This is a genomic window from Shewanella sp. S1-49-MNA-CIBAN-0167 (genome assembly GCF_040310145.1).
Classification (GTDB): domain Bacteria; phylum Pseudomonadota; class Gammaproteobacteria; order Enterobacterales; family Shewanellaceae; genus Shewanella; species Shewanella psychromarinicola.
The window spans coordinates 1-57,671 of the sequence record NZ_JBEOPO010000004.1 but is presented as its reverse complement, the minus strand read 5'-3'; the positions used below and the strand labels follow the sequence as shown (position 1 = coordinate 57,671).

Annotated in this window: 50 protein-coding genes and 1 pseudogene; 33 read left to right on the top strand and 18 right to left on the bottom strand. The window is 42.5% G+C overall.

From position 1 onward, the window contains the following. Nucleotides 1–9 precede the first annotated feature (9 nt). Both AAEZ00_RS02885 and AAEZ00_RS02880 read right to left on the bottom strand, forming a co-directional pair. A complete protein-coding gene (locus AAEZ00_RS02885) occupies nt 10–1,161 on the bottom strand; it encodes a lipase family protein (RefSeq protein WP_351088319.1) in 1,152 nt (383 codons plus the stop codon). A gap of 17 nt (nt 1,162–1,178) precedes the next feature. Continuing rightward, nucleotides 1,179–1,616, bottom strand: coding sequence for a DUF6795 domain-containing protein (locus AAEZ00_RS02880; protein WP_182755126.1), 438 nt, complete (start codon nt 1,614–1,616; stop codon nt 1,179–1,181). Between the two features lie 1,198 nt (nt 1,617–2,814). On the opposite strand from AAEZ00_RS02880, the gene AAEZ00_RS02870 reads away from it, so the two are divergent. From AAEZ00_RS02870 to AAEZ00_RS02845, 6 genes are all read left to right on the top strand, one after another. Next, nucleotides 2,815–3,768: a DmsE family decaheme c-type cytochrome gene (locus AAEZ00_RS02870; RefSeq protein WP_351088318.1), complete on the top strand. Its 954-nt coding sequence runs from the start codon at nt 2,815–2,817 to the stop codon at nt 3,766–3,768. 15 nt (nt 3,769–3,783) lie between these two features. Beyond that, complete coding sequence (locus AAEZ00_RS02865) at nt 3,784–5,790, top strand: MtrB/PioB family decaheme-associated outer membrane protein (RefSeq protein WP_351088317.1); 2,007 nt, start codon at nt 3,784–3,786, stop codon at nt 5,788–5,790. A gap of 40 nt (nt 5,791–5,830) precedes the next feature. After that, nucleotides 5,831–8,260, top strand: coding sequence for a DMSO/selenate family reductase complex A subunit (locus tag AAEZ00_RS02860; RefSeq protein WP_351088316.1), 2,430 nt, complete (start codon nt 5,831–5,833; stop codon nt 8,258–8,260). Between the two features lie 12 nt (nt 8,261–8,272). Further along, a complete protein-coding gene (locus AAEZ00_RS02855; protein ID WP_101032756.1) occupies nt 8,273–8,908 on the top strand; it encodes a DMSO/selenate family reductase complex B subunit in 636 nt (211 codons plus the stop codon). A gap of 144 nt (nt 8,909–9,052) precedes the next feature. Beyond that, the gene (locus AAEZ00_RS02850) at nt 9,053–9,712 is read left to right on the top strand and encodes a TorD/DmsD family molecular chaperone (RefSeq protein WP_351088315.1); all 660 of its coding nucleotides are present in this window, start codon (nt 9,053–9,055) and stop codon (nt 9,710–9,712) included. Between the two features lie 46 nt (nt 9,713–9,758). Beyond that, the gene (locus AAEZ00_RS02845) at nt 9,759–10,205 is read left to right on the top strand and encodes a hypothetical protein (RefSeq protein ID WP_351076685.1); all 447 of its coding nucleotides are present in this window, start codon (nt 9,759–9,761) and stop codon (nt 10,203–10,205) included. Nucleotides 10,206–10,460: 255 nt separating this feature from the next. Here AAEZ00_RS02845 and AAEZ00_RS02840 read toward each other — a convergent pair whose 3' ends face one another. Beyond that, nucleotides 10,461–11,654, bottom strand: coding sequence for a serine hydrolase domain-containing protein (locus AAEZ00_RS02840; protein WP_351088314.1), 1,194 nt, complete (start codon nt 11,652–11,654; stop codon nt 10,461–10,463). Nucleotides 11,655–12,228: 574 nt separating this feature from the next. Between AAEZ00_RS02840 and AAEZ00_RS02835 the strand changes: the two genes are divergently transcribed. Then, nucleotides 12,229–12,978, top strand: coding sequence for a putative porin (locus AAEZ00_RS02835; protein WP_351088313.1), 750 nt, complete (start codon nt 12,229–12,231; stop codon nt 12,976–12,978). Nucleotides 12,979–13,142: 164 nt separating this feature from the next. Here the strand turns inward: AAEZ00_RS02835 and AAEZ00_RS02830 are convergent, their stop codons facing one another. The 3 genes from AAEZ00_RS02830 to AAEZ00_RS02820 are packed head-to-tail and all read right to left on the bottom strand — an operon-like array spanning nt 13,143 to nt 16,046. After that, nucleotides 13,143–13,679, bottom strand: a complete 537-nt coding sequence (locus AAEZ00_RS02830) for a GDYXXLXY domain-containing protein (RefSeq protein ID WP_351088312.1) — start codon at nt 13,677–13,679, stop codon at nt 13,143–13,145. Further along, entirely contained in the window at nt 13,679–14,935 is a 1,257-nt protein-coding gene (locus AAEZ00_RS02825; protein ID WP_351088311.1) for a DUF4401 domain-containing protein, read from the bottom strand. The genes AAEZ00_RS02830 and AAEZ00_RS02825 overlap by 1 nt, the downstream gene beginning before the upstream one ends. Next, nucleotides 14,928–16,046, bottom strand: coding sequence for a DUF2157 domain-containing protein (locus AAEZ00_RS02820; RefSeq protein WP_351088310.1), 1,119 nt, complete (start codon nt 16,044–16,046; stop codon nt 14,928–14,930). The genes AAEZ00_RS02825 and AAEZ00_RS02820 overlap by 8 nt, the downstream gene beginning before the upstream one ends. Nucleotides 16,047–16,350: 304 nt before the next feature. On the opposite strand from AAEZ00_RS02820, the gene AAEZ00_RS02815 reads away from it, so the two are divergent. Both AAEZ00_RS02815 and AAEZ00_RS02810 read left to right on the top strand, forming a co-directional pair. Beyond that, nucleotides 16,351–16,599, top strand: coding sequence for a DUF3297 family protein (locus AAEZ00_RS02815; protein WP_101032751.1), 249 nt, complete (start codon nt 16,351–16,353; stop codon nt 16,597–16,599). Between the two features lie 292 nt (nt 16,600–16,891). After that, entirely contained in the window at nt 16,892–17,536 is a 645-nt protein-coding gene (locus AAEZ00_RS02810) for a LysE family translocator (RefSeq protein ID WP_101032750.1), read from the top strand. 466 nt (nt 17,537–18,002) lie between these two features. Here the strand turns inward: AAEZ00_RS02810 and AAEZ00_RS02805 are convergent, their stop codons facing one another. The 3 genes from AAEZ00_RS02805 to trmH form a co-directional block, all read right to left on the bottom strand. Further along, complete coding sequence (locus AAEZ00_RS02805) at nt 18,003–19,052, bottom strand: potassium channel family protein (protein ID WP_157822211.1); 1,050 nt, start codon at nt 19,050–19,052, stop codon at nt 18,003–18,005. A gap of 772 nt (nt 19,053–19,824) precedes the next feature. After that, entirely contained in the window at nt 19,825–20,433 is a 609-nt protein-coding gene (locus tag AAEZ00_RS02800) for a DsbA family protein (RefSeq protein ID WP_124013809.1), read from the bottom strand. A 62-nt stretch (nt 20,434–20,495) separates the two neighbouring features. Further along, nucleotides 20,496–21,242 carry a tRNA (guanosine(18)-2'-O)-methyltransferase TrmH gene (gene trmH / locus AAEZ00_RS02795; protein ID WP_351078547.1) on the bottom strand — a complete coding sequence of 249 codons (747 nt, stop codon included), beginning with the start codon at nt 21,240–21,242 and terminating at the stop codon, nt 20,496–20,498. A gap of 301 nt (nt 21,243–21,543) precedes the next feature. Between trmH and AAEZ00_RS02790 the strand changes: the two genes are divergently transcribed. From AAEZ00_RS02790 to AAEZ00_RS02755, 8 genes are all read left to right on the top strand, one after another. Continuing rightward, on the top strand, nt 21,544–21,930 hold the full coding sequence (locus tag AAEZ00_RS02790) for a ribosome recycling factor family protein (protein WP_351088309.1): 387 nt from the start codon (nt 21,544–21,546) through the stop codon (nt 21,928–21,930). Between the two features lie 286 nt (nt 21,931–22,216). Beyond that, the gene (locus tag AAEZ00_RS02785; protein ID WP_351078544.1) at nt 22,217–23,311 is read left to right on the top strand and encodes a zinc-binding metallopeptidase family protein; all 1,095 of its coding nucleotides are present in this window, start codon (nt 22,217–22,219) and stop codon (nt 23,309–23,311) included. A 151-nt stretch (nt 23,312–23,462) separates the two neighbouring features. Continuing rightward, nucleotides 23,463–24,917 (top strand): circularly permuted type 2 ATP-grasp protein, encoded by a 1,455-nt coding sequence (locus AAEZ00_RS02780; RefSeq protein ID WP_351088308.1) that lies wholly within the window; start codon nt 23,463–23,465, stop codon nt 24,915–24,917. Further along, nucleotides 24,914–25,840: an alpha-E domain-containing protein gene (locus tag AAEZ00_RS02775; RefSeq protein WP_351088307.1), complete on the top strand. Its 927-nt coding sequence runs from the start codon at nt 24,914–24,916 to the stop codon at nt 25,838–25,840. The genes AAEZ00_RS02780 and AAEZ00_RS02775 overlap by 4 nt, the downstream gene beginning before the upstream one ends. 614 nt (nt 25,841–26,454) lie before the next feature. Beyond that, on the top strand, nt 26,455–26,667 hold the full coding sequence (gene cspE / locus AAEZ00_RS02770; RefSeq protein ID WP_101032744.1) for a transcription antiterminator/RNA stability regulator CspE: 213 nt from the start codon (nt 26,455–26,457) through the stop codon (nt 26,665–26,667). A gap of 525 nt (nt 26,668–27,192) precedes the next feature. After that, on the top strand, nt 27,193–27,423 hold the full coding sequence (locus tag AAEZ00_RS02765) for a hypothetical protein (RefSeq protein WP_101032743.1): 231 nt from the start codon (nt 27,193–27,195) through the stop codon (nt 27,421–27,423). Between the two features lie 332 nt (nt 27,424–27,755). Beyond that, a complete protein-coding gene (locus AAEZ00_RS02760; RefSeq protein WP_351088306.1) occupies nt 27,756–29,942 on the top strand; it encodes an OsmC domain/YcaO domain-containing protein in 2,187 nt (728 codons plus the stop codon). A gap of 288 nt (nt 29,943–30,230) precedes the next feature. Next, entirely contained in the window at nt 30,231–31,139 is a 909-nt protein-coding gene (locus AAEZ00_RS02755; RefSeq protein ID WP_351088305.1) for a LysR family transcriptional regulator, read from the top strand. Nucleotides 31,140–31,208: 69 nt separating this feature from the next. Here AAEZ00_RS02755 and AAEZ00_RS02750 read toward each other — a convergent pair whose 3' ends face one another. Then, nucleotides 31,209–32,330 (bottom strand): DcaP family trimeric outer membrane transporter, encoded by a 1,122-nt coding sequence (locus AAEZ00_RS02750; RefSeq protein ID WP_351088304.1) that lies wholly within the window; start codon nt 32,328–32,330, stop codon nt 31,209–31,211. 294 nt (nt 32,331–32,624) lie between these two features. Here AAEZ00_RS02750 and AAEZ00_RS22405 point away from each other — a divergent pair. Continuing rightward, nucleotides 32,625–32,957, top strand: a pseudogene (locus tag AAEZ00_RS22405) (OsmC domain/YcaO domain-containing protein); the annotation flags it as partial. 446 nt (nt 32,958–33,403) lie between these two features. Here the strand turns inward: AAEZ00_RS22405 and AAEZ00_RS02745 are convergent. Continuing rightward, nucleotides 33,404–34,231 carry a DODA-type extradiol aromatic ring-opening family dioxygenase gene (locus AAEZ00_RS02745; protein ID WP_124013816.1) on the bottom strand — a complete coding sequence of 276 codons (828 nt, stop codon included), beginning with the start codon at nt 34,229–34,231 and terminating at the stop codon, nt 33,404–33,406. Nucleotides 34,232–34,436: 205 nt separating this feature from the next. Between AAEZ00_RS02745 and AAEZ00_RS02740 the strand changes: the two genes are divergently transcribed. Next, on the top strand, nt 34,437–35,342 hold the full coding sequence (locus AAEZ00_RS02740; protein ID WP_124013817.1) for a LysR family transcriptional regulator: 906 nt from the start codon (nt 34,437–34,439) through the stop codon (nt 35,340–35,342). A 330-nt stretch (nt 35,343–35,672) separates the two neighbouring features. Continuing rightward, nucleotides 35,673–35,825 (top strand): helix-turn-helix domain-containing protein, encoded by a 153-nt coding sequence (locus AAEZ00_RS02735; protein WP_124013842.1) that lies wholly within the window; start codon nt 35,673–35,675, stop codon nt 35,823–35,825. Nucleotides 35,826–36,029: 204 nt separating this feature from the next. On the opposite strand, the gene AAEZ00_RS02730 is transcribed toward AAEZ00_RS02735, so the two are convergent. Beyond that, nucleotides 36,030–37,505, bottom strand: coding sequence for a CotH kinase family protein (locus AAEZ00_RS02730; RefSeq protein ID WP_351088303.1), 1,476 nt, complete (start codon nt 37,503–37,505; stop codon nt 36,030–36,032). Between the two features lie 270 nt (nt 37,506–37,775). Here AAEZ00_RS02730 and AAEZ00_RS02725 point away from each other — a divergent pair, with 270 nt between their 5' ends. Beyond that, entirely contained in the window at nt 37,776–38,024 is a 249-nt protein-coding gene (locus AAEZ00_RS02725) for a hypothetical protein (protein WP_124013819.1), read from the top strand. 80 nt (nt 38,025–38,104) lie between these two features. On the opposite strand, the gene AAEZ00_RS02720 is transcribed toward AAEZ00_RS02725, so the two are convergent. Further along, the gene (locus AAEZ00_RS02720; RefSeq protein ID WP_124013820.1) at nt 38,105–39,307 is read right to left on the bottom strand and encodes an ammonium transporter; all 1,203 of its coding nucleotides are present in this window, start codon (nt 39,305–39,307) and stop codon (nt 38,105–38,107) included. A gap of 927 nt (nt 39,308–40,234) precedes the next feature. Between AAEZ00_RS02720 and AAEZ00_RS02715 the strand changes: the two genes are divergently transcribed. From AAEZ00_RS02715 to AAEZ00_RS02680, 8 genes are all read left to right on the top strand, one after another. Then, nucleotides 40,235–40,777, top strand: coding sequence for a carboxymuconolactone decarboxylase family protein (locus AAEZ00_RS02715; RefSeq protein ID WP_124013821.1), 543 nt, complete (start codon nt 40,235–40,237; stop codon nt 40,775–40,777). A 146-nt stretch (nt 40,778–40,923) separates the two neighbouring features. Beyond that, nucleotides 40,924–41,571: a DsbA family oxidoreductase gene (locus AAEZ00_RS02710; protein ID WP_124013822.1), complete on the top strand. Its 648-nt coding sequence runs from the start codon at nt 40,924–40,926 to the stop codon at nt 41,569–41,571. A 105-nt stretch (nt 41,572–41,676) separates the two neighbouring features. Further along, nucleotides 41,677–41,865: a hypothetical protein gene (locus AAEZ00_RS02705; protein WP_206191872.1), complete on the top strand. Its 189-nt coding sequence runs from the start codon at nt 41,677–41,679 to the stop codon at nt 41,863–41,865. 301 nt (nt 41,866–42,166) lie between these two features. Further along, complete coding sequence (gene atcJ / locus AAEZ00_RS02700) at nt 42,167–42,451, top strand: cold adaptation protein ActJcold adaptation protein ActJ (protein ID WP_101032731.1); 285 nt, start codon at nt 42,167–42,169, stop codon at nt 42,449–42,451. 7 nt (nt 42,452–42,458) lie between these two features. After that, nucleotides 42,459–43,001, top strand: a complete 543-nt coding sequence (gene atcA / locus AAEZ00_RS02695; RefSeq protein WP_101032730.1) for a cold adaptation protein AtcA — start codon at nt 42,459–42,461, stop codon at nt 42,999–43,001. Next, a complete protein-coding gene (atcB, locus tag AAEZ00_RS02690) occupies nt 42,998–43,753 on the top strand; it encodes a cold adaptation protein AtcB (RefSeq protein WP_101032729.1) in 756 nt (251 codons plus the stop codon). Before atcA ends, atcB begins: the two co-directional genes overlap by 4 nt. Nucleotides 43,754–43,764: 11 nt before the next feature. Beyond that, complete coding sequence (atcC, locus tag AAEZ00_RS02685) at nt 43,765–44,658, top strand: cold adaptation protein AtcC (RefSeq protein ID WP_124013823.1); 894 nt, start codon at nt 43,765–43,767, stop codon at nt 44,656–44,658. Nucleotides 44,659–45,407: 749 nt separating this feature from the next. Beyond that, on the top strand, nt 45,408–46,637 hold the full coding sequence (locus AAEZ00_RS02680) for a dicarboxylate/amino acid:cation symporter (RefSeq protein WP_351088302.1): 1,230 nt from the start codon (nt 45,408–45,410) through the stop codon (nt 46,635–46,637). 65 nt (nt 46,638–46,702) lie between these two features. On the opposite strand, the gene AAEZ00_RS02675 is transcribed toward AAEZ00_RS02680, so the two are convergent. Continuing rightward, nucleotides 46,703–47,890: a GGDEF domain-containing protein gene (locus tag AAEZ00_RS02675; protein ID WP_124013825.1), complete on the bottom strand. Its 1,188-nt coding sequence runs from the start codon at nt 47,888–47,890 to the stop codon at nt 46,703–46,705. Nucleotides 47,891–48,439: 549 nt separating this feature from the next. On the opposite strand from AAEZ00_RS02675, the gene AAEZ00_RS02670 reads away from it, so the two are divergent. Continuing rightward, nucleotides 48,440–48,979: an NUDIX hydrolase gene (locus AAEZ00_RS02670; RefSeq protein ID WP_351088301.1), complete on the top strand. Its 540-nt coding sequence runs from the start codon at nt 48,440–48,442 to the stop codon at nt 48,977–48,979. Nucleotides 48,980–49,060: 81 nt separating this feature from the next. On the opposite strand, the gene proC is transcribed toward AAEZ00_RS02670, so the two are convergent. The 4 genes from proC to putP all read right to left on the bottom strand — a co-directional run bounded on the left by proC (nt 49,061) and on the right by putP (nt 53,843). Further along, nucleotides 49,061–49,900, bottom strand: coding sequence for a pyrroline-5-carboxylate reductase (gene proC, locus AAEZ00_RS02665; RefSeq protein ID WP_267898637.1), 840 nt, complete (start codon nt 49,898–49,900; stop codon nt 49,061–49,063). 75 nt (nt 49,901–49,975) lie between these two features. Next, on the bottom strand, nt 49,976–51,223 hold the full coding sequence (locus AAEZ00_RS02660; protein WP_335687361.1) for a glutamate-5-semialdehyde dehydrogenase: 1,248 nt from the start codon (nt 51,221–51,223) through the stop codon (nt 49,976–49,978). Then, entirely contained in the window at nt 51,220–52,326 is a 1,107-nt protein-coding gene (proB, locus tag AAEZ00_RS02655) for a glutamate 5-kinase (protein ID WP_124013843.1), read from the bottom strand. Before proB ends, AAEZ00_RS02660 begins: the two co-directional genes overlap by 4 nt. Nucleotides 52,327–52,346: 20 nt before the next feature. Next, a complete protein-coding gene (gene putP / locus AAEZ00_RS02650; protein ID WP_124013829.1) occupies nt 52,347–53,843 on the bottom strand; it encodes a sodium/proline symporter PutP in 1,497 nt (498 codons plus the stop codon). A gap of 1,009 nt (nt 53,844–54,852) precedes the next feature. Here putP and acuR point away from each other — a divergent pair. From acuR to AAEZ00_RS02635, 3 genes are all read left to right on the top strand, one after another. Continuing rightward, nucleotides 54,853–55,521, top strand: a complete 669-nt coding sequence (acuR, locus tag AAEZ00_RS02645; RefSeq protein WP_124013830.1) for an acrylate utilization transcriptional regulator AcuR — start codon at nt 54,853–54,855, stop codon at nt 55,519–55,521. Between the two features lie 92 nt (nt 55,522–55,613). Then, the gene (gene acuI / locus AAEZ00_RS02640; protein WP_124013844.1) at nt 55,614–56,597 is read left to right on the top strand and encodes an acrylyl-CoA reductase (NADPH); all 984 of its coding nucleotides are present in this window, start codon (nt 55,614–55,616) and stop codon (nt 56,595–56,597) included. A 429-nt stretch (nt 56,598–57,026) separates the two neighbouring features. Beyond that, on the top strand, nt 57,027–57,548 hold the full coding sequence (locus tag AAEZ00_RS02635) for a VF530 family protein (RefSeq protein ID WP_124013831.1): 522 nt from the start codon (nt 57,027–57,029) through the stop codon (nt 57,546–57,548). Nucleotides 57,549–57,671: the final 123 nt, after the last annotated feature.

Below are 57,671 nucleotides of genomic sequence, written 5' to 3'. Positions count from 1 at the left end.
TATTACAGATTAGTTCAGTGCTTCGCGCGCTAATCGATTAACAACTTGAATCGTTTTTTTAAACACCCAACGAATAAACTCATAGCTTAGAGTTTCGACTTTACGGGTAGCATGACCTGCAAAAACTAACATGTGAGCTAATAGACCATTTAATTGTCCAGTAAATGTCGCATTATGCAAAGTGACATCAGATAACACCATTGCGATTTGGTCATAAAAGTTTAAGCCATTGGCGATACCGCTTTGTATGCGCGAAGCAATACCATGACCTAGTTGGCGTAATAGCGTTAATAGTGCTTCGCTTAAACGGTTCATCCAAAATAAATCGCGACTGACTTGATGGCTTAAACGAACATCTAACGTTACTCTTTTATGGCTATTAAAGCTCATTTTTCGTTGATATGAATTCCAATCGTTGCTTTTCATATCTTGCATATAATACTTAACTTTGTGCTTTATTGGGTTTACAAAACCAGAGTTATCAACTCGATATTCATAACCATTATATGGAGCATGAACGAAGGGCCAGACTGGAACCATAGGGACAGGATCACAGCCCTTGGTGCAGCGGAATATATTTTCCTGCCCCAGAGAATTTGTGTGCTTAAGTGCAAAATCGGCAAACCCAACTTTAGGAGCACCGATACTATATAGTTTAACATTAAGAAGTTTTTGCTTTGCCCAGTCAGCAATCAAAGTCGCTATCGCTCCGCCTAAACTGTGTCCAACACAATGAAGTGTTGCATTTGCTGGAAGCAAATTAATATATGGCGATAGTTCTTTTTTCATTGACTCAAAAACGGAGTTAAAACCTGCATGTACTAAAGCACCGCGTTCAGTAGAACTTGTGGAAGCGCGAGCATCGGTTGATAAATCATTTAAACTGGCAAAATTAGTCCCGCGAACCGCGATGACAATATCATCCTTGTATTGTTCGCTTTTCCCTTGTCCTATTAGGGCGAATCCAGTTTGTTGATTTTTTGCTTTGGCTACAAAGCCACCAGAGGTGCCCATGACAGGCTTTGAAAACGAATTAAAATTGAAGTGATTTGCTAAATTTTTACTTACATCGAAATCGAATCTCTTTGTTTTTTGTGTTTTTTGCACTGCATATGCGACAGTAGAAAGTTCTACTACCATATTCGGTGATAAGGTTCCCATAATTTCATCCTTAAAATTTAAAGTGAACAAATAGATCTAACAATTAGGGGGTATTCAGGTGCCTCCACATTGACTAATTCAAACACCTCTTCGTCATTGCATATATCAGGATTTAGATTACTTAAGTGTGACTTGCAAACATCAGGACAGGTAATGTTATGTTGATTTGTGGCCCAGATATAAGTTTCGCTATCATTGCCATCCAACGTAAACTCTAAAACCTGCCTAACAACAGGTTCATGTAAAATATTACCTGGTAAGCGTGATTTGATCGCTTTTGCTGTAAAACTAAATTCACCTTCAGCGTTAGTCATACAGTTATCTGAATATTCTTCATCTGCATAGGTGAGGCTACGTTCTATGAGTAGCTCTTTAATGGGGATGCCATTGTTTGTTATTTTTCCTGAAACTTCTGGGCATAATTCAACAGTATGTTTCTTAAGCATTCCTAGCATATTTCTGCTCCTTGCAAATAAGGGTAATGATTATAATCCACGTATTTAATAAGTAAACTATTTGCGGGTAAAGAATAAACAATAGATTTAAAAATCCTTTATTTATATACCCTTAATGATGTTTTTTGGCTTCTAAATAGTTAATTCTGGCGTGTTATGCATGTCAGGTGATTGCTGAAGTTAGTAGAGGTTGAGCAGACGTTTCTCCCGCAGACGGCCTATAAAATTTAAATCAATATAATACAAAAAAGCGACTCTAGAGTCGCTTTTTTGTTGGCTGAAAAATGCAGGTTTAGTGTTAGCGACACAAGTCTCCAGTCGTTAAGTTAATGGCTATATTTATTGTAATGACGATACAGTTTGACGGCAAAATGCGATGGTTTATTGCTTAGAAGTTATCGCATCAAGAAAGCCTAAATCGGCACTTTTTTTTACGATGAAACAGAGACAGTTGAGTCTGTTGGCGTTTCGCGGCCATCCATTTCAGGGTCAGTTTTAACATCTCTGAACCTCTGCATCCTCACAGCTAAAATTTTAACGACCTTTTAGCGGTATCGCTGGTGCTAGATAGTGATGTTGCCAGCAACCAAGGTTCCTTTTCTCGATTTGCACTTGCACTAGACGGTTTACTCCGCCTAGTTTTATCATCTGTTGCAGTTTTATTCTTTTCGTTTTTTCCTTTTTATGAGGCATTTGTCAGTTTGTGAAATCATTTATTTATAATGATTATAAGTTTACTTCAGAATTAATTTTAATTAAATTGTGAATTAATGTGAAAAGATATTAAAAGTTATTAACGAGGTTGTGAATAGTTATTAATGGTTATTGGTTTAATAAAAATAGTTATGAATAAAGACGATATGATTTCATAAGTTATATTATGTTTAAATCATTCTCATTTATATAAAGTGCAAATTTAAAATCATAGTAACCAGTAAGAGGTATTGAAAAGATACAATTAAAATCAATGGCTTGTAATTTATATTTGGTAATTTAAATATCAAAAAAATACATCCAACAGGCAAGGCTAAATAAAGATCTCGATCCCGAATAAATCATTTATAAATTAAAAATCACAGATCTAACAATACCTCTAAAGTAATAGCTTCGTATTTTAATTAATTCAAACTACAATTTAAATGCAAACTAATTAACACCAACGTTACCAAATCATATAATAATTAACTGTAAGGCCAAGATGATGAACAAATGTATTATCACTACGTTACTTTGTGGGATATTCGCTTTCGCGTGCTTATCTCTCTCAGTTCAGGCGGCCCCCTGGAACCAACTCACTTGTGAACAACTGGAACAGCAACTGACGGAGAAATTTGCTCAGGGTAAATACTCTAACAAAGGTGCCGACTCCTGCCTGATGTGTCATAAGAGAAATGACAAGGTCATGGCGATATTCGATGGCGTGCACGGTAGCCCGAGCCAACAGGGTTCGCCTATGGCGGGTCTGCAATGCGAAGCCTGCCATGGCCCGTTAGGCAAACATAACAAAGGCGGCAAGGAGCCGATGATCGCCTTTGGCAAAGAGAGCAAGCTTTCTGCTCAAAGTCAGAACAGTGTCTGCCTAGGTTGCCATAACGATCCTAAGCAGATGGCATGGCATAGCAGCAGCCACAATTTAGACGAGGTGGCCTGCAGCGATTGTCATAATATCCACACCGACAACGATCCGGTTATGGACCCGCTCACGGTCAATGACACCTGTACCTCTTGTCACACTCAGCAAAAATCAGCCATGAATAAGCGCTCATCTCACCCGATGAAATGGGATCAAATGACCTGTATCGATTGTCATAATCCACACGGTTCTATGAGTGAAAGTGCGCTGAATCACGCCACGGTGAATGACACTTGCTATAGCTGTCATGGCGAAAAACGTGGCCCCGTTTTATGGGAGCATGCGCCAGTGACAGAAAATTGTGCCAACTGCCATAACCCCCATGGCAGCGTTAATGAAGCCATGCTCACTCAAAGAGCGCCACAACTGTGTCAGCAATGTCATATGGATGATGGTCATGCTAGCCGTGTTGTACAGCAAGGCGGAAGTGACGCCTTTGGCGGCGGTAAGAGTTGTCTCAATTGCCATAGCCAGATCCATGGCTCCAATCACCCAGCCGGCAGCAAGCTGCAGCGCTAATTAGGAGTAACTCAAATGAGATTCAAATTTAACCTCATCACGTTATCACTTCTCGCTATATCAGGTGTGATAACGGGCTCTGCAATGGCGGCTGACTTTGGCGTGAACAAGGCCAATACCAGTACCGTTAACCAGCAAGTCTTTCAGTGTAAGCGTTGCCCTCAAGTTGCAGGTTATAGCGGCAGCATCGGGGTCAATGCCGCCTATATTGACAGTGATGACATTCACTCAGGTAATGCGTTCGGTACCGACAATGACGGGGCTAATGGCAGTGTGGATGCCGACTTAAATTATCGAAACAGTGCAGGCTATAAAGCCAAGTTCCAGGCACACCAGTTAGGTCTGGATAACGGCTTCGCTCATCTTGAAGCAGGAAAGTCAGGCCACTATAAACTGGTGGCAGATTATCAGCAGCTGACCCGTTATCAGTCAGGCGATGCACGCAGTCAGTTATGGTACCAAGATGGCGTGCTGACACCGAGTGAGCATACTCAAATTCAGGAGCTCTCGCTGCAGAGGAACAAAGCTGGCTTAGGTTTGAGCTATGGCCAAGACTTTTATCAGGCTTATGTGCGTTATGAGCACGAGCATAAAACTGGTTACCAGAGCAGTAGCATTGTCACTCCGCGCCCGGTTAATTTCGGCCTGCCAGTCGATGCCAACACAGATAACCTCACCGCGGGGCTGTCACTGTCTGGCGATAGCTGGACGACAGACCTGAATTATTTCGTGAGTCAGTATAAGAACGATATCGACGCCTTAAGTCTCCCCTATCTGTATGACGTTTTTGCACCCGCGCCTGACAATCAGGCTCATCAACTTAGCTTGTCTGGCCAATATCAATTTAACCGCACCGTTATGAGTGGTCGCCTGGCATCGGGCAAGATGACCCAAGACGATAATTTAATTCAAATGTCCGCTAATCCACTGCAAAACTGGGACGGGGAAGTCGATACCTTAGACGGCAAGCTGTCAGTCACTTCGCTTGTGAGCCACAAACTCAGACTCGGCGGCAGTGTCGATTACGCTAAGCGCGACAATAAGGGATCGGTATGGGAATTCGCTCAATATGAAGTGAACGGGATCACGGGGGCATTTAAACAGAATATCCCTTTAGACACCGAACGCCGCGGCCTCAAGCTTAATGCCAGTTACCGCCTAAGCAGTGACTATCGCGTGCAGGCTGGCTATGACCGCAAAGAGATGGAGCGCAGTTATGGTGACCGTGAACAGACCAATGATGACGCCCTATGGGCCAAGCTCAATGTCCGTGCAATGGATGACATCAAGCTTAAATTTAAGGCCAGCCTCGATAACCGCGGCGGCAGCGAATATCAAACTAGCGAACTGACCTCATCTGAAACGAATCCTTTGCTACGCAAATACTACTTGGCTGATAGAAAGCGCACCGCCTTCGAAGCCAAGTTTAATCACGCCCCAACGTCGTGGCTCAGTGTGGATATGACTGCCCGCTACGCCAAAGATGATTATAACGAGACTCAACTGGGTCTGAGCGGATCTGAAGATTACGGCTATGACATCAACCTTGGGCTGCAGCTTGATGCGCACCTATCAGGGTATGCCTTTGCTGGTCAGCAGTGGATCGAATCCAATCAAGCTGGCAGTCAGCGTTTCTCAAGCCCTGATTGGTTCGCCGATATCGAAGATGAGTTTATCAATTTGGGTGCTGGTTTCAACTATAGCGGGCTGCTTGAAGACAGGCTCAGCCTAGGCGGGGACTACCTATTTGCAAACTCTGCCAGCAACACGCTGGTCACCTATGACGTTACCACGCCACAGGGGGATTACGATTCTTTCAACCATAGTCTCAAGCTACATGCGAACTACGCATTAAGCGAAGAGATGGCGTTAAAGCTGGCTTACCAGTATGAGCGCTATTACGACACCGATAACGCGCAAATTGATGTCAATACAGTTCCAGGACTGACCACCTTAGGTAACCTGAACCATAACTATAACGCGCACCAAGTGATGTTGTCGTTTAGCTACCAGCTGCGCTAATGCAAACAGTGCTAATCATAACTGCAATGAGGAAAAGATAATGGAACGCAGAAGTTTCTTAAAAATGAGTGCCGCACTCAGTTGCGTAGCAACGGTTTCAGGCTGTAACTCAAGCTCTAAAGATGTTGAAGTAGTGCCGCCTACGCCACCTGTTGCCGCTGAAAAGCTCAACTGGTCGGCTTGTCTGGTTAACTGTGGATCTAACTGTCCGGTACAGGTTTTTTCTACCGATGGGGTGATCACCCGGGTTGAGTCTCAATTTACCACCACAGATAAATTCGGCGACCACGATGTGCGCGCCTGCCCACGGGGCCGCTCCTTGCGTAAACGTGTCTATGCACCGGATCGCCTGAAATACCCGATGAAGCGTGTTGGTCCTCGTGGCAGCGGACAATTTGAGCGGATCAGCTGGGATGAAGCCCTTGATCTTGTCGCCGAAAAATTGCAAGACACCATATACCAGTACGGTAATGAATCGATTCACTTCACCTATAACTCGGGTGCGCGTTATCACTTTTCGGGTAAGCAGTGTCTCTACCGTCTGATGAACCTTAAGGGCGGTTATCTCAACGCCTATGGCGATTATAGCTGGTCACAAATTTATGAAGCAGCCGGACAAACATACGGCTCAGCCGGTCCTGGCTGGCAGGGAAGCAGTGTATCTGAGATGCAAAACTCAGACTTAGTGCTGATGGTTGGCTACAACCCATCCGAGATCCGCATGAGTGGTTCGGGCGAAGCCTATGACTTCCTGGTACAAAAGCAGAAGCATAACTTTAAGACTATCTTGATCGATCCTCGTTATACCGACTCTGCCGTAGGTAAAGAAGATCAATGGCTCGCTATCCGTCCGGGTACCGACGCGGCGCTGTTCGAAGCTTTGGCTTATGAGTGGATCACCACTAACACAGTCAATCAGGCCTTCTTGGATAAATATTGTGTCGGTTATGACGAGAAAACCATGCCTGCAGGCATTGGATATGAAGAAAGCTATAAGGCGTATATTCTCGATAACGCCACGGTTGGCGACTCAATTCCGGGCGTTAATGCTAAAACGCCAGAGTGGGCTGCTGCTATCACAGGTATCGAAGCCCACCTTATTGTCGAATTGGCCCGTGAACTGGCTGCGGCTCGTGCCCCTTTCATCCAGATTGCCGCTTCGCTAAACCGCCAGGCTGCCGGTGAAAACAACACCCGTGCAGGTTACATGTTGCCTATCTTATTAGGTCAACTGGGTCTGCCGGGTACTAACTGTGGCGGTCTGTGTAAGGGCTCTTCTCTACACGCACCGTCAATGCCTACTGGCTCAAACCCAGTGAAGAAAGCCATCTCATTCTTTACCTTCACTCAGGCCATCGAAGACGGTAAAAACATGACCGTCCTGTCCGATGGGGTACAAGGTGTGGATCTTGATGACGAGGGTGACGGCAAGTTGGGCACTGATATCAAGGCGATCATCAACTATGGTGGTAATGCGCTGATTAACCAACACTCTGATGTGCGTAAAACCGAGAAGCTACTCCAAGATGAAGCTAAATGTGAATTTATCTTAGTCGTCGATAACTGGATGACGCCCAGTGCCAAGTTTGCCGATATCCTGCTGCCAGATGTGTCATGGCTTGAATCAGAAGACTTAGTTAACCAAAGTTACGCAGCGGGTGATACCGCCTCCTTGGTACAGATGAGCACAGGCGTCGACCCTATGTTTGAGAGCCGTCCTATCTATGAGGTTTGTGTCGACTTAGCGAGACGTATGGGGGTTGAATCTGAGTTTACCGAAGGTAAGAGCCGCAAAGAATGGCTGGATCAATTCTATGCCGAATCTAAAGCTGCCACCCCAGAATTACCAGCAAAAGAGCAGATGCTCACACAAGGTATCTATCGCAAGTATCTGCCGAACGGCGGTTATATCGTACTGGAAGATTTCCGTACCGATCCCGATGCAAATCCTCTAGGCACACCCTCTGGAAAGATTGAGATCTACTCATCACGCCTGGCAGAGAAAGCCCGTACCTGGAAGCTCAAAGAGGGTGACGTTATATCTGCGCTGCCTAAATATGTGCCCACTTGGGAAGGTTATGAAGATACTGAGACCAAGAAGAAGTATCCATTACAACTTACGGGTTATCACACTAAGGGCCGTGCCCACTCAAGCTTTCACAACGTCCCCTGGCTACGTGAAGCCGTACAGGATGCAGTATGGATGAATCCACTGGATGCGAGTAAGCGTGGACTCAAAACCGGTGACAAGGTCCATATCTTCAATGATCGCGGCACCATCGAGGTCGAAGTGAAGGTAACACCTCGTATCATGGTCGGCGTAACTGCACTGGGTCAGGGCGCATGGTTCCTACCCGGCGGCGCGGTGGATAAAGGCGGTTGTTTAAACGTGCTGACCACACAACGCACCACACCGGTAACGAAAGGCAATCCTCAGCACACTAACCTGGTTGAAATCCGTAAGGTCTGATAGGAGTTAACAATGAGCAATAATATCCAATACGGCTTTCATGTCGACGCAAGTAAATGTACTGGCTGTAAAACCTGTCAGATATCGTGTAAGGATCGTAAAGATCTTCCCGTTGGCATCAATTGGCGCCGGGTGTATGAATATGGTGGGGGACAATGGGCAGAACATGGTGATGGTACTGTAAGCCAAAACGTATTCGCCTATTACCTGTCTATCGCTTGTAATCACTGCTCTGAGCCTGTGTGTGTTAAGGCCTGTCCAACTGGCGCAATGCACAAGCGCCGCGAAGATGGTTTAGTCCATGTGGCGGCTGATCTGTGTATCGGTTGTGAAAGCTGCGCAAGAGCTTGCCCATACGATGCACCGCAGATAGATAAAGATCGTAAGGTGATGACCAAGTGTGATGGTTGTTTTGAGCGCTTGGCTGAAGGTAAACAACCTTCATGTGTCGAGTCTTGCCCTATGCGTGCTATCGATTTTGGCCCCATGGACGAACTGAAGGCTAAGTACCCGGGCGCCATTTCACCGGCTGTTGCCCCGCTGCCACAAAGCAGTGTCACTACGCCCAACTTACTTATCACACCTAACCGTCATTCTCGCCCAAGTGGTGCCACTGATGGAGAAGTGTTGAACTACGCAGAAGTTTAACCCCCCTGATTGGTGCCATTCATTTGGAGTGGCACCTTTTTTAGCGTTTTTTTGCTGTTAGTTGCGACACATTTTAGTTTCGACACATTTTAGTTCAAACACATTTTAGTTCAAACACATTTTAGTTCCACAAACGAGGTTAGCATGTCATTCCTTACCGAAAATGAACGCCTAGAATATCAAGGCATTGCGCGCATTCTTCACAATGTACTCTTTAACGATCCGACCCCTGAGTTAATCCAAGGTTTTATTGAGCATGGTGTTGCTCAAAGCTGGCCACAGTTCAGCGCATCGGCCAAAGAGTCGAGTGGCCGCGAGTTGCTGGCCAATTATCTCGGCCAATGGACTGAAGATAAACAACAAGCCTTAAAACTGGACTATGCACAACTCTTCTATGGACCGGGCGAGCCCAATGCTGTGCCTTGGGGATCGGTCTACTTGAGCGAGAGGCAACTGCTCAATGACAAGTCGACTATGGCACTAAAAGCCTTCTATCAAGAACAAGGGATCAGCTTCGAGCTCGATAGCAATCAACCCGTTGATCATATAGGCCTATTTTTCGCGGTATTGGATCAAATGTTTACCCAATGGGCGCAAACTGAAGATAACGAACCACTAGAACGAAGTTGCATGATCTTGCTCCAGCAACACTTACTTCCTTGGTCGGGTCGCTGCCTGGAGCTTATGACTGAACATGCTAGAACTGATTTTTATCGCGGCATAGCATTGTTGACTCAAGCTTATTTAGAGGGACTAATCAAAAAATTAAACCTAGTTCCAATAACGGCACGCTTATATCGTTAATAGACAGTATCGTTAATAGAAAAAATTTCATAACGGGTGGGTTGATATGACGTTCATTAAAGCGCTGGGCGCGCAGTGGAATAAAGGTAAATTGTCGCAACAGCTTGAGCAGGTTCTGATGTTGGAGCCTGAGATCCAGTCCCTTTTTATCGGGGCAACCACAGTCACCACAGTCGCTAATCTAATCGCAGCCATCGGCTTTCGCGATTCAGAGACTCAAGCGCTGCCGCTCGACCATGAGTTTATGCTCACCATACTGTTTGACTGTTTTCGGCTATTGATGATCAAACAGATTGAGCACGACAACCTGAGTCAAGCCGAACACCTGATCATTCAGCTTACAAAAATTTGGGCAACTAAAGACCTGGGAGACAAGCCAGTTAATGAGTCCCGCCTGACTCAATATCGAGCGCTGCAACAACAGATCCTCAAACTTACCGAACAGCTCGATGAGCTCAATCGGCAGAGGCTGCTGCAAAAACGCAATATGTGACGTTAGCCACTTCAAATTTAACAGGCTAACAAATAGCTAACTTTTTCATCTTACTGCGCATGGTATTCGGGTTGATATCCAGCAATTGAAAAGTGATCACCCGATAAGTAAGCTATCGATAAATGCGCAATTGATAAGTGAGCAATCGAAAAGTGAGCTATCGATAAGTGAGCTATCGATAAGTGAGCTATCGATAAGTGAGCTATCGATAAGTGAGCTATCGATAAGTTGGGGCAGAGTCTGACGGATCCCTCATTACTCCAATGACGCCACAATCTCGCGGAAAAACGCGATTGTTTCTTGTTTTGAATTCAACTCATCAAGAAAGCCCAAATCGGCACTGTTTTTAACTATTACTACATTGTGTTGTTGGTTTACATAAATATATTGTCCGTATACGCCGACACAAAAAAACTCGCCTTGTTCGGCTTCCGGCGGTAACCAAATTTGATAGCCATAACCTAATTTACCGACTTGAGGTTGTAGGTAATCTGCTTGCGGTGTGGTGGCGACTTTTATCCAAGCTGCTGACACGATTTGCTTGCCATTAACTGCGCCGTTGTTCAGTAATAAGCGGCCGAAGCGGGCGTAGTCGCGGGTGGTGACATTTAAGCCGCCTAATGCGAATTCAGTCCCTTGGGAGTCTGTAAGCCAATAAGCATCGCTTTCCATGCCGATGGTATTCCAAATATTTTGCTGTAAAAGCTCGATTAATGATTTACCAGAAACGCGTCTGAGTATCATGCCTATAACGTGGGTGTCCATGCTGACATAATGGAATGCTTTGCCTGGGGCTGACTCATTAACCAGTTCACTGGTCATGTGATCTAACGAGCCGCCAATGGCCAGTACACGGCCCATTTTGTTAATGTCAGAATAAAAATCTTGATAGTCTTCGTCCCATTTAACCCCAGATGACATTTGTAATACGTGTTTTACTTTGACCTTGGCATAACCAGAATTGGTAAGCTCTGGCAGATAAAAGTCGACTGTTTTTTCAATATCTATGTTGCCAGCATCCACTTGCATACCGAACAATATCGACACAAATGATTTGGCCATTGACCACGAGATGCGTTTGTCATCACTCTGGGTGCCGAGAAAATATTGCTCATAGGTTATTTTGTCGTCTTTAAGCACCAGTAATGCGGTTGTGGCTCTGCGTGTGAGAAACGCTTCGGTATTGGTTGAGCTGTTTCGATAGTTAAACGATTCAGGCAAAGGCGCTAAGGCGACGTCGAACACATAAGGCTCGCCTTGTTTAACGATTTTTTTGTTAAAAAAGACATCTTTCATATTGGAAAAATTATCTACCACTAGGGCTTCATCAAATAAGGTGACTACGCTGTATAAGCGATTAACGCTTTGCCAATTAAACGCAACAAGGATGATAAAAATAACAAAAAGGCTTAATAAGCCACCTTTGATGAACTTAAATAAAGTCGACATTGACGTTTCCAGATAGATAAAATGGATGTAATGACAATAACCTATAGTTATCATCGACATAAATCAACTGCTTAACAAACCTGTCATTGTCGTCCTTGAACGTGTTTGAACTATGCAATAGGTCGCCATTCTACAGCCATAAATCTGCATAAATAATTTACTTCAGTTGCGTGTAAATGTAAGTGGCAGCGATGTGCTTTTTATTTAAACACAGCTGTTTGAATTGATACGCTATCAAGTCGACTGGTTGCAGCTCCTAAAACCTCTGTTCTGTAATAAATTAACGTTTAGTTGACGATGTTGTTACGTTTTTCTCTATTGCTAAAGTAGGTAGTAGCAGTGTTTAATACATTCTGTATGATTTATTTTATTGATAAATATCAATAATTTATGGTTTTTTGTTTATTTTAGCATTTCATTACTTTAGAGTATTCGCCGCTAGGAAAGCGCGTTAGCCCGACGGTAAGGTTAGGCTACATTTGAATTAATGGATAACCCCACTTTTTATGATTTATCCATTCTTTATACCTGCTTGAATCTCCTAGCGTAAAATAATCAAATAAAGGAATGATTGATGAAAAACGTTACTGCATTAGCACTAGTATTAGGTTTTGTGGCTTTACCCGCTATGGCTGCACAAGATGCACCATTTCACCACGAAGCGGGATTAGACTATTCTGCTAATACTGAAGAATTCGGTGATGGTCTATGGGACCTTAACTACCGTTTCTATCTTGACTCTGTATCGCAAGAAAAAGGCCCTTATGCATTAAATGGCTTTTTAGCACAATCTACTAATGTGGGTGCTAGTTACTCAATGATAGATGATGATGACGTTGATATTTTCTCTGTCGATGGCACTTATGTTTTTGATTCAAAGTGGTTTGTGGGCGCTAAAATCGAACGTTTTGATGCTGGCGTTTTCGATACTGACATTTACCAACTTGATCTTGGTTACTACTTCAACGACAGCTCAAAAGTAGCTGCATTCTATGCTGATGGTAGTGATATTGATTCAATCTACGGTCTTGAAGTTCGCAGCTTTATCGATCTAAAAAACACCACTGGTGTTGATTTAGGTGCTAACTGGACTCATACCGATGCTGACGATATCTTCAACGTAAATGCTGACTGGTTTGTAACTAAAGCATGGTCTGTGGGTTTAGGTTATGACGATAACGGTTCAGACGACAACTTTACCGCCAAAACAGCTTACTGGTTACGTATGTCTGATTCTTTTTCAGCGACATTTGAGCTAGCAAAAGTACTTGATTCTGACGTAGACGGTTTGTTTGTTGGTGTGGGTGTTGTTGGTCGTTTCTAAGCTAAAAAGCTATTAATAAAAGCTATTAATAAAAGCTGATCAATTAAAGCTTATGGATATCGATCATTTACCCCAAAAAAAGGAGCCTTAACTAGGCTCTTTTTTTATTTTGTCATCTTGTGCCGTTGAGGGGGGAGACAACTTTATCCGTAACTCGGTATGACCTATATCCGCTTAAAGTCTTTATCTATCATGTTACTGAGTAGCAATTGTCCTGCTTGGTTAACTCTAAACTCACCATATTTTGATTGCTCAAATTCTTCTGCTCGGCCTTCTTGAAAGAAAAAAGCGTTACTGGCTAATTTGACCCTGCCGTCACGAACACGGTACTGGATCAGTCGCTGTGCTGGTGTTAGCGCGGCACCGCTATAAATACTGTCAAATTGGGCGACGCGATGATTGTCAAGTGTCACAATAAAAAAGCCATCATGGTTACTTGGCGTGTTTGATAGTTGATCGACTGACCGACTAATCACTCTCGCAATGTCGTAATTTAACGCCATGTAATCGCCTTGCATTAACGACCTAGGATCTACGGGTGCCAGTTCAAACAGGATGATTTCGCCATTAGCCAATAGCTGTTCTTGTTGAAAAATCTTGTAGTTAATACCAGCGAGTATTACCAATGCCGCGATAATGGCCCAAAGTGACCGCTTACTTAGCAGGCGTGAATTGAGCAACGCCATAGTATTTAATTCCATTATGGTTGCTCCTTATTTTGTGCCGTTGTCGCTGCATTCATTGTCATTGCGGTTTCAATTTGTGTCCCGACCGTAGCTTCACCTTCAACACCATATTTACCTTCAATTCTAGCCTCAACGTCTACTCCCGTTTTATGGTGAGAGCGAGTTTTAGCGGTCTTGTTAGTATTCATACTCATGGCAAATCTGAGCAGTAATAACACTATGCCGCTGGCCATTAACCACAGTGATTTATCAAACAAGTTGATGTGGAGAGAGTAATAATACATGCCGATAAAGGCGATCAGGGCACATACCGAAATGATGACCAATTTATGTTCGTTATAAAAATAGCCTAGCAATAGCATTAATAGTGCGGCGCTTAATCCGCTCATGGCGATGGAAAGTAGACCGATTAAGATTGCCGCTAGGATCACCATTAACTTGTTGCGGGGATGCACTGTAATAGCTTCGTTGGTATTGGCATTGTTATCGAAAGCGGAATGGCGGTGGTTAAAAATCTGATTGATCAGCCATAGTGCTGATAACAAGCTTATCGCGATAGCTAAGTAGTCACTGAGGCTAGAGCTTAATGCCATTAATACGTTGGGCAGTTCCATCGTGTCACCCATTTCAGACAGCATGAAATTGGCGAGTAATAAACTGATTGCAACGGCGTAACCTAACATTCTAATGCGCTGATAATGTTGCGGCCATCGGTAAAGTTGAGTCCAGATAACCACTAAACTCAGCACCAATAATGGCAATATGAGCAGCGATAAATGGTTAATGACTAAGATGGCTAATAAGCTGGGGACCATTGCCAATGCTGCGACAAATTGATTGGCTTTGTGAGGGATGGCTAACCAGTGAATGGCAAAGGTGACCACATAAATGAGCGCGATGAGGGTTTCGTTGCTATTTTCTAAGCTTTCGAAGGTGCCAAAAAGTAACATTATTTGTCCGCATAGACTAAATGCAAATACCATTTGTAGAATAAATTCTTGGCGATTTTCACCCAGTCGGTAATACGCTAAGCATCCTAGACTCAGTAAGCCACCAAAGCCGATAAACGATTCGGTTATATCACTTGCAGATGACACGCCCAGCATCACAAACGCTAATAAAAATAGCGCAGCAACCCAGCCACCAAGCATTTGTGCAGCAATGATATACCAAGGGCTGACTAACAAGAGTTCTGGTGCGGTTTCTGTGTTTACCAAGCCTTTATTTTGCAGTGACAGCCATAATGCATTGTATGATTTAACGTTACTCATGAGCGGCTTCCTCACTGTTAAGCATTGCCGTTTGAGCAAACTCTTTTTGTAATTGTTTTAGCCAATATAAACAGCCACTGGTTAGGCCTACTACCACCATACCCATGATAAATAATGCTCCAATTGTGTCGCTAGTATCGAATAATGACCTTGATAGAAGCGATACCATTGCGGCACTTACGCTGGTTAATACCAATGTTAGTGGGTATAAGGCGGGCGAACGATAACGGTACCAAACAAATAAACTGGCCATAGTGACGAGGTAAAGTAGCGCATAATAGATAACGTGTTCGCCGGAGTCGTAGCTGTAGTTAAAGTCAAAAATGACCCAAATTATTAGCCAGGTGAACCCACTGACACTAGCAAATAAACTGGTTGCTTCAACCATGGGGCAGTTAAAACGCAATTGTCCGCGCCATTGACAGCGTTTCGCAAGGGTAAATATCAGGTGAATAGCGAGGTTAGCTAAGCCGAAAATAGCGATTTGTTGGATGTCTTCAAGTAAAAAACTAAACACAGAAGCAAAGGATTGAAGATATAGTCCTAGGCTTACATTGATTAATATCGCTACCAATAACCACAACAGGTCAAAGCCTGCGATGTAAGCAAAGGGTAAAATTACAACAGCCCAAATGGCAAATAGTTGCCATGGGTCGGCGCCGGTTTGATAGGTTTGTCCTACCAACGCCAGTAATGCCCCAAGCGTAATGCTGGCACCCACTAACATGGCGTTAGGCAAACTCCAGCCGTATATGTTTTGGTTGTGCTGGCTATTTTGGTTATGTGTGCTTGGCAAGTTGGATTGTGAATGGTGCTTTTTTTGTGCGTGATTAATGAGATAGAATCCGCCAATAAACAGCGCGAATATGGCTTCGACTATGACAAATTTATTAAGGTGCGATAGTGAATCCCAGTTGAACGCCATGAAAAATATTACCCCTGCGCTAAGTAAAAGCACCCCGAGATAGAGTAATATATTGGCGATTAATAATTGCCAATTTTTTGCGTTTGGGTGTGGATATGCAACTAACATTGCGGCTTTAACATTACTAGGTTCGATCTTGTCGTCTACAAACCACTGCCATATGTGTGAACGTTTTTGAGTCATCATCCCTTGTCCATTATCCCTTTTATTGAACCCGTGGCTGTCAATACTCTTTCGCTCACTAAACTCAATGTAAACTATCGCTACCTATGTGCAATTAAAAATTATATGCAATTTAAATGCATTGAAAATATCATACAGGATCTTAAATACAGACACTTAGCTTAACAATGATGCTTAGCGTTTATGATTCCTATTTCCCTGACAGACAGTATCTTTTCGGTGCGACTCACATTTATGACTGCCGCTATTGAGCATCAGGCCAGTATTGCCTACAATGGCGCACGCTTTATTCACTGCAGACCAGACCATGAACGACACTACATCGAAACCAGCTTTACCGGATCGCCTTTCTTCAAATCCACGTAGCCCACATCATGTGGCAGCGATTTTTGAGCACGAGATTGGTATTTTGTTCAACGGCAAAGAGCGTGCTGATGTCGAGGAATATTGTATCAGTGAAGGCTGGCTAAAAGTCGCGGCGCATAAAGCGTTGGATCGTCGTGGGCAACCACTTATGACAACGGTTAAAGGCAAGGTTGAAGCATTTTATAAGTAGGAGGAGAGTCACATTCTCTTACCGTTAAAAATGAAAGGCTAGCCGTCAGGGCTGGCCTTTACTCTTTGGGCGCCAAAAATCACTGGGCTCAGAGTCAAGGTCATTCTATTGTTTGCTATTGTTTTAGCTTGTTTTTATACTGCTTTGGTTTATCCCTACTTAATATTCTTCCCGTAAACAAACCCTGCCAACTGTCGTGCTCATTTAAATACAATATGACTTTCATTCATGTTGAATAGCTGTAAGATCCGCGCCTTATTTTCCCGTCTTAATAGTGGTTGTTTGTGTTTTTATGATGATTGATCTGGCTTTGCTTCCTTTATATTTAACCACTGTGGTCGCGTTATTGTTAATTCCTGGACCTGACATGCTGTTGATTGCTAGTTCTAGTTTGAGCTATGGCCGCAAAGTGGGGGTTTATGCCAGCTTTGGTAATGCCACCTCAGGACTTATTTTAACCTTACTTGCTGCAATGGGCGTGTCTGCATTAGTGGCAATGAATCCAATGGCGTTAGAGCTATTACGGGTATTGGGCGGCGCTTATTTACTTAAAATGGGCTGGGATTGCATGCGCAGTAGCGCGAGCGATGCGCCGGAAATTAAGTCGCAGAATAACATCGCTAAATTACTCTATCGCCGCGCGGTGATGAGCAATCTACTAAACCCTAAAGCGTTGATATTTTTTGTGTTATTTTTGCCGCAGTTTGTTTCTACTCAGATCAGTGCCAGTTCAGGTGAACAAATGCTGGCATTAGGCCTGCTGCTTAATGTTATTGGGTTGTCGTTCAATTTGTTGCTGGTGGCTCTAGTGGGAAGTTTGGGTCAACCATTGCTGAAAAACGAAAAATTCCGCACATATCAAAATAAGTTTATGGGGATGATATTTTTTGCTTTGGCGATCTGGTTACTGGCGTCGCAAGTGCAGAGTATCGGTTAACTGTGTTTTCAGATGGTTACGTACCATTTGAAAATAAGTGCGACCAGTCAATAAGTGAGGCTAGAGCACTTTTTTGAGCTCTTATTTAAAAGCTGGATTACGCTGTGGGTGCATTAAGCTGTCGACATACAAATTAGGGATGATGACAGCTTAATAAACCAACCTGCTTATGCCGATCTCAGGTTAATGTGTAAAGTCTTTAAAAATAACTGACATCAGCCACCAACATTACAAACAGCTCCTTTCAACGCGTATATTTCGCTGATTGCATCGATTGATCCCGTTCTTAATCGAACATCATTTTCAGACTTTCTCTTACCAAGCTTTACTCGCCGAGGTGGCCATTTGTTGATGTAAAAAGACAATATCGACTATGGCGATGAGATATTGATCAAAAAGTTAATTTAGCGCCCCAACGTGTCCTAGCAAAATATATTTCACTAGCCAATTGAAGGCGCTTTTTTGCTTAAAATCCGTTTTGGTCGAAGGTTATTCGGTCTAACGCAATATAGTAAAGGAAAGTGCTTTTCCCCACTGGGAGTACTTCATCGTCGTCTGGATTAATCGCCAGCGTTTTGCCAAGCTTATCATTGGCTACCCCAATGAAAATCGCGTTGTGATTACCTTTGATGAAGGCCGCGACATCGGCCACAGTGCGCGGCTTTGACAATACCACTTCTTGTGCATGCATTGTTTGGCCAGAATTGGTTAGCAAGCTTTGGAACGCCAGGTCTGAGCCGCTATCTTGAAGTGACCGCACCAGCTTTTCATTTTTGTTGGAGCTGAGCACCTCGATAGGTTTATTTAGCTGTCGCAGGGCTTGTGCTTGGTCTTCGTTATCGATAAAAGTAGCGATAAAACTGTTTTCACTCACCTTGGTTGAATAGTGAACCGCCAAGCTGAAGTTGCGGTCATCATTCTCTAAGTCGATAGCAATTTTGTCGGCGCTACTAATGCAGACTTTGTTAAGTACGTCTTGATCATGCAAATTGTCGACTGACAAGTATTTGATTTTTTCGTTATCAGGGAACGGGTGAGCAAAGTCGCCATTGGTAAGCAATACAATGGTTCTGTCGGGTCGGTTATGATCATCAAGGATAAGTTGGATGAGCTTTCTCGACTTCTCAGCAGTGCTACAAATCAGAATAATGTGACCTTGCAGTGCGGTGATATTTGATTTTCCCGTCATGTGTAAATTCCAACCGTTAAAGATAAATTTGCCCATTTTGCCGATCAGTATACTGAACAACACAAAATTAACGGGTAAGTAGTAAAATGTTAAAAGCATTTTGCCAGCAAGTGTTTCGGGGTAAATGTCGCCATACCCAAGCGAACTTGCGGTAACTACGCTCCAGTAAATGAAGTTAAGTGGAGATGAGACGATGTTGCTTTCACCCGCAAGTGAGAAGCCGAAATAACCAAGCACTCCGCAAGCCAACAGCAAGATAAATAACGAGCTGTTACGTGTTCGGGTGATCTCAAGTCCAAATCGCCGGATAAAATTAAAGATGAGCATGAACCACTCCCTTATGTGCAGTTTGTCGATGACGCGAGTAAAAAAAGCTGTATCGATACCGTTTTTTTCGGCCCAGACGCTCAGAGATATCGCAATAGTCGGAGTCATTATCCAGACACCAAGAACATGAATATACGGCATTTGGGCTTATGGGGTAACCGCTGACACGAAATACAAGACAGGCATATGAAACAAGTAAAGCCCGAAGGTGTACATTGATATGTTTCTAGTGCATTTTTTAGCACCCAGATTAAACACGTTATGTGTGTTCGCAAGGCTGTGAATGCTAATAATTGGCATAGCCGCGAAAAACATCAACATGTAGTCGCAAAGAATCTGCTTGGTGGGGAATAACTGACAAATGATAAGGTCGTGACCCATTATCTTTGCTGCAGTTAGGTTTATAGTGTCCTGAACGCACAGTATCGTGAAAAACCCAAACCCAAACCCAAACCCAAACCCAAAAAATGAGCGTGACTAAAGCAGCAAACTTAGCGAGCAAAGAGGGGTGGGATAAAGTAATCAACATTATCCCGTTGTGAACATCATCAAGAGACAAGCCAACGACAAAGCCTATTGAACACTCTGTAGACTTTAGAGGTCGAATTTTATCAACATAGTAGTGGCGCTATCTTTAATAACGCTCTAAAGAGGATAAAAAACCCGAGCTGGATCCGACATTGGCACAAACGGACACTGAGTCATGTCCATATCCTAGTTAATGGCGGTGATAGATAAAGCTAGTTAACTCTTTATTTAGTTAACTCTTTATTTACTTAATGGCGGCGATCTCTTTTTCAACCGCAGCGACTACGGCTTGAGGGTCGCTAAGATATTGTGAGTGATCGATAAAGATGGCGTTATCATTAACTGTCATTACCATTACGGGGAAGCCCGTGGTGCCGATGATTTGTTGGATTTCTTCTATATCTTCTAGTACGTATTCTGCATCCGTACTGAGCTCATCTTTAAACACTTTATTTGATGGTGACAGTTTAAACTTCTCTACGATGTCAGTGAAGTCGTGTTTATTATCCAGCGGATTGCCTTCAATGAAGTGTGCTCTTTGTATCGCATTGAGCACGGGCAATTGCTTGTCAGCTTGCTTACTCTGCACCCATCCCATCAAGTTTGCGGTCTTGATTGAGTTTTTAGGACTGTTTACATAGCGAAGATGATCTCTACCAAATTTAAGCCCACTAATTTTTGCCGCGGCTTGCATCTGCTCTTCGCCAGCACTGTCTTTGCCGATGTAATGCGCGCTATGTAGCAAGTGTACATTCATGTCTGGATAGGCTTGTTGCAATGCGTTGACCAAAGGTGTGGCTGCGTAGCTCCAAGGGCAATGTGAGTCGTAGATAAAATAAAGCTCAGTAGTCATTAAGTTAATTCTTGTTTGCGATCAGATAAGCTGATCCTAAATAGTTTGTTGGCATTATACAATCATTGAATCTGCGGGGTTTCGTCAGGGGTTGAATCAATCTCGCTCTTGGCTAGCAGCGCTTGCGGATCGGGGGCGCGCATTCGCTGCCACCATGCACTGTCGGCGACAATTTGCCCTTGCTGATCGATAGCGGGGTAGGGGATTTGTTTACGGCGACAGGCATTGGCGTAGATGGGATGACCTTGTTCAAACAGCATAGTTTGGCAGTAAACGTGATCAAGTTTACGAGTGCCGTACATATTGGCCTGTTCGCGTTGGCGCTGGGCTTCATACATTACTAATGCGGCAGCCACTGACACATTGAGTGATTGCACCATGCCTCTCATGGGGATGATGATGTGTTGGTCGGCCGCTTCAATCGCTTCTGCGCTGACGCCATCACGCTCATTACCCATTACGATGACGGTTGGCTGGGTATAATCTATCTCGCGAAAATCCACTGCAGCATCTGAAAAAGTGGTGGTTAACACCTGCATTTTTTGTGCTTTAAATGCGTGATTAGCTTGAGCAAATGTGTCGTGTTTGACTGTGTTAACCCACTGTTGGCTTCCAGAGGCGGTATTACCAGATACCCGCATATCAATATCGGGCCACACGGCATGAATTTCATAAATTCCCACACAGTCAGCAGAGCGAAGAACCGCCGCAATATTATTGGTCATATGCACTTTATCAAGGCAAACCGTTAAGTCGACTTGTCGATTATCAAGCATCTGATTTATTCGGGCAAAACGTTCTGGGCTCATGGGGCAATTCTACTTAATGTTATTCAACACATTTTAACCTTTGCTTTCAACAAAAAAGCGCCCAATACGTCTGAAAAGCGATTAATATTGATAGCAAGGTGATCATTCGTGCGCCATTATAACGTTAAAATGCTAACCCTAAAACGCCATTGATCTCAGCAAGCGCATTTTTAGATGATAAGTGTTGCCAGAAATCACAATATCTCTTTTTTAATTTATGCTGATAAATGATAGAGAAATAACTGTTTTTTTAGCTAATCAAGCTAGCTAATGACAACCCAATAGATTTTCACCGTAGGCCATGACCGAAGATATTACTATCCGATTACCTTCTCTGATCCACCGAATAGGCGGCGAGAAAACCAAGCAAGCTAAAACGATAGCGCTGCAATATGACTGCGAGGTTAAGCGTGTGCGTCGATCTCGACATTGGGGGGTATCAGGTGAGGCTATGAAGATTCAGTCGTTTACAGAGCGATTAAAATTAGAAAGTGATGTTAGTTTTGGTTACCTTATCCACAAGATTGAAACCGCACTGCTTGGTCATGCCGACAAGTTAGAACCTTTGGAGGCAAAGCTTGTGCGTTTGATTAATGACCAGCCAAATATCACCTTGAGCGAACTGATCCACCTTACTCAATGCACCATGGCAGAAGCCAGGATTGCACGTTTTAATATCGAATTATGAGCTTAAGTGGACTATTTTTATTATAATACGCTAATAATTGCCCCTATTATCTATTGGATTATTGATACTCATCAGTTACCCATTCGTTATCAATAATCTTGAGATTATTGTTTAAATAGTTTAATGGTAAGCAAGTTGAAGCGCTTGTTCGATAGGTTTTTTTACTCAAAAAAACAGTCTTTTTTGAGGTTGTAAATGGTGCTGAATGGTCATTGCGCTAACGTTTAAATTAGCCCATGATGCTGAGTTATGTTCAGTTTGAGTTTGTTCATTAAGGAATTCACGTTTGAAGACGTTTTCTTGTCAATGTGGAAGCACTTTACACTTTGCTAATAGCAAGTGCGTATCATGCAGTTTGCTATTGGGGTTTATCCCCGAAGAACAGCAACTCAGTGCATTTACTAAAAACCGTAACGGGCAACTGCAAGCATCCAGTAATGGTTTGTTATATAGGCAGTGTAAAAACTATTCCCAATATGATGTATGTAATTGGATGGTCCCGATTCAAGATAGTCATGAGCTATGTGTGTCTTGTCGTCTGACAGAAACCATACCCAATCTTGCTGATGAAAATAACATCAAGTTGTGGTTTCGTATGGAGCAAGCTAAAAGACGTTTGCTGTATACTTTGCTTAAGCTTAATTTGCCGGTGATTAACCGATTTACTGACCCTATTTCTGGTTTAGGTTTTGCGTTTTTAAAAGATCAGGTCGAGGATGAATTTGGCAATGAATTAACGGTTAAGAACTATGTCTCTACCGGGCATAATTCTGGGTTGATCACCATTAATTTAGATGAGGCTGATTCGGCTTCTCGCATTCAGATGCGGGAAATGATGCAAGAGCGCTATCGCACTTTGGTCGGTCATTTTAGACACGAGTCGGGTCATTATTTTTGGGATCGCTTGATAAAAAACTCTCCTCGCTTGGATGAGTTCAGAGCGTTGTTCGGCGACGAACGCTTAGATTACGCCGATGCCATGCGCCAGTATTATCAAAACGGACCTTCTAATAATTGGCAAAATGTGTGGATAAGTGCTTATGCCAGTATGCACCCATGGGAAGATTGGGCTGAAACGTGGGCGCATTATTTACACATGGTCGATACGCTTGAAACCGCCAATGACTTCCAATTTAGTGTATCGGGCAACCTAGTTGCTAACCCGTTAGTGAATTCGGCTGATTATAGCCAAACCTATACATCGACTAGCTTCACCCATTTGTTTAATGATTGGTGCCGGTTAACCGCAGTGCTAAATGCTTTGAATCGCAGTATGGGGATGGACGACGCCTATCCATTTGTTATTTCAATTACCGCGCTAGATAAACTGCGTTTTGTTCATGAAATTATTACCGGCGATAACGGTGATATCTCAGCTTAAATCAAGCAAATTGTTAACGAGAGAAGGCTATGTTTTTGCCAATAAAGTGTAAAATATATTTTATACTTTGTAAAAAAAAATGAATTAATCCGATAAAAATTCTAAATTATGCCTATAATGGTTGTTTGAAAAGCAACCAATGAGGGTATATATGACTATTGAATGGAATGATTACAATGTCGTCAACTACCACGACGAACTCGTTAATAATCATGGGGTTCCAAGACCCTACGCTATTGATTTGTGTCATTACTTAAGCTCTCTTTCTGACTCCGAAATCATTGAATATAAAGCGGCTGCAGATTCAGCTATTCACGTCATGGGTATTACTTTTCGGGTATACAATGATGAAGAAGGTTCAATCGATCGCGCATGGCCGTTTGATATTATCCCGAGATTAATCGATAAAAAAGAATGGCAACAAATTGAGATAGGACTGAAGCAGCGAGTGAAAGCGCTGAATATGTTTATCAATGACTTATACAATGAGCAAAATATTATTAAAGATGGGGTTTTCCCCGCTGATTTGCTGAATAAATCCAAGAACTTCTTACCGCAATGTAAAGGATTCACCCCGCCACTTGGCATTTGGGCACACATTTGCGGCTCTGATTTGGTCAGGGATAATGAAGGTACCGTGTATGTGCTGGAAGATAACTTAAGAGTGCCTTCTGGTGTGTCTTACATGTTGGAAAATCGTTTAGTGATGAAGCGAGTTTTTCCAGAAATGTTCGAAAAATACAGCATCTTACCCATTGATGATTATCCATCTCAGCTTTACGACATGTTAGCCGAAATGTCCCCCAGAGAGATTGAAGAACCTGAAATAGTGGTTCTTACCCCAGGTATTTATAACTCAGCCTATTTTGAACACGCCTACCTTGCCCAGCAAATGGGAGCCGAACTCGTTGAAGGCAGTGATTTGGTGGTTGAGGACGATAATGTTGTCTATATGCGTACTATTGAAGGCTTATCTCGAGTGGATGTTATTTATCGTCGAATTGATGATGAGTTTCTTGATCCTGAAGTCTTTAACCCTGAGTCTACCTTAGGCGTGCCGGGTCTTATGCGTGCTTGGAAAGCTGGCAATGTTGCATTAGCCAATGCGCCGGGGTCTGGCGTAGCCGATGATAAAGTCGTGTACGCCTATGTGCCTGATATTATTAAATACTACTTGGATGAAGATGCACTGATAGCCAACGTGCCCACATACAAGTGTTTTAATGATGAAGAGCGTGAATACGTGCTCAAAAACATTGACAAAATGGTGGTTAAACCTGCCAATGAATCCGGTGGCTATGGCATGTTAATTGGACCTCATGCTTCAGTAGCAGAACATGAAGAATTTAGAGCGTTAATTAATGAAGACCCCAGGAATTATGTCGCTCAACCTATGCTGATTTTATCTACTGCTCCAACGTTGTTTGATACTAAAGTAGAGCCTCGTCATCTGGATTTGCGCCCCTTCATTCTTAGTGGCAAGAATGCCACGGTCACCGCAGGTGGTTTGACGCGAGTCGCAATGCGCAAGGGGTCTACCGTGGTGAACTCATCACAAGGTGGTGGCAGTAAAGATACTTGGATTGTCGATATGGAGTCATTATGAGCATGCTTTCAAGGGTTGCAAGTACCCTATACTGGCAGGCACGTTATTTAGAGCGAGCCGAAAACACCGCGCGCTTAATCAATGTTAACTCTCATATGCTATTGGATTTGCCCAAAAGTGTGGTGTTAGGTTGGGAGCCGATTGTCGATATTTTGTCTAATCGTGAGTTGTTTTATTCCTTACATGATGACGCAACCGAGCATGCGGTTATTAGCTTTATGGTTACTGACAAAGCAAACCCAAGCTCTATTATTAGCTCTATTAGCGCCGCGCGTGAAAATGCTCGTACTATTAGAGAGATTATTCCACGGGAAGCTTGGGAACAAATTAATGCGTTATACCTATATGCTATGGAAAGTCAGCATGAAGTGTTCTCTCGACACAAACGTTATAACTATTTAAGCAAAATTATTTTAGGTAACCAAACGATCACCGGTATGTTGTCTGGAACCATGACACATGATGATTGTTATGAGTTTCTTTGCATCGGTAGCAACATTGAACGTGCAGACATGACTACTCGGATCATTGATGTGCGCTCCGCTTCTTTGTTGCCTGATATCGAACATGAACAATCGGCTTTTGACAATATTCAGTGGATGAGTGTCTTAAAATCGTTAACGGGCTATCAAATGTATCGCCGAGAAGTGCGTTTACGTATTAACCGAGCCGATGTGTTGAAGTTTTTGCTGCAAGAAGAACACTTCCCTCGTTCATTAAGGCATGCATTACAACAGATTGAAGGCAGATTAGAACGCTTACCTCGTAATCATGATATTACTAAGGCGTTGCAAGGCGCGAATCAACAGTTGATGTCTGCCAAGCCGGAAAAGCTTAAGCAGGACAAGCTTCATGATTTTATCGATCTAATGCAGATTGAGTTAGATAATTTGCATGACAGCATCAATCAAACCTATTTTTAGTCACATAGAGATAGTCTGCAGTATCGTTTCATAGGAAACGGGTAAATTTATCCTAGTCGTCTTATCCCACCTTTTTTGGCTTTATAATTAAAATGTGGGGTAAGGCTGATATTTTTATTCAGAACAAAAACATTAGCAAAGTGATTTTTTTGTGACCGTTAATCAAATGCGTTTATAAATAAACCTAACTATCCGCCTTTAAGTTACTGTAATAAATAAGTTATTGGTGGTTATTTTGCTTAATTGCTGCTGAGGTAATTGGCCTTTTTGTTGCGTTTTATCGTGGTAAGTTGGGGCTGTTTACTAAAATCAGATGCCCAGAGCATTGATGTTTAAGTCATGTTTAAGTCATGTTTATAGTCATGTTCACCATCATTTTAACGATTTTACACATTAAGCCTTTACAATATCCAAAACTACTGTAATATATCTCGTGCTCTGACATTCAGAGTTATTAATGAACATCAAGTAAAAGAAAAGCCTTAGAATCTCTTCGTTATCGTTGTTATCCTCTGTGTTTCCCTTAGCTTCATCGTGACATTCAATAATTCAAGCTCGAGCGCATCGCATTTTCGCGACAGATTGATTAAATTTAAATATATAAGGGACACAAAATGTCTGATAAAACAACTGGTTTAGTAAAATGGTTTAACGAAGATAAAGGTTTTGGCTTTATTACTCCTGATAATGGCGGCGCTGATGTGTTTGTTCATTTCCGTTCAATCACTTCAGAAGGTTTCAAAACTTTAGCTGAAGGCCAAAAAGTTTCTTTCGATGTTGAGCAAGGCCAGAAAGGCCCACAAGCTGCTAACGTAGTAGCTGTGTAACTCGACTTTGTAAGATAACGCAAACGGTTTAACGACTGTTTGCGTTTTTTTATGTCTATAATTTAATGATTTATCCTTTTTTCAATATGTATTTTCAATATGCTAAGTACCTTAAACAGCTTAAGTGCTTGCAATGCTTTTAAATATATTTAACATAGTTAAGCGTTTACAATTGTTAAGCATTTACAATAGTTAACCACTTCCAATATCTCCTTTTTATCCGTTTTATCCGTTTATCCTTTTCTGCATCGATTGTTAATAAAACGCCTGAATAAAAACACATAAGCCCAACTCCAATTTTGACTATCCTTAAATTAACGGGGATCGCCATTGCTGGGTTAATGCGCCTTAAATTGAATAGCTTGCGCCGCTCTGAAGGGTTCAGGTAATAGATCTGATTGGCATGATGCTCACGTTGTCGATCCACTCTATAATTCCCCAGTTTCTGTTGATCTGGATCAACGCTTAGGATCGTAAATCAATTCATTATATTAGCTAAGCTGAATACTGGTGGGTGAAGTCATAATGTCAGATAATAAACTCATTTTAGTCTTAAAATTATGCATCACTATGGGCATTAGCTTAATTTTGTTAGGGATTTATTGCCATAACTTCAGTGAAACGATTGAGATGATGGGCGTCAAAGGGATTATGATTAGTGCTATGTGTGTCGCCATTGGTATGGCGTTGTCATTGCCGACTAAAATGTACCTGACCTTTATATTGGTTAAGCGTGAAACCGAAAAAAGCCAATAATCAATTGTGGTTGTTTAGGAGGGGGCGGACTGCGTCCTGCTAGGGACAGCTTCGCTGCTAAAACTTATAGCATCTAGCAGCGAAGCGACCTAGAACCTAGGAATAGTGATACCTTGGCGTTTGAATAGAAAACAGTGAAATCCTCAAGGTATTCTGTCTTAATAAGGATCTCCACGATTCGCTTTGCAACTCACTAACATCGTTTATCCCGCGAAATCGCTTTGTTGTGATCATTTATTAATTAACTCAAGACTCTTGGGTCAAAAACACCGATAATTGTCCCTAATTATACAAGCAGGCCGATTGGCTGCGCACGACTGTGGATATATTCAATGGAAATCAAAGTAAATTTTCTCGACAACCTGAGACTCGAAGCTAAATTTGACGACTTTACCGTTACGACCGATCAACCTATTCGCTACAAAGGTGATGGTTCAGCTCCCAGTCCTTTTGATTATTTCTTGGCTTCGTCAGCCCTTTGTGCAGCCTACTTTCTCAAGGTGTATTGTAAAGCCCGTGATATTTCGACTGATAATATCAAACTATCGCAAAACAACATTGTTGACCCTGAGAATCGCTACAACCAAATTTTTCAAATTCAGGTTGAATTACCGGATGATATTTCCGATAAAGATCGCGAAGGTATTTTACGTTCTATCGACCGCTGTACGGTTAAAAAAGTGGTACAAACGGGTCCTGAATTCAAAATCGAAACGGTTAAAAAACTAGACGCAGACGCCAATGCCATGCTGATGGGCCAACCCGACGGCGATGCGAGCACGTTTATTTTAGGCAAAGATTTACCGCTTGAACAAACCATTAAAAACATGACCGGCTTGTTAGCCGACCTGGGTATGAAAATCGAAATATCGTCATGGCGCAACATTGTGCCTAATGTTTGGTCTTTACATATTCGTGATGCAGCGTCACCAATGTGTTTCACCAACGGCAAAGGTGCGACCAAAGAAAGCGCGCTATGCTCGGCTTTAGGTGAGTTTATTGAGCGTCTTAATAATAACTTTTTCTATAACGATCAATTCTTTGGTGAAGAGATCGCTAATAGCGAGTTTGTCCATTATCCCAATGAAAAATGGTTCCAACTGGAAGACGATGACGTGCTTCCTGCTGGCATGTTAGATGAATACTGTTTAGACATCTATAATCCAGACGATGAGCTATGTGGCTCACACTTGATTGATACTAACTCAGGTAATATTGATCGCGGTATTTGTGCGATTCCCTATACTCGCCAATCAGATGGCGAAACCGTGTTTTTCCCGTCTAACTTAATTGAAAATCTATTTTTAAGTAACGGCATGAGTGCGGGTAACAACCTGCAAGAAGCGCATGTTCAGTGCTTATCTGAAATTTTCGAGCGTGCGGTAAAACGTCAAATTATTGAGCAAGAAATTATTCTGCCAGACGTGCCAATGGCAGTGTTAGAAAAGTATCCAAGTATTTTAGCGGGCATTAAGGGGCTTGAAGCTCAGGGCTTTCCTATAGTGGTGAAAGATGCTTCTTTAGGCGGCCAGTTCCCAGTGATGTGCGTGACATTGATGAACCCAAGAACCGGTGGTGTATTTGCCTCATTTGGTGGCCACCCGAGTTTTGAAGTGGCGTTAGAGCGTAGCTTAACCGAGCTGTTGCAAGGCCGCAGTTTTGAAGGCTTAAACGATGTGCCAAAACCGACCTTTAATAGCATGGCGGTCACTGAGCCAGAAAACTTTGTTGAGCACTTTATCGATTCAACAGGGGTGATTTCTTGGCGCTTCTTTAGCAGTAAGTTTGACTATGAGTTCTGTGAATGGGACTTTTCCGGCACTAGCGAAGAAGAAGCCAAAGGCTTATTTGGTATTTTAGAAGCCATGAGAAAAGAAGTGTATATTGCCGAATTTACTGATTTAGACGCATCTGCTTGTCGTATTTTAGTACCTGATTATTCGGAAGTTTATCCTGTAGATGACTTGATTTGGGATAATACAAATAAAGCACTAGATTACCGCAAAGATATCTTAAACCTGCATTCATTAAGCACTAAAGCGTTAGCTAAGTTAGTTAATCGTTTAGAAGAGAGTCAGTTAGATAACCATACCGATATTCGAACCTTAATTGGCATTGTGTTCGACGAAAATACGGCTTGGGGTCAGTTAACCATTATTGAATTGAAGATCCTGATTTATCTCGCGTTAGGTTCCCACGGCGACGCCATTGAGTTAGTCGGCGAGTTCTTACAGTTTAACGACAACACTGTTCAGCGTGGGTTGTTCTATCAAGCAGTAAACGCTGTGCTTGAAGTGACCTTGGATGAAGACTTAGAGCTTGAGCACTTTATCGGTAACTTTAACCGCATGTTTGGTCAAGAAGTCATGGACAATGTGGTGGGGTCAGTTAATGGCACGGTACGCTTTTATGGCCTCACAAAAACCAGCATGCAGCTAGAAGGCATTGAGCCCCATTTACGCTTGATTGAAAGTTACAAAAAACTGCATCAAGCCCGTAAAGCGAAAGCTGGGATATAAATACTCATTGAGTTGAGCGCTAAGCGTAAGTTCATTGTGATAACAAGAGTAATAGCGAACCAAACGGTTCGCTTTATTTTTTGTTGAAACGAATAGACCTAAAAACCATCCATTCATGTTCATCTCCAGGCACTAATATTACTTTATGGTGAGCCTCCCCATAGGCAATGAAAATAAATATTGTTCACAAAGTTGTAACCATACAATCTACATTATTTTTTACTTCTGGTATTATGTCGCAAATGAAATTTATTTTTTCTTTTTGTGACATAATCGAAGGCTAATAGCATGGTGGCAAAAGCGGATGACATAATTTTATTTGTCATGGTTGTAGAAGCAGGATCGTTTACAAAAGTGGCTGAAAAGCTCAGTTTGACTAACTCAGTGGTGAGCAAACATATTGCAAGGCTTGAGCAAGATGTGAATACACAACTGCTCTATCGCACGACAAGGAAATTAGCTTTAACGGATGCAGGAGCAACATTTTATGGTAAAGCGCGATTAGCCAAAATAGCATTTCAAGAGGCGGCCGATGCGATATCTGGCTACAGTGATGATGTGCGAGGCACGATCAAACTGACCATTCCAGTAGTGCCAGCAAGGTTAGTATTAAATAATGCATTAGCTGATTTTTGTCGCGATTACCCCAACGTCGATGTTGATTTGACCATAGCTGACCAATTCGTTGATATTCTTGATCAAGGTTATGATTTAGCAATAAGAACGGCTCATCTTGTTGATTCGTCTTTAATTGCAAGGCGCTTAATTGATTCCGATTGGTTGGTGTGTGCCACACCTGAATATTTAAAACAAAACGGTACTCCACTGGCCCCGCAAGATCTGGCTAAACATAGCTGCTTACTTTATCACTATGAAAGTAGTGGCGTGGATCAATGGGTATTTAAAAATGCTGAGGGTAATTACACGGTAAATGTGCAGGGTCGATTCCGATCAAATAACCTTGAGTCGTTAAGGCAAGCAGCGTTAGCGCATTTTGGCATTGCTTATCTTCCCCAAGCGCATATTTATGAAGATTTACAGGCAAATAACTTAATCGCTCTACTGACTGAGCATAGTGGCAAAGATTTAGGCATTTATGCGGTATACCCGAGCACAAGACTGCCTGACAAAAAAATTAAATTATTGATTGAATACTTTCGCAAAGCTTTTCACTCAAAAAAGGATTATTTTTACTAATTAGCAGTATAAATAAAAACTCGATAGATACTGCCCGTAAATGAGCAATACCTATCGTAGTCTGGGAACTTAGAAAGCGTATTTAGCGGATAATTGTAGATAGTCTGAATCTATGTCAGTCATGCCTTCGTCTTCAATGGCATAATTACCTAGCTCGACACCCACACTTAACTCAGGGGTAACGTTAGTGATTAAGTTAACGCCCCAATGTGCGCGACTTTTGTTTGTCTCATCCGTTTCTGCTGTGCCATAAAATGCGGTAGAACGCAAAGTATCAGTCCAGAAATGACGATAAGCGACAGTAAATGCAGTCGTTGACTCTACTACTGTTTCTCCTTGGTCATCAGTAACAATATCTGGTGTCAAACCAGCAGCAGTATATCGGCCAGACTCACCTACGGTAACTTGGAAACGTAAATCGTCTTTACCAACCGTTTTAATCACGCCGGCTACATTGGCTGCCACGGCAACCTCATCAATTCCGCCTTGGTCCACTTTTCTAACCAGCGCCCCTACAGATAATTGACCCCAGTCCGCTTTATGATCGTAGCGGGCGACAAAATCTGGGATAGACTCATCTTTGTCGGCTTGATCGCCAGTTACACCGACACCACTTGATGATGCACCAATACTTCCGTTGCCATTGGTTTCTGGATTTTCAATAGAAAATTGCCAAGCGCCATAGGTGTAGCGTAATTGTGTTTGTCTAATAAACACTTCGCCAACATGTGGTCCACCAAAATCTAGCGCTTCTGGTAATGCATGTAATGGCATAAATGTGGTCCAAGTTTGACCGGCCAACCAGTTTTTATAACTAATAAAAAAATGTCTTAAACGTGGGTTTGAAGAGTTACTCACTACTTCGTTACCGCCACCACCGTACATATCTACTTCAACAAATCCAGATATATCACCGTGTTGAACTTTTAAATTTACGCGTGATTCTTTGACATTAAAACCCGTATGAGATGTATCGACAGGTACACCTGATGGGAAGTTAGCAATCCAATAATCTTGATAAGCAATATCGCCATTCACATGACGGACATCCACTTTTGCATAGCCACCCAAGGTCACTTTAGTATCTTGTCCTGCAACAGTATCAGTCATTAACTCTATGCCAGCATTAGCTTGCATGCTTGCAGCTAGTGCTGTGAGTAAAAATAGGTTTTTGTATTTTTTATGTGTCATTTGTTATCCCTCTGTTTCCCCGAAAGCGAAGTGCTAATGTAAAGGGATTTGTTAAAAGGGTAAACTATGTTAATGGACAATGACTTGTTCCAAAAACGCTATAAATAGAAAATCTGCTTATTAATTTACGATAATCGATTAAATAGGAATGAGTAAAATAGGCTCAACAATACGTGGTTACAGCAAGATGGCTGCCAGAGGTGAATTCAACTATATTTCTTTTTTTAGGTTTAAGCTATTGATTAATATTGACTATACACTACAGGTGTTTATGTAAGATGACGTAAGCCTCCACTTTTGGTGTTGTTTTTTTGTGTACATAAAGGCGCCATTGGGCTGGTGGGCGAGCGCTACAATAGGGTACAAGGAGGCTTATTTTATCAAGGCGTCAGCGCAGTGTTAGAAGTGACCTTAGATCAAAATTGAGACCTTGAGCACTTATTGGTAATGCCAATAGCATGTTCGGCAAGGGGAAATCGGCTATGTTGTCGGTTCAGTTACTGGCAAGGTGCATTTTTACGGCCTAACTAAAACCAGCATGCAACTTGAAGGTATTGCGCCATACCCTCGCTTGATTGAGAGCGACAAAAACTGCATCAAGCTCGCAAAATCAACGCTGATATGTAATCGCGTTATTGCCGAGATTTTAGGGTTGTTCATCTTATCTCGGCAGTTTCGACTGTTATAATGTTTTTTTCGTACGTTGAATAGCATCATTTGCTAATGACTATCTACTATCTACTATCTACTATCTACTATCTACTATCTACTATCTACTATCTACTATCTGCTATCTACTATCTACTATCTGCTATTAGCTATCTGCTATTAGCTATCTACTATTAGCTATCTGCTATTCACTATAAAAGTCCTGCTATCGCACCATTATTTTAAGCTTTCTGATCTTACTTTCAATATTCGTTATTAATCACTGAGCGGGGTCGCTTACTTGCACTTGTTGTCTTGTTGGGGATCGCATACGTTTACGCTTACCCACGGTTGTGACTCATTTTTGCAGATTATGCACATTATGCACATTTTTCATATTTTACATATTTTACAGATAGTGGCCATTATTTAGCTTGTGAGTTAAATAAGTAAGACTCCATCGATAGCACACTGAAATCGATGTCGTTCTGTATCACGGTTAAATTATCTTGTGCTGTCACTGCGCCTAATACAAACAGTAAAGGAATGTAGTGTTCGACAGTGGGATGAAAAAAACTGAAATTAGGATACTGTTCTGCTGCGCTGACCAAGGCTTGAACATTGTGATTGATAACATTGTTTCTCACCCATTTTTCAAATTCAGCCACGCGTGGATCCGGTTGACCACCAAAACGTAATGCTCGTAGATTATGGGTGACATTGCCTGAACCGATAACCGCAATGCCTTGCTCGCGTAACGATGTCATGGCTTTGCCCAATTCAAGATAAAAACTCAAATCTGCGTGTTGCGGGATAGACAGTTGAATAACAGGTACTTTTGGATTGGGTAATAAATGCATCAGCGGTGTCCAAACACCATGATCCAGCCCTCGTGTCATATTCACTTGTGTGGACAATCCGCTTTGGGTCAACATAGAGGCAATATCATTGGCGAGTTGGTTATCGCCAATCGCAGGGTACTTTACTTGGTATAATTCGGGCTGAAAGCCATTAAAGTCATAAATGAGTTCTGGCTGGCTTATACCTGTGACTTGCAAAGACGTTGACACCCAATGCGCTGATAATACCAGTACGGCTTTCACCTCGCTAAATTGTTGGCCCACGGCGTTTAACTGCCGTGTGACCGTGGATTCATCAAGCGCTAATGTTGGCGCACCGTGGCCAATAAACATCAGCGGGGCTAACGTTGTTGTCGGTAAACTGGTTGTCGGTAAGCTTGTTGCTGTGTTCATTAGTTGCTCCTGTTAAGTCGGTGAGCCCATTTAATACTGGGCCTGTGGCACTGTCATGCTTGGATTTTCATTATTGAATAAAGACCATGGGATAAGCACTGCGAGAGTATGCGTAATCATACTAAGTTAAACAATTGCAGTAATATTTGATTTATAGTTTAATAAAATTATACAAAAGCTTTGTCGTCATACTAGGGGCCGTCTGATGGATATGCTGAATTTAATGCGCAATTTTGTCGCTGTGGTGGAAGAGGGCAGTTTTACTGCTGCGGCCAAACGCTTGGGTAAAACCAAAGCCTTGCTTAGCACCCAAGTGACACAGTTAGAAACCAAATTAGCAGTAAGATTGTTGCATCGCTCAACGCGCAGTTTAACCGTTACTGAGGCGGGAAATGCATATTGGGGCGAAGCGAAACGTATTCTTGATGATGTTGAAAACTTAGGATCACAGTTACTCAACCAGCATCGTAGTCTAGCGGGCAGTATTCGAATTTCAACGCCAGTGACTTATGGTGAAGAAGTGCTAACGCCTTTTATCAGTTATTTGATTAGTGAGCAACCAAGGTTGCATATCGATATGATGTTAACCGATCGTCATGTCGATTTGGTCAATGAAGGGTACGACTTAGCGATCCGTGTCGGTCGTTTAAAAGATTCAAATTTGATCGCACGCCCGTTAGGACAAACGCGATTAGTGACCTGTGCCTCAGCCTCGTTTATTGAAAAATACGGCCTAGCGGATCACCCCGATCAACTGTGCGATCTGCCTTGTGTGGTGGACAGTAATTATCCTCATTTACAGCAGTGGCACTTTACTCAAGCGGATGACACTGTCGTGGTTAATGTTAACAATGTTGTGACAGTCAACAATGCTCGTTCGGCCACGGCTCTTGCGTTAGCCAATACGGGGATTGTCGCCGTGCCTGAATTTATTGTCAAAAAGCAGCTCCAAAATGGTGAGTTAATTGAGGTGTTGACGGGGTTTGAGCTGGGTACGTTGCCGGTTCATGTACTTTATCCGAGCCGCAAGCACTTATCCGTTAAGGTGAGCTATTTTATCGAGAAACTACTCCAATACTTTGAGCCGGATAAATCCTCCCCAATTAAATAATCAGGGGTAGAACAGCATTGCTGCCATGTTTGCCATCCCAGAGTGTGGCATCTAGTCATGAAAAAGCGCGCCGCTATGCCTTAATGGCGTACTCACGTTATAACCGCAGCGCGGGATATAAGAAGCAATAAATTGTCGAAATAAAGAGTCGAAATAAATAGATAAAATCAGCCTATTTTCAAGGTGAAACCATCAGGTTGACGCTCTTTGGCACCGCTAGATGGGGGATTAACCTTTTCATGTTTGAAGCGTTTGCCAAGGGCAGTGGATTGAAGCAGAAGATTTACCGCATGAAGTCGCCGCGGTTATTAGCGGTAAACTTGGGACACAATTAAACCGATAAAAGAGGTTGAGCAAGACTATATTCTCACAGTCCTTGCGTTATGTGATGGAGATAAGCACAAAGCCGCTCATGCTTTGCAAATGGGCTTTGCAACCCTGTATCGAAAACTCAGTGAATATAAAGTAACCCATTGCGAATAGGACAGTATGAAGCTTTAATATGCTAAATTTATGATGTGAGTTGTATTTTATCTAAATGATTCTATTTGTTATTTTTATATTTACAGTGCGATTTAGCTGGGGCTTATGCCCTAAGTTAAGTCGTTAGAGATTGAGTCGTTAGGGATTGAGTGGTTAACATTAGTTTACGCAGCCAGTATTGACTGACTGCTTTTGGGTTTATTATTATTGCTTATCTAAATAGCTGTCTACTGCAGTCGCTCTATCTTCGGCGTGTTCTATAAGCTCATCGATAGCGCGATAAAAATCACTGCTACTTTCTAAGAAGCTGTAACCCGATATCTCGGTGGTTGCATAGGGCGAAATTAATGCAGAGTAAGTATTATAGCTTGCTTGTATTTTATTGGTTTCGAATGCGTCACTTATCACCGCGAGTAAAAATTGATTATAGCGGTCACGATACACATCATCGGTATACAATATTGAAATGAGTGGCCAGCTAGCGGAGTTCAAGTTTGAAAAGTCTAACGCCAATGCGCCACTTTGCTTACCGTTTTGCAATGCTTCGTTGTTTTCCCAAGGGATCCAAGTCAGTTTTGAGGTGTCTGGATTGTTGTATAAATAGTAATTATGCGGCATTAAGCCGTAAGTATCCCAGTTTTGAATTATGCCATTAACGGCTAGATATTTTAAAAATACATCAACGTCAAATACCGCTTCAAGGTTAGCGCGCCATGTTGCCGGATCGCTAGTGGCGGTATCGTCGTGTAAGGCAGTAAAGAGGGCTTGGATATCAGACCAATCTTCGTCGTCTTCGTTGGTTTTTTTCTCAAAGTCTTCCTGGTTAAATGACCCTTCAACAAACATTGCACCATCGTCTTCGGGTTTGTATAAGTTACCGTCGTCACTAGAAAATTGCGTATCAATTAAGCTGTCGTCAACTTCTTCAACTAGGGTGTATAAACCAAAGTATTCAGGGCCGTCACCATGGTCGACATATAAGGTATAAAAGCCAGTGTGAGACACAGCTAGACCAGCATCTTTAAACACGTCAGCGGCGACTTTTTCTCGCAACATTGATTCGTCATCAAAGTTATTTTTTAAACTGAGCTTTTTAAAACCATAAAAACGTTGGTTTTTGATTTGTGGATAATCGTCCTCATACTCATCGAAATCAAGTTTAAACGCTAGTTTTAGAATGCCTTGCTGCCAGCTAGTTTGCAGTGATGAGTTGCCTTTAAAGCGAATACCAACGCGATACCATTCGGTGCCGTTATAAAATACTTCAGCAGGCACAAAAATCGGATTTTCATCTGTATCGGTTAAGCCATTGGATGAGGTTCGGCCAAACTCGCCATAGGTTGCGGTCATGTCATCTAACATGCTCTGCCAGCGCGCTTCAGTCACGACGATATCAAAGCGCTTGACTTGGGTGTCATCAAACACCTCGTCAAAGTTTGGTTCGACATTTTTGCTATGGGATTCGTCGGTCCAATCCGTTGCGTCAAAGTCAACGTCGGTAATTTCAGTTTCTGTAGTGGTCGTGGTGACCGTTTCAGTTACGTCGGTACTGTTAACACTGCTGCTATCACTACCACAAGCTGTGAGTATCAAAGCACTACTTAACGTCATGATAAGCAATAGTAATATTGGCTGATTAATTAATCGTTTTGTGCTGGGTAAGTTATTGAGGGCAAACATTGGGCACTCCTAGCAATGGTGTCGCGTTGAAAGCTTAATATGGTTAGCAGTATGTTAGCGCGTAAAAGTGCAAAACCAGTGCAGTAAGCGTGGAACAAAATAGCAGCTTGATAAGAGTGAGATATTACTCAAGGTTGCGTAGGTATGCGCATCGTGGTGGCGGCATTGGCGCACACAGGTACCATATTAATCCACAATGCGATAAAATCTAGGCCAATAATGAGTTACGTCATATCGCTAACTTGGCACTGAAATTTGTAGGGAAAATGAATGAATATTGAAAACGATGTGATAGATAATTTAGCAGAATTAGAGCGTTTTTTACTTTCGGTAGAAAAGGGCGGTTTAGGTTTAGAAGGGGTTGTAGGTGTTGGTATGGCAACCAATAATGCTGATGGTCGTCATTTTGTTGCCGTATTTGGTGACAATCATAAACTGTTATTAACTCGCTGGATAACGGCTGAAATATTTGAAACCGGCAAAGATATGGTGCAACACGGAGTAAAACCAAAGCACTGATAAAGCATACTTACTGATAAATCATCAAGGACAGAAACCAGGTTTCTGTCCTTGATATTAGGCTAGTGAGTCAATTTAGCTTACTTATCTGAATTAGTTGAACCAATTTTGTGTATGGCGAGATCCGCGCCAATAAACTCATCTTCTTGGCTTAAGCGTAAGCTCGATATTTTGTTCACTAAGCCATAAACAATGATACCGCCAACCAGTGCCACTACTACACCTGCAGTACTACCAATAAGTTGCGACATAAAGCTGACCCCACCCAGACCACCGAAGGCTTGTTGACCAAAAATACCTGCCGCGATACCGCCCCATACACCGCATAAACCGTGTAATGGCCACACGCCGAGTACGTCATCGATTTTGTTACTGCGTTGTAATCTTGTGTACACCAAGACAAATAACCCACCAGCCACACCGCCAACCACAAATGCGCCGACAGGATGCATTAAGTCAGACCCCGCGCACACCGCCACTAAGCCTGCAAGGGGGCCGTTATGAATAAAACCAGGGTCATTTTTACCGACAATCAGCGCCACCACAGTGCCACCGACCATGGCCATTAAACTGTTAACCGCCACTAAGCCGCTGATCCCGTCAAGTGTTTGCGCAGACATGACGTTAAAGCCAAACCAGCCGACAATAAGCACCCATGAACCTAAGGCAAGAAAAGGGATATTTGATGGTGCAAAGGCTATTCCTGGTTTGCGGCCGCGTCGAGCACCTAATATATAAATGGCCACTAATGCGAGCCAACCGCCCATAGCATGAACGACCACAGAGCCAGCAAAGTCATGAAACTGTGCCCCAAATTGGCTTTCTAACCATGCCTGAAAACCAAAGTTACCGTTCCACATTATCCCTTCAAACAGCGGATAAACAAAGGCAACAATCAATGCCGAAGCGAGTAAGAAAGGCCTAAAACGGCCGCGTTCAGCAATGCCACCAGATACAATCGCTGGAATGGCTGCTGCAAAGGTCAGTAAAAAGAAAAATTTAACCAGCTGATAGCCATTATCGGTAGTTAAACTTTCAGCGCTGACAAAGAAGTGGCTACCGTAAGCAATTTGATAACCAATGACAAAGTAAGCCATGGCTGAAAAAGCAAAGTCAGTCAAAATCTTTACCAAGGCGTTGACCTGGTTTTTGTGCCTCACGGTGCCCATTTCTAAAAATGCAAAGCCAGCGTGCATGGCTAAAACCATAATTGCACCAAGTAAGATAAACAAGGTGTCTGCACTTTGTGCAATGAGGCCAATAGCATCACTAATATTATTCATTTCAGTTCCCACAAAATGATTCTCTTTTGAAATTCATGCTTTTATAAAGCAAAAGCCATTCCTAAATCACAGCTAAGCCATTATATTATTGACCTTGTATGGTGCAAATATATGAAAATATTGCTTAAGTTATCTGTGTAATGTTCAATATCAGTGCATTATTTGGCGTTTGTCATGGCAAATAATGCGCGTAATGACGGATGTTCATGGCGCGAATGTTTCAATTTGGTGCGTTTCTGCTTGTATTTGGTGCATTGTTCAATGGCTAAATTAACCTTATGTTAACCATTATTATTAAGATAGTTCGTCCATCAAGTCGGTTGATAAATGGATGATCTGACAATCCCAATTCCCAATTCCCAGTAACTAATAACGAATCACGAATCACTAGAACAGAATAATGGGAGTCATATGACAACAGCAAGAGTCGTAGAGGTCGGGATGCTCCCTTTTTGCAAACCTGGTAATCATCAACCTTATCGAGTCATGGCGGCTAAAGCGATAACCGCTATCGCGGCATAAGAGATAGTTTTTTTCACTGTGATGTCTCCAACTCTGGGGGCAATTAATGATCAAAAATTGTATAAGAAACGAATTTTTCTAGCACTTATCAATATATTAGTCTGGATTTCACCCTAGAAAAAGCCAGTCAATGCGCTTGGTTAGCTGATCTTGTACTGGTTATCTATGCGGTTAATGTCACGTACATTAACCGCATAAATGTTATTGGCTTGCATCCTAATTAACGGGCATTTTTAAAATATATCTTCTTGATAAAAATGAATATTTTAACGCTATGAATAAATATTAATACGAATTATGAACGATCGTTCAGAGTTAACTTGAGCGATTGCTCAAATTGATTTATAGTGGTCTCAATTCGAAACGCAACGCGCCTAAATTTATTTAGTTACAAGAGAGAATATTATGACTGCATTTACAATTCACACTGTAGACACTGCACCAGAAGACAGTAAAGCAATGTTAGATGACACTAAAAAGCAAACGGGTATGATACCTAATTTATTTGGCGTGTTAGCCGAATCACCAAGCACGCTTAAGGCTTACCAACAGTTACATCAGGCTTTTTTAGACACATCATTTAACCCTGAAGAGCTAACGGTAGTATGGCAAACCATTAACGTTGAAAACAAATGTACTTACTGTGTGCCTGCACACACAGGTATTGCACATTCAATGAAAGTAGACCCAGCGTTAACTGAAGCATTACGTAATAAAGCGGCGATGCCAAACGCTAAATTACAAGCGTTACAAGATGCGACATTAAGTATCGTACGTAACCGAGGTAACATTTCTGAAGCAGAACTAGCAGCATTCTATGCCGCAGGTTATGGCCAGCAACAAGTGCTAGAAATCATCTTAGGCTTGTCACAAAAAGTGATCAGTAACTACACCAACCACGTGGCAAAAACACCGGTTGACGAGGTATTCAAAAAGTTTGCTTGGTAATTGTTGAGCGACATTTTTAGCGAAAATTATTATTCATGTAGATGAATGAATCCCTAATACCAATGCCTGCGTTATCGCAAATGGCATTGGTATTTTTTTATCACGTTAGAGCAAAAAAGCGTACTTGAAGAGATGAGGACAACCAAATGACAGCAAAGATTAAGCTCGATATTATTTCAGATGTAGTGTGCCCTTGGTGCATCGTCGGTTATAAACACTTAGAAGCGGCGATAAATGAACTTGGGCTGCAAGATCAAGTTGAGATTGAGTGGCAACCATTTGAACTTAACCCAAACATGCCTGCTGAAGGTGAAAATCTGCGTGAGCATTCAGCCAGAAAATACGCTACCACACCAGAAGGTAGCGTTCGTGCACGGGTAAATATTACTCAACAAGGGGCTGAACATGGCTTTCTTTTTGACTATTTTGAACAGATGAAAATGGTTAACACTTTAGACGCGCATGTGTTGTTGGAATACGCGAAAGAGGTCGGTAAGCAAACTGAGCTTAAACTGCGTTTATTCAGCGCCTTTTTTAGCGAACATAAAGATATTTCAAACCGTGAAATACTCACAGCAGAGCTCATTGCTGTGGGGATTAATGCCGCAGAAGCCATGAGTTTACTTGATAACGCTGCAGTGGCAGAACAGGTTCGAGCTAAAGAGGCCCATTGGCAACAACTCGGCATTTCGGGCGTACCTACGGTTATTTTTAATCAATCGAGTGCATTAACTGGCGCGCATCCAGTTGAAGCGTATAAACAAGTTTTGGCCGATTTAGTTGCCCAGCGCTAACTGCGCGAGGGCTACATCGTATGAGTATTGTTAATACTTAACCCGAATTCACATATGGTCTCCTCCCGTATTGCAAGGTATCACTCATCGATAACAGGGACAGGATTGCTGTCATATATACGGTCTTTATATGAAGTTCAAGACTTCTGGCCTCGATGTATTCCGCACATATTGTCCTTATCAGGTTATCGGCCACTGCAAGGTATTCAATCTGGGCATACCGTGTTTATTACCCGTAAATACAGTGTGTCGCCTGCGATGCGCGAGTTTGTAAGTTTGATTGATATTCGTTAACTTGTGTCAATAGCGGCCCTCGACTTCAGTTTATTGCTGTGCCCCGTTAGCAAACGTAGAGCGGATGACGTTTTTTAGCTCAAACATCATCAAGCTTAGGGGGGATATCAGCATGGTTGGAGTTAGCACAAGGTAATGGTAAGTCTTTTTGTGATTGTGGGTCGCTCAAATAGTTGAAACTTAACCTTGGTTTATGTTTGCTGCAAGCCTGTGAATGTTGATATAATAGCGGGCTAAAAAATTATTTATTTACAGACTTTTTTATCTCGCAATCACTGCCCCATCGCCTGCAGGAATAACTATGATTAACCACTTTAGTGTACTGGGAGTCAGACCCAATGCCAAAGAAGATGACATAAAAAAAGCCTATAAACGTTTATCGAACAAGTATCATCCTGACAAATTACTTGGGGCGTCTGACGATGAAAAACAGCAAGCATCAATTCAGCTCCAACGAGTCAAAAAAGCTTACGAAGTGCTATCAGATAAAAAGCTGAGAAATGCTTTTATCAATGATTTTAACAACGTGATTGTCACTGATCCCACTGCCGCAATGCGGGAGTTGTGGGACGAATATTATTCCTGAGTATCCCATGGCTAAACATCTTAATATCTCACGCATTAATGAGCTAAAAAATAATGCCAATGACAATATAGAATCTTACAACGACCCTGATACGCCAAATGCGCTGGCACGATTTACTAGCCAAATCAGAGAGATATTGTTGGCCGATCCTGGGATGCTAGATTCAGTCCCTGAGTATTTACCCGTTGCGCTTTATGACAGGGTCAAGTTCTCTGCTGAATCAAAGCGCCAATGGGCACACTGGATTAGCTTGAATATTCATCCTAGTTGGGATGAATTTAAAACCACGATCGCGTTTAACAACGCCGATCTGCCTTTGGCGCTCGCGGTACGTAAATACAGCGAAGATCTGTTAATTGAAAGTTGTGCCGTGGTGTATTTGTTAGAGACTCAGGGACAATCTGAGCCGAAGCAAACGGCTGCGGATGATGATTCCAATGAGCATGATGGTGTCCATGAGCACGAGCGTGATGATAACGACGATTACGACACTGATTATGATAGCGATGAAGAAGGTTATTATGACCAATATGATGAGGAAATCGAATGAACAGTCTCATTGAAATAACAGCCGCGGAAATACAAGAACTGGCGAATGTTGAGCCGAAACAGGCAAGCAAGAGATTTGAGTTGATCGCGACGTCAATGTCTGATGATCAGTTGGTCGAAGTGATTGAGCAAATGGATATTGTCACCTTGACACAAATAAACAGTCAGCATGATATTTCGTGTCCATCGATTATGTCTGAGTTAATGACCCCAGAACAGATCCGTGACATCGTCTGCCAGCAGCCGCTTTACTGGGAAGAGAAAATCAAAAGTAATGCCGAAGAGTTAATGCATCATACTTTTGATTTTATGACTTATCTTATCCGAATTCAGGACAGCGAAGAGAAACAAACTGCCATATTAGAGTGTTTAGCTGAAGATCCCGCTGCACTGTTTTATCTCTCTATTCCTTTTATCGAGCTTATCTTAGGCGGAACCAGTGGCGATGACGATGAGAGCAACGACACTTATGATGATGAAGCGGATGAAGAAACGGTGGGTTACTCTGATTGGCAAGCCGATGAAGAGGCTCACAGTCTCAGCATTGATGATCCTCGTAGTCTATTGGCGTTGATCCGCGAAAGGGCGCCTAATGTTGAGAAGTCGATTAAGAATATGCTGCGCAACACCGGCTCTGACTGGCAGTTAATTATCAGTCAGTTTGCTAGCGAATTAGTGATCCAGGCGAAAGAAAAGAACCAAGTCACCGACGAGTATGCTGAAGTTGATGACATGTTTAGCTTTCTTGATTAAGGGTTCTGCAAATGCAATTGGTAATACGTGACGAAAATCAGGGTCCCTATCTGAGTCGGGTGTTGGCTTATGGCCTAACCGAGGGCTTGCTCAGTAATGAGCAGCTGGGACAGATCAAAGCCAAAGCCATTTTGATGAGCCTTAAGTTCGCTGATAAGTTCTATAACAAGTATAAAATGCATTTGCTTGAAGAAGCAGCGCAGGATGTGATTGGTATTGTCAGCATTGGCTTGATGGCGTTATCGGACCAAAATCATGCTAATGCTATAGCCTTGCTGCTCAATGATGACGGCGTGGTTAAGTCATTCCAGAAGGGCTGGGGCATGCTGACTAAAGTCAGCCAATACCGGCTTCATGGTAAATCGATTTATGGCAACGTGGATAAAATTTTGCTTGATCAAGTATCGAGCCCTCCCGATTGTGATGAATGGCAAGGTTGGGTTTATTACCAACAAGCCTTAACTGAGCATAATCGCCAACAATCGATTAATGCCTTGTTGGCGCAGTTTTACATTGCTGGCACTTTTGATCCAATGGATTATATCAACCTAGAAAGTACCTTGGCTGAAGCTGTGTTGTATCGGATATTTTTCGATGGTAAAAAAGTGCGCCCAGATCTTAAACGACGTATGACTCGTGTAGAACTTCAGCCGCAATGGTTTAGCCTCGAATTTATCGAGCATCAAACCAAAGCGGCGTTTGCTGAATTACCTAATGAACTTGCTGCTGCTATCCGTCTGGATCTAGGTAAGAACTTTAATTCTGCGCTGTTACGCACTCTTAATTTCTCTCGTAGTTATCAAGAATTGGCGGCTCAAAATGCCTCTCCTGAACGATTAGAGCGATTTGAATACAAGGAAGGCTTAATTGGTCTTCTTGGTTGGCCAATCTATATCGTCATGTAGTACCGCTTTGGGAAGCTTGCCAGTGAGCAAGCTCCCTGAGTCGTTGTATATGACGACCGCTATTTTATTCCTCTGATATACTGCCTAAAAACCGCTGACAACAGTGGTATTGCACATCACATCGATGATCTACTCTGACTTAACAAAGACCTTATTGCATAATATGTTGATTCTATGGGACATTTTTTTCATAAGGCACTGATTTAATAGCTAGCTTATTTATATCGCGCTGACTCAACATCGCACCTATTGATACACCACTGTGTGGTGCTTGACTGGCATCTTGCACTATTACGAGCTATATCTGTGTTTGGATGTGGTGTTAATGATCATCGCAGTCCGTTGGCCAAGCAGATTTTTGTCTGTGCCCTGAAGCGTTAATGATTGCAATTCAAACGCTGTTAAATAGTTAATCCCCATTCACACTAACAACATTATCCTGAGTAGGTACAACAAAAAAGTGTATGGATAAGCCTTGAATTAACAAGCTTATAAGGTGCTGAGTGGCACACGTAATATTAACCATTGCTAAAATACCGTTGTAGTTGGTATCGTATTGGTTTTGTGCCATATTTTAGCATTAACGTTAATATAGAGATGTTACATTTGTCGGCAATAATACAGGTTAACTGCATGATAAGTTTACTTTACTTTCGACATTACCCTGTGGATTGTTAATGCATCAAGCGTTCATTGGGTCAAGTCTGCTGACCATTTGTTGTTTTGTTTAATTGTCCTTAGGATCCATTATGTTCAAAAGCCTACGTGCTTATCGTTCGTCAATTATATTGCTCAGTGCTTTGTTGCTTGGTGGGCTATTGGGTGGGTTAGTGCCAGAACTGGCCATAAAGCTCAAACCGATAGGGCAAATATTTCTGAATCTTTTGTTTATGATTATTGTGCCTCTGGTCGCGGTGAGTGTAATGTCGTCCATTGCCCACATGACCGATTTAAAGAAATTAGGCGCCATACTGGTATCGATTATGGCGGTGTCGATTGTGATGGCGATCATCCCCTCTGTCGGTGTGGTGTTGCTGGCATTAGCTTACGATCCTGCACAAGGAGTAACACTCGATCTAGCTAATACTGTCGATGCGGCATCAGGTAGTATGGATTTTGTCAGCTTATTAACCACCAATGATTTTGTCGGGCTGTTATCTAAATCAAACATTTTAGCGCTGATTATTATGTCGGTTATTGGCGGTGTTGCGATTGGCCAATCTGGTGAAGATGGCGTGAGAGTCGGGCGCATGCTAGACAGTTTAAATACCGTGATTATGAAAGTCATTTCGATATTAATGCATGCCGCGCCTATTGGTCTTGGGGCATATTTTGCCGCGACGATGGCCAGTCAAGACACTGAACTGATGGGCACATTTGCTCGAGCTGTCGGACTATTTTTTGTGGCAATGGCGCTTTACCTTACACTAGGATCGACGTTATATGCGTGGATTGGTGGTGGTGTGCAAGGCGTGAGACGATTCTGGCAACATATGCTTGAACCAGCCGTGACCGCATTAGGTACCAGTTCATCGTTAGCAACCTTACCCGTTACCATTCGCAGTGCCGCTAAGATGGGGTTGAACGAACAAATTGCAGAGATTAGCTTGCCATTATTAGTCAATCTTAATAAGGGCGGCGCAGCTGCGATTACGGCATTAAAAATCGTGTTTATTTATTCTTTATTAGGACTCGATTTCACTACCGATGTGTTTATGTTGACGATTTTGATTTCAGTATTATCAGCGTTTGTCATTGGTGGGGTGCCAGGCGGGGCATTTCTAGGTGAAATATTTATTGTCACGACCTTAGGATTACCCATGGAGGTTATTCCTATTTTAGTGGTGATTGGGGCCATTACAGATGCGGCTTCAACGGTGATTAATGTGGTGCATGACTTAACTGCAACCCAAATTATTGAGCGCATCAATGGTAAACATTATGCTCGCTTGACACCTGACAACGAACGCCTTGAGTAGGCTTGGCGATAAAGCCAAGCAGATGGTATGCCACAGTAAGATATTAGATTCTACTGTGGCTTTTTTTAGGCGACTGCAACGCGGTTTCGTCCTTGTGCTTTTGCCAGATATAAGGCTTTGTCTGCACGACCCAACAGGCTGTAGGCACTGTCTTTAATAGTATATTGGGCTACACCTACACTGATAGTAAGCGCCATACCTTGAATGTTCTGTGTAGCAATATAGCGGCGTAACCTTTCGGTTAATTCGATGGCATCGGTCGATGTTGTGTTAGGTAATACCACCACAAACTCTTCACCACCCCAACGGACTAATAGGTCGTCATTACGCATTTGGCTTTGTAGTAATTGTGCGAGTTCATACAATACGTGGTCACCCACAAGATGACCGTGATTGTCATTAATTCGCTTAAAATGATCTATATCGATAATGGCAACCGAGATAGGGTATTGAAGAGACGATGACGGCTTGAGTAATGGGGGAATGGTATTGCTATATGTGACGTTATCGATAACGGATGAGTGTGCTACAGGTGACAACGGTGTTTTACCCTCTGCGCTCCGCGGTGGATGTACTGTGTCGGTATTTGCGGCAGGGATGGTAAGCAGTTTATCGAGTACTACATCGAGCTTTTCACGGTTATAAAGTCCGGTGAGTTTATCTGTTTCAGCCATTTTTTGGATTTCTATATTGCGTAGCGCGAGCTTTTTATAGGCTGAAAAACGGGTTTTTTCGTAATATCGCAATAATAAAATTTGCGCAATACACACCTCAATAACGTTAAATAAAGATCCTGTTCCAAAGGTCACTGGCTGAGGGTTTTGAGTTTGCAGGTAAACTAATAAGGCACATACGCTAAATGTGAGGCATGAAATAAACGTTCCCCATTTTCGACCAATAAGAAAAAACGAAAAAGGTGGAATGAGCGTTGCCCAAAATAATGAGTGGGAGTGACCCTTAGTCGAGATCACAAACAGCATGATTAAACTGGCTACCATGATGGTGACAGCCCATGATGTTATTTTAACATGTCCCGTTTTGCGAAAGCGGGAGTAAATACCCAATGAGGTTAATAAACCGAAACCATCGAGTAAGGCATATTGATAACCTTCAAAATAGAACAGGTTGATCAGGGTAAGAATGAGAAAGTAACTCGTGGTAATGAGTAATGAATGCTCGATTAAGCGAATGCGCCAGTAATCGGAATGATCAGGCGGATATTGAGGGAATTGTTTGTACCAAAATCTAATCATAAGCAACTTCCATGGAGAATTAAGCGAACACTAATTTTGTAAACTCGATAACAATATCATTCAAGCCATTACTCGTTGATTTTTAATAATAGATAAAATATTGAAAATAACCGCCTAAATATACGATTATTACATGATTATGGCATGACAGGGTTATGATCGTTTCATGGTTTTGCTTGAATGAGCATCTGAATGTCAAAACCGGCACCCATAGTATGTTAGTTATACTGATAGGACTTTTTGGGTCATCTATCTGTTGTTTTTTTGGTTAAAAGCCTAATCCAAAACCATATTGATGGTCGACAATATGGCCAACAATGGGCATCCATGAGTATTGCCAAATGTTGTCATCCTATTGCTGATATTTAGCGTCACCGATAGCGCGATATCACTCAGCGGCAAAACTCATGGTTTCTGCTTCAACCCATCTCGCCATTGTAGAGACTTATTTATGCTCACAAATTCATATTGATTTAACCGATACGGTAAACTTGAAGCATGTGGTTTGGCAACGTATCATGCGTTTTTTATTGTGATGAGCCCCATATAATGCGCCATTTAACCACTCGTTATCATATCGACACCCCTGAAGACTTTATTACGGCGAATCAACAAACGATGCTAACGCGGCTTGCTACTCGTGCCATTGTGGTGCGTGAAAACCAGATACTGATGTTATATACACAACGTTATCATGACTATTCATTGCCTGGTGGTGGGGTTGATGCGGGTGAGGATATAGAGCAAGGGCTTATTCGCGAGTTACAAGAAGAAACGGGCGCCCAAGACATTCGCAATATTAATGCGTTTGGTTTGTATGAAGAATATCGTCCCTGGCTGCGAGATGGCCATACGTCGGTTAATATGCTGTCTTATTGCTTCACTTGTGATATCGACAATCAACTGGCTGAGACCCAATTTGAAGCTCACGAAATTAATAACGGCATGATGCCAGTATGGATTGATATTGATGAAGCGATTGAGCACAACCTTGAGACTATCGCCAACAGTAGCAAAAAAGGCTTATCGATTGAACGAGAAACCTTTCTGCTGAAACTGATTAAACAAGAGTTACTGAGCCAATCTTAAGCCTGTGAGGATGAGTAAAGTGCTATCTTCAGTGCATTGCTGTTAGCAGAGTGTTGTTAACGTCAGTTTCGCGTTTTGAGACTAGCCGATAGACAGTTCTTTAGCTCTTGTTGCCGCGCATGCCATTGCGCTGGCAACGAGTTCATCAAGCTCACCATCTTGAAATGCCAATATGGCTTGTTCTGTTGTCCCTTTAGGAGAGGTCACTTGGTGGCGAAGGTTAGTCAAATTATGCTGACTATTAATCGCCATAGATATCGCTCCCATTGCACTGTGAAGCACGGCTTTAATGGCGGTTTCTTTTGGGAGCCCTTGTTTAATGGCGGCTTTTTCCATCGCTTCTAAAAATAAGAATAAATACGCTGGAGAGCTGCCTGCTGCGGCCACTATGGTAGACATTTGACTTTCATCTTGTAGCCATACGGTTTCACCAACGGCACGCATCAGACTTTCTGCGAGTGCAATGTCATTATCGTGGGTGTTAGGACCTGCGAATAAACCTGTTAATCCTTCACCAATGGCGGCCGGCAAGTTTGGCATGGCACAAATGACTTTGGGTGAATGATTTAGTTTTTGGCAGACCGTGGCATGTTTTATTCCCACCGCAATCGAGATGACTAATTTACGGTTATCGTGTTGCATAACCTCACTCAATTGCTCACACACCACAGGTACTACAAAAGGCTTAACGGCAACAATGATGACATCGGCAAATGCTACTGCGGCAGTATTATCTTGATGCACCCTAACATTGAATTTATCGATTAAGTTGTGTCGGGTTGTTTGGCTGGGGGCGCACACTAAAATATTGGCACTATTATGACCTTGTTTCAGTAGGCCGCTGATAATGGCTTTTGCCATGTTGCCGCCACCGATAAAGGCGATACAAGTATTAGGATCTAATGATTGATGTTGAGAGATAATAAACTCCGAAAGTGTCTCTAAAAAGAAAAGGCCATGCTTTCGCTTGGCCTTTTGTCTGTAATACCTATTTGATTATGCGCGGACTTGACCTTCACCGCTGACTAAGTATTTCTCAGTGGTGAGTGACTCAAGACCCATTGGGCCGTAGGCATGCAATTTGCTCGTCGCAATACCAATTTCAGCACCTAGACCGAGTTCGCTACCATCAGAAAAACGTGATGACGCATTGACCATGACGACCGAAGCATCCACAGTGCGTTGAAAACGCGTAGCCGTTGAGTCATTTTGGGTACAAATCACTTCAGTATGATGGCTACCAAAGCGGCGGATATGATTGATGGCATGATCAAAATCAGTCACTTGTCGAATCGCAATTTCTAAATCTAAATATTCTTGGCCAAAATCATCATCACTAATGACGTTGGCATGCTCAAAGTATTGTTGGGCATTTTTACTGACATTAATTCGCACCTTATGTGCGGCAAGCTCGGCTGCCACTTTCGGTAAAAAGGCTGCGGCTACGTCTTGATGTACCAATAATCCCTCTAGGGCATTACATACACCCGTGCGTTGAGTTTTGCCGTTGAGCAATAAAGACATCGCAATATCGAGATCGGCATCTTTATCAACATACAGATGACAAACGCCTTTAAAGTGCTGAATAACAGGGATTTTACTGTTATCAGTAACAAAGTTGATTAAGCCTTCTCCACCACGTGGAATAATGACATCAATAAAGTCACGCTGCTGCATTAGTTCCAGCATTAAGGCACGATCCGGATCGGGTATCACGGTAATAAGCGCCGGTGGTAACTGATTTGCTTGCAACACATTCTGTAAAATCGAAGCAATGATTTTACTTGAATGTAATGCTTCTTTACCGCCACGCAGTATCACGGCATTACCCGATTTAAAACATAACGCGCCTGCATCAGCGGTGACATTTGGGCGTGCTTCATAAATCATGCAAACGACCCCTAAAGGTACGCGCATTTTTTGAATATTAAGCCCATTTGGTCGCTGACATATTTCACGTACTCTGCCAACCGGATCGGGTAACGACGCTACCGTTTCGATGCCCGCAGCCATTGATTCAATGCGCTCTGATGTCAGAGTTAGTCTGTCTATCATTGCCGCGCCTAATTCAGCTTTTGCGGCATGGTCAAGATCCAATAAATTAGCTTTGATGATATCGTCGCTGTGAGCTCTAAGTGCTCGGGCCATATCAAGTAAAATGGTATTTTTAACTTGCTCATCTAATAGGGCTAGAGTTTGTGCAGCATTAGCTGCGGCTTGTGATAAGTCTTTAATTAAACTCATATTTGCTCCAATATGGCGATGTTTTTGTCAGAGATCAGTGGGCCTGTCTTTTGCTGGGCATTGTTGGCAAACTCACGATCTTCTTTATCTGCAATAAAATGTAATAAACAACTACTATAGTTTGATTTGGCTTTTGCCAATTTAGTGCCATCGCCTTTGCGCACTAAAACGGTATCGCCGACGGAAAAGTTGCCTCTTACGGCCACTACATCGTCACTGGTCAGTTGGGTATCATGTTTTTGAAGGTCGGCGCTAAAGTCATTTTCGACAATTAATTCACCTAAAATTTGAGATGTATGCGTCATCCAATGTAACAGATCTTTCATTGGTACATCATATGGCTCAAATAAAGTGCCCGGGTTTTGACCTTTAAGAAGCTGATTAAATGTGTCTGCATCAAAGCCATCCACAATCATAGTTTCAATGCCGTGTGAAATGGCTTTCTCTGCAGCCTCAATTTTGGTAAACATACCGCCAGTACCCACACTGCTGGTGGCACCACCTGCCATCGCGTAGATGTCGGCATTGATTTCACTGACTTGCTTAATTAGCGTGGCATCATCATGTAAATTAGGGTTTTTGGTATAAAGCCCTTTTACGTCTGAGCAGATAATTAACGCGTCGGCATCCGCTGCGGCTGCGACCATAGCGGATAAATTGTCATTGTCTCCAACGCGTAACTTAGCTGTGGTAGCAGCATCATTTTCGTTGATAATGGGTAGTAGTCCATGCTCTAACAGGGTGGCAATGGTATTTTTAATACTGATATAACGATCACGATCGCGTAAATCACCGTGGGTGAGTAATAGCTGCGCCGAAGGGAAATCGAACAACTTATCCCAAGTTGCCATCATATCGGCCTGGCCTGCTGCTGCCATCGCTTTTTTGAGCGACACAGTTGGTTCTGCAAGATCAGAGAATAGATGTCTCCCCGCAGCAACGGAGCCTGAAGACACCAACACAACTTGGCATCCTTGAGCACGACAGGTGGCGATAAACTGAGCTATACCTAATAAATATCGACTGCTACAGCCTTGTTGGTTAGGTGCAATTAACGCGCTTCCCACTTTAACGACAATCCGTTTCCAATGGGAAGTTGACATAGTATGAATATCTTCCATCTTTACAGTTCCTCAGCTAAAACACGATTGGCTTTATGAAAAGTCTTAACGGTTTTATGGCAAGGGTCGGCATCCAGTGCACTGGTAATAAAAATCACTACACTGCTGACAATAAAGCCGGGGATCATTTCGTACATCACGGTAGTTAATGCTTTTCCGTCTGCAAGTACAGGAGCATATATCCAAAATAGGACGGTAATAGCACCTGATAAAATACCCGCGACAGCCGCTTTATGGGTCAGGTTCTTTTTATATAGGCAACACAATACCAGTGGACCAAAGGCCGCACCAAATCCAGCCCATGCATTGCTGACTATTGATAAGATACTGTTTGAGCGATCGAGCGCCAGTAAGCTGGCTACAATACCGACACCTGCTACACCATAACGTCCCATTTTGACCATTTCTTTCTCAGTTGACTCTTTTTTCGAAATAACTCGATAAATGTCTTCGGTCAGAGAACTTGACGACACTAATAACTGTGAAGAAATCGTGCTCATAATGGCAGCTAAAATGGCAGCTAAAAGGAAGCCACTGATTAGCGGATGGAACAACAATTCAGAAAAGACAATAAAGATAGTTTCAGGATCGGCTATTTTCATGTCAAATTTATTGGCGTAGGCAATACCCACTAGACCTGTTGCCAGCGCACCAATAATGGTGACTGTCATCCAACTCATACCAATTCTGCGTGCTGCTTTGATATCAGAAACCGAGCGGATAGCCATAAAGCGCACAATAATATGTGGCTGACCAAAATAACCTAGGCCCCAAGACAGACTGGAAATTAACCCGAGCATTGTGACATTTTGCATCGCATCAGAGAAATGCGGGATCGACTCATAAGCAAAGCCCATCATTTTGTCAGCACTGCTAAACTCTTGATATGCCACAACGGGTACCAGAATCAAGGCAACAAACATGATACAGCCTTGAACAAAGTCAGTCATGCTGACGGCTAAAAAACCACCGAGTAAGGTATAAGATACAACCACACCTAGGGTAACCACCAGTCCGAGTTCATAATTTAAATCAAATGCAGAGACAAATAATTTCCCCCCAGCGACGAGTCCTGCCGAGGTATATAAGGTAAAGAAGATAACAATGATAATCGCCGCGATAATCCGCACATGACTGTTTGGTGCGTGGAAGCGTTTAGCAAAAAATTCAGGAATCGTTAGGGAGTCACCCGCAACTTCGGTATAAACCCGTAATTTAGGTGCCACGATCAAATAATTAATCAATGCCCCCGCTAATAGGCCTATCGCAATGTAGATGGTTTCGAAGCCGACTAAGAACATGGCACCTGGCAAGCCCATTAGCATCCAGCCACTCATATCGGATGCACCTGCTGACAGTGCGGTAACTTGTGGGCTGACTTTACGGCCACCCAAAATATAACCCGATACATCGCTGGTTGATTTTTTATATGCAAACAATCCAATGCTTAGCATTACGAGAAAATAGATTGCTAATGAGACATAGGTTAGGTAATGCATATATTATTTGCCTCCTAACGCTTTATCATGTTGAATCCCATTAGGTTTCAACATGACAAAGAGATAGGTGCTTAATATGGCGCATAAACACAATAACTGTGAAGCCTCTTTCAGCTTTAATGTTGTGGTGTTCCAAATGGTTGTAATGAGATTTTCTTCGCTTGACGTGTCCGTTGGCATAATGAGCTCCTGGGTTCTGGTTAATCGGTTTATTGTTAAATAATTTATATTCAGCAATAAAAAACCACCAAACTAGTTAGTGGTCTAATCATATTAACATCATTTGGGGTAAAATTTCCAATCTAATCTCAGACAGAAAGATAATAGAAGCGTAATTTTGGTGTCGATCCAGCTTATTTATTTATGGGAAACATTTACTATACGGCTAGTGATCACGGCTCGTTACTCGATGCAACTGCTTAAGGATTGTTTGATTATAGGTGTGTGCTTTTTCTGAATAAAATTAAATTATAGTTATAAGTTATTGTATTGATATTAATTGTTTTTTAATTATTTAGTGAGTAAATTTTAGGTTTAAATGTTGTTACGTTTAAAGTCGTTGATCTAGCTTGTCTATCGAACAACCTCTTTCGGACTAGCGTGACACGATATTGCTAGGCGAGGATTTATTATTTGTTAATGCATAAGTGAAACGGGTATAGATGATTATAGAACGAATGATTCGAGCTCAAGCCATCTAACTAAGATAGTTTGAATTCAAATTTATTGGATTTACAGCTTTTAGGTTGATTTGATCTATCGGCCATGTCTCGCCCCCTCAAAGCCTTTATAACGTCAATTGTTTTAAATCGCTTGTGTATAGCATTAACCTTATAGAATCAGGATTGCGGTTTCAGTAGATAGTCGCTGACTCAGTGAGGTCGCGCGTTAGTTAATGGTGCATGTTAATCCGGTAATAGTGCAAATTTGTGTGACTAAATGAGCGTCATGTTGCGATTTTTCATAATACTACTGTATTTTAATAGACGTTCGGTCTAATATAGGTGTTATGAATAATTTAAGCTTAGATTCAATGTCGAGTCCACACACAAGTACAACCGAGAAACCTCGTCGTGGCCGGCCACCTAAAATATCCCGCGATAATCCTGATACGCGGGCAGAGCTTATCCGAAGTGGCCTTGAGCAATTAACAGAGCAAGGTTTTGCTTCATCGGGTATTGAACCTATTTTGAAAAAGGTGGGCGTACCAAAAGGCTCTTTCTATCATTACTTTGCCAGTAAAGAGGCTTTTGGACAGGTGGTATTGCAAAATTATGCCGACTATTTTTTACGTAAACTTGAAATTCACCTTTTAGATGAATCTTATTTACCCCTAACACGGATCCGTCATTTTGTAGCAGATGCTAAAGCAGGAATGATCCGTTATGAATTTAAGCGTGGCTGTTTGGTGGGGAACTTAGGTCAAGAAGTGGGTGTATTACCCGACAGTTTTAGACCGCAAATTATTGAGATATTCGTTAGCTGGCAAGACTGTCTAGCCCGTTGTCTTAAGGATGCACAACTACATGGCGAGCTTGCAGAAAGTGCAAATTGCCAGCTTTTAGCCGAAAATTTTTGGGTAGGTTGGGAGGGCGCCGTAAGTCGAGCAAAGTTGGTGCAGCAGGCCACACCGCTAGATAATTACTGCGACCTTTTCATGGCCGCATTACCTAAATAACCTTAGCTTACTGACCTCTTCTCTAAAGTCGAGTTGAGGTTAATAAAATTTTTAATCATTAATAGTCGACTAGTCTAAATTAGGAGCACATGATGTTTAATGGCATGTTAATTGAGAAAGATGATCAAGGTTACCGCACCACAGTGAAAAGCATTGATGAAAGTGTGCTACCTGAAGGTGATGTTACGGTAAAAGTGCTTTATAGCACGCTTAATTACAAAGACGCCCTCGCCATTACCGGTAAAGCGCCCGTGGTGAGAACCTTTCCTATGGTGCCCGGCATAGATTTAGTGGGCATAGTAGAACACAGCGATAGCGCTAAGTTTGCCACTGGCGATACGGTATTATTGAATGGTTTTGGCGTAGGTGAAAATCATTGCGGGGGCTTGGCAACTAAAGCGCGTTTAAAAAGTGAATGGCTTATTCCATTGCCAAGTGCGTTTTCACCGCAACAAGCTATGGCGATTGGCACCGCAGGCTATACTGCGATGTTATGTGTAATGGCACTTGAGAAAAATGGCCTAACCCCAGATAAAGGTGAAGTGCTAGTAACAGGCGCTAATGGCGGTGTTGGCAGTTTTGCTATCGCTATTTTAGCTAAGCTCGGGTATCACGTAGTGGCTTCTACTGGCCGTGTTGATGAAAGCGACTACTTGAAAAAGCTAGGGGCTAAAGACATTATTGATCGCGCGACCTTATCTGAAGCGGGTCGTCCATTGGCCAAAGAGCGTTGGGCTGGTGCGGTTGATTCTGTTGGCAGTCATACATTAGCCAATGTGTGTGCCAGTATGAAATATGGCGGGACGGTGGCAGCATGTGGTTTGGCACAGGGTATGGATTTTCCTGCTAGCGTAGCACCTTTTATTTTACGTTGCGTGACGTTAGCGGGTGTCGACAGTGTAATGCGACCTTTAGCCGATCGTATTGAGGCATGGCAACGTCTGGGCGAGATCCTTGACCCTGCCGTTTTCGATGACATTGTTCACGAAATCAGCTTGACTGAAGCGATTGATGTGGCAAGTGACTTATTGGCAGGTAAGGTTCGCGGTCGTGTGGTTGTAGATGTAAATCGTTAATCTAATGAGCGTCAACATCGCGAGTATAAGCTAATATGGTTGTCAGTCAGAGTTTATTTGGCTGACAACATTCAACGCCGTTACAATAACTGACGTTCGCAACCGGCTATGGTTTGATTAATCGCTATTTGGTTTTAAAGCATTATTTGAACCAATAGGCAGATTACTTTACCTTGTGTTAACGAACCATAACGTATTTTTCCTCGATATCTTTCAGCCTTGTTGTCATATCAGTTTTGTAGCAATAGTAGTAGCAGTCTATCAGTCTGGTAGCAATAAATCAGAAGGCGATTGTTAACTGCCGCGCGAAAATAATGCGTTTTATTTAACTCAGCGTTAGGGCATGTGCAAGATGCATAAAGACGATGGCGCATTTTAACGGTAAACTAGACATATTATAGAGACAGCTTTTTGAGGTCATGAGATAGCATGATAGAACTACAGCAAAATAATCCACTCCACGGTTTAAAATCAGAAACGATGATCTCTGAATTAGTGGCATTTTATGATTGGAAAATTTTATACGCCGCGATGCATTTAGAATGTTTTAATACCAATCCGAACACGGCCGCGTGTGTTTCGTTTCTTAAGAAGACTGAGTGGGCGAGGGAACGTGTTGAAAACTTTTATCTATACCGTTTCAAGCGTATGCCAAAAGGCAACTCAGCCCAGTTTGAGTTAAAACCCCGTGAACGCGGTTTTGCCGACGGTATAAAACCGCGTAAACCTCAGCCGCTAACGGTTGAGTTAGTCGCCGAGATGAAAGCCAAAGCCACCGCTGATTATGACCAGATGAAACATAATCAAAGTCGTTCATATGCTTCTTCGTCATCATCTTCAAATTCATATTCTTCGTCGAGTCGTTCAAATGACAGTGATGCAGTGACACAGCGCAGTAATAACAAAAAGCCGCAGCCTACATTTGATCCCAACAATCCGTGGAATAAATAATTACTAGACTGCTCTCATGTCAAAGGACGCTACGCTGCTAGATGCTAGGACGCTACGCTGCTAGATGCTAGGACGCTACGCTGCTAGATGCTAGGACGCTACGCTGCTAGATGCTAGGACGCT

What these genes read in the sequence shown, in the direction of transcription:
- AAEZ00_RS02780 (WP_351088308.1), top strand. Translation starts at nt 23,463, where the DNA reads ATGACTATTGAATGGAATGATTACAATGTCGTCAACTACCACGACGAA.
- AAEZ00_RS02730 (WP_351088303.1), bottom strand. Translation starts at nt 37,505, where the DNA reads ATGTTTGCCCTCAATAACTTACCCAGCACAAAACGATTAATTAATCAG.
- AAEZ00_RS02880 (WP_182755126.1), bottom strand. Translation starts at nt 1,616, where the DNA reads ATGCTAGGAATGCTTAAGAAACATACTGTTGAATTATGCCCAGAAGTT.
- AAEZ00_RS02845 (WP_351076685.1), top strand. Translation starts at nt 9,759, where the DNA reads ATGACGTTCATTAAAGCGCTGGGCGCGCAGTGGAATAAAGGTAAATTG.
- AAEZ00_RS02760 (WP_351088306.1), top strand. Translation starts at nt 27,756, where the DNA reads ATGGAAATCAAAGTAAATTTTCTCGACAACCTGAGACTCGAAGCTAAA.
- AAEZ00_RS02850 (WP_351088315.1), top strand. Translation starts at nt 9,053, where the DNA reads ATGTCATTCCTTACCGAAAATGAACGCCTAGAATATCAAGGCATTGCG.
- atcJ (WP_101032731.1), top strand. Translation starts at nt 42,167, where the DNA reads ATGATTAACCACTTTAGTGTACTGGGAGTCAGACCCAATGCCAAAGAA.
- AAEZ00_RS02750 (WP_351088304.1), bottom strand. Translation starts at nt 32,330, where the DNA reads ATGACACATAAAAAATACAAAAACCTATTTTTACTCACAGCACTAGCT.
- atcB (WP_101032729.1), top strand. Translation starts at nt 42,998, where the DNA reads ATGAACAGTCTCATTGAAATAACAGCCGCGGAAATACAAGAACTGGCG.
- AAEZ00_RS02860 (WP_351088316.1), top strand. Translation starts at nt 5,831, where the DNA reads ATGGAACGCAGAAGTTTCTTAAAAATGAGTGCCGCACTCAGTTGCGTA.
- AAEZ00_RS02680 (WP_351088302.1), top strand. Translation starts at nt 45,408, where the DNA reads ATGTTCAAAAGCCTACGTGCTTATCGTTCGTCAATTATATTGCTCAGT.
- AAEZ00_RS02870 (WP_351088318.1), top strand. Translation starts at nt 2,815, where the DNA reads ATGATGAACAAATGTATTATCACTACGTTACTTTGTGGGATATTCGCT.
- acuR (WP_124013830.1), top strand. Translation starts at nt 54,853, where the DNA reads ATGAATAATTTAAGCTTAGATTCAATGTCGAGTCCACACACAAGTACA.
- AAEZ00_RS02790 (WP_351088309.1), top strand. Translation starts at nt 21,544, where the DNA reads ATGACCGAAGATATTACTATCCGATTACCTTCTCTGATCCACCGAATA.
- AAEZ00_RS02715 (WP_124013821.1), top strand. Translation starts at nt 40,235, where the DNA reads ATGACTGCATTTACAATTCACACTGTAGACACTGCACCAGAAGACAGT.
- putP (WP_124013829.1), bottom strand. Translation starts at nt 53,843, where the DNA reads ATGCATTACCTAACCTATGTCTCATTAGCAATCTATTTTCTCGTAATG.
- AAEZ00_RS02660 (WP_335687361.1), bottom strand. Translation starts at nt 51,223, where the DNA reads ATGAGTTTAATTAAAGACTTATCACAAGCCGCAGCTAATGCTGCACAA.
- acuI (WP_124013844.1), top strand. Translation starts at nt 55,614, where the DNA reads ATGTTTAATGGCATGTTAATTGAGAAAGATGATCAAGGTTACCGCACC.
- AAEZ00_RS02815 (WP_101032751.1), top strand. Translation starts at nt 16,351, where the DNA reads ATGAACGACACTACATCGAAACCAGCTTTACCGGATCGCCTTTCTTCA.
- atcA (WP_101032730.1), top strand. Translation starts at nt 42,459, where the DNA reads ATGGCTAAACATCTTAATATCTCACGCATTAATGAGCTAAAAAATAAT.
- AAEZ00_RS02835 (WP_351088313.1), top strand. Translation starts at nt 12,229, where the DNA reads ATGAAAAACGTTACTGCATTAGCACTAGTATTAGGTTTTGTGGCTTTA.
- AAEZ00_RS02725 (WP_124013819.1), top strand. Translation starts at nt 37,776, where the DNA reads ATGAATATTGAAAACGATGTGATAGATAATTTAGCAGAATTAGAGCGT.
- AAEZ00_RS02885 (WP_351088319.1), bottom strand. Translation starts at nt 1,161, where the DNA reads ATGGGAACCTTATCACCGAATATGGTAGTAGAACTTTCTACTGTCGCA.
- AAEZ00_RS02675 (WP_124013825.1), bottom strand. Translation starts at nt 47,890, where the DNA reads ATGATTAGATTTTGGTACAAACAATTCCCTCAATATCCGCCTGATCAT.
- AAEZ00_RS02740 (WP_124013817.1), top strand. Translation starts at nt 34,437, where the DNA reads ATGGATATGCTGAATTTAATGCGCAATTTTGTCGCTGTGGTGGAAGAG.
- AAEZ00_RS02840 (WP_351088314.1), bottom strand. Translation starts at nt 11,654, where the DNA reads ATGTCGACTTTATTTAAGTTCATCAAAGGTGGCTTATTAAGCCTTTTT.
- AAEZ00_RS02720 (WP_124013820.1), bottom strand. Translation starts at nt 39,307, where the DNA reads ATGAATAATATTAGTGATGCTATTGGCCTCATTGCACAAAGTGCAGAC.
- AAEZ00_RS02820 (WP_351088310.1), bottom strand. Translation starts at nt 16,046, where the DNA reads ATGATGACTCAAAAACGTTCACACATATGGCAGTGGTTTGTAGACGAC.
- AAEZ00_RS02855 (WP_101032756.1), top strand. Translation starts at nt 8,273, where the DNA reads ATGAGCAATAATATCCAATACGGCTTTCATGTCGACGCAAGTAAATGT.
- AAEZ00_RS02810 (WP_101032750.1), top strand. Translation starts at nt 16,892, where the DNA reads ATGATGATTGATCTGGCTTTGCTTCCTTTATATTTAACCACTGTGGTC.
- AAEZ00_RS02830 (WP_351088312.1), bottom strand. Translation starts at nt 13,679, where the DNA reads ATGGAATTAAATACTATGGCGTTGCTCAATTCACGCCTGCTAAGTAAG.
- AAEZ00_RS02710 (WP_124013822.1), top strand. Translation starts at nt 40,924, where the DNA reads ATGACAGCAAAGATTAAGCTCGATATTATTTCAGATGTAGTGTGCCCT.
- AAEZ00_RS02755 (WP_351088305.1), top strand. Translation starts at nt 30,231, where the DNA reads ATGGTGGCAAAAGCGGATGACATAATTTTATTTGTCATGGTTGTAGAA.
- AAEZ00_RS02865 (WP_351088317.1), top strand. Translation starts at nt 3,784, where the DNA reads ATGAGATTCAAATTTAACCTCATCACGTTATCACTTCTCGCTATATCA.
- AAEZ00_RS02670 (WP_351088301.1), top strand. Translation starts at nt 48,440, where the DNA reads ATGCGCCATTTAACCACTCGTTATCATATCGACACCCCTGAAGACTTT.
- proB (WP_124013843.1), bottom strand. Translation starts at nt 52,326, where the DNA reads ATGTCAACTTCCCATTGGAAACGGATTGTCGTTAAAGTGGGAAGCGCG.
- atcC (WP_124013823.1), top strand. Translation starts at nt 43,765, where the DNA reads ATGCAATTGGTAATACGTGACGAAAATCAGGGTCCCTATCTGAGTCGG.
- AAEZ00_RS02635 (WP_124013831.1), top strand. Translation starts at nt 57,027, where the DNA reads ATGATAGAACTACAGCAAAATAATCCACTCCACGGTTTAAAATCAGAA.
- cspE (WP_101032744.1), top strand. Translation starts at nt 26,455, where the DNA reads ATGTCTGATAAAACAACTGGTTTAGTAAAATGGTTTAACGAAGATAAA.
- AAEZ00_RS02805 (WP_157822211.1), bottom strand. Translation starts at nt 19,052, where the DNA reads ATGCTCATCTTTAATTTTATCCGGCGATTTGGACTTGAGATCACCCGA.
- AAEZ00_RS02745 (WP_124013816.1), bottom strand. Translation starts at nt 34,231, where the DNA reads ATGAACACAGCAACAAGCTTACCGACAACCAGTTTACCGACAACAACG.
- AAEZ00_RS02825 (WP_351088311.1), bottom strand. Translation starts at nt 14,935, where the DNA reads ATGAGTAACGTTAAATCATACAATGCATTATGGCTGTCACTGCAAAAT.
- trmH (WP_351078547.1), bottom strand. Translation starts at nt 21,242, where the DNA reads ATGAGCCCAGAACGTTTTGCCCGAATAAATCAGATGCTTGATAATCGA.
- AAEZ00_RS02800 (WP_124013809.1), bottom strand. Translation starts at nt 20,433, where the DNA reads ATGACTACTGAGCTTTATTTTATCTACGACTCACATTGCCCTTGGAGC.
- AAEZ00_RS02765 (WP_101032743.1), top strand. Translation starts at nt 27,193, where the DNA reads ATGTCAGATAATAAACTCATTTTAGTCTTAAAATTATGCATCACTATG.
- AAEZ00_RS02775 (WP_351088307.1), top strand. Translation starts at nt 24,914, where the DNA reads ATGAGCATGCTTTCAAGGGTTGCAAGTACCCTATACTGGCAGGCACGT.